Annotated in this window: 60 protein-coding genes and 3 pseudogenes (1 of these 63 only partly in view); 26 read left to right on the top strand and 37 right to left on the bottom strand. The window is 62.5% G+C overall.

The window, feature by feature from the left end:
- The first annotated feature begins 330 nt into the window (after positions 1 to 330).
- Genes RNZ50_26550 through RNZ50_26540 form a run of 3 tightly spaced genes read left to right on the top strand, consistent with a single transcriptional unit; the run spans position 331 to position 1,445 of the window.
- Positions 331 to 552, top strand: coding sequence for a hypothetical protein (locus RNZ50_26550; protein MDT8858520.1), 222 nt, complete (start codon positions 331 to 333; stop codon positions 550 to 552).
- A gap of 12 nt (positions 553 to 564) precedes the next feature.
- Entirely contained in the window at positions 565 to 1,113 is a 549-nt protein-coding gene (locus RNZ50_26545; GenBank protein MDT8858519.1) for a hypothetical protein, read from the top strand.
- Positions 1,110 to 1,445 carry a hypothetical protein gene (locus RNZ50_26540; GenBank protein MDT8858518.1) on the top strand — a complete coding sequence of 112 codons (336 nt, stop codon included), beginning with the start codon at positions 1,110 to 1,112 and terminating at the stop codon, positions 1,443 to 1,445. Before RNZ50_26545 ends, RNZ50_26540 begins: the two co-directional genes overlap by 4 nt.
- 22 nt (positions 1,446 to 1,467) lie before the next feature.
- Here RNZ50_26540 and RNZ50_26535 read toward each other — a convergent pair whose 3' ends face one another.
- From RNZ50_26535 to RNZ50_26500, 8 genes are all read right to left on the bottom strand, one after another.
- Positions 1,468 to 1,965 (bottom strand): RES domain-containing protein, encoded by a 498-nt coding sequence (locus RNZ50_26535; protein ID MDT8858517.1) that lies wholly within the window; start codon positions 1,963 to 1,965, stop codon positions 1,468 to 1,470.
- Positions 1,966 to 1,968: 3 nt separating this feature from the next.
- Positions 1,969 to 2,319, bottom strand: a complete 351-nt coding sequence (locus RNZ50_26530; GenBank protein ID MDT8858516.1) for an antitoxin Xre/MbcA/ParS toxin-binding domain-containing protein — start codon at positions 2,317 to 2,319, stop codon at positions 1,969 to 1,971.
- Positions 2,320 to 2,399: 80 nt separating this feature from the next.
- A complete protein-coding gene (locus RNZ50_26525) occupies positions 2,400 to 3,365 on the bottom strand; it encodes a helix-turn-helix domain-containing protein (GenBank protein ID MDT8858515.1) in 966 nt (321 codons plus the stop codon).
- A 372-nt stretch (positions 3,366 to 3,737) separates the two neighbouring features.
- Positions 3,738 to 4,259 (bottom strand): DUF6362 family protein, encoded by a 522-nt coding sequence (locus tag RNZ50_26520; GenBank protein MDT8858514.1) that lies wholly within the window; start codon positions 4,257 to 4,259, stop codon positions 3,738 to 3,740.
- A complete protein-coding gene (locus RNZ50_26515; protein ID MDT8858513.1) occupies positions 4,256 to 4,681 on the bottom strand; it encodes a hypothetical protein in 426 nt (141 codons plus the stop codon). Before RNZ50_26515 ends, RNZ50_26520 begins: the two co-directional genes overlap by 4 nt.
- Positions 4,632 to 5,492 (bottom strand): helix-turn-helix domain-containing protein, encoded by an 861-nt coding sequence (locus RNZ50_26510; protein ID MDT8858512.1) that lies wholly within the window; start codon positions 5,490 to 5,492, stop codon positions 4,632 to 4,634. The genes RNZ50_26515 and RNZ50_26510 overlap by 50 nt, the downstream gene beginning before the upstream one ends.
- Positions 5,489 to 5,686 (bottom strand): hypothetical protein, encoded by a 198-nt coding sequence (locus RNZ50_26505; GenBank protein ID MDT8858511.1) that lies wholly within the window; start codon positions 5,684 to 5,686, stop codon positions 5,489 to 5,491. Before RNZ50_26505 ends, RNZ50_26510 begins: the two co-directional genes overlap by 4 nt.
- A 10-nt stretch (positions 5,687 to 5,696) precedes the next feature.
- Positions 5,697 to 5,966 carry a transcriptional regulator gene (locus RNZ50_26500; protein ID MDT8858510.1) on the bottom strand — a complete coding sequence of 90 codons (270 nt, stop codon included), beginning with the start codon at positions 5,964 to 5,966 and terminating at the stop codon, positions 5,697 to 5,699.
- Between the two features lie 312 nt (positions 5,967 to 6,278).
- On the opposite strand from RNZ50_26500, the gene RNZ50_26495 reads away from it, so the two are divergent.
- From RNZ50_26495 to RNZ50_26415, 17 genes and pseudogenes are all read left to right on the top strand, one after another.
- On the top strand, positions 6,279 to 6,878 hold the full coding sequence (locus tag RNZ50_26495) for a hypothetical protein (protein ID MDT8858509.1): 600 nt from the start codon (positions 6,279 to 6,281) through the stop codon (positions 6,876 to 6,878).
- Positions 6,879 to 7,017: 139 nt separating this feature from the next.
- On the top strand, positions 7,018 to 8,316 hold the full coding sequence (locus RNZ50_26490; GenBank protein ID MDT8858508.1) for a tyrosine-type recombinase/integrase: 1,299 nt from the start codon (positions 7,018 to 7,020) through the stop codon (positions 8,314 to 8,316).
- Positions 8,317 to 8,362: 46 nt separating this feature from the next.
- On the top strand, positions 8,363 to 8,605 hold the full coding sequence (locus RNZ50_26485) for a plasmid stabilization protein (GenBank protein MDT8858507.1): 243 nt from the start codon (positions 8,363 to 8,365) through the stop codon (positions 8,603 to 8,605).
- Between the two features lie 4 nt (positions 8,606 to 8,609).
- On the top strand, positions 8,610 to 8,927 hold the full coding sequence (locus RNZ50_26480) for a type II toxin-antitoxin system Phd/YefM family antitoxin (GenBank protein MDT8858506.1): 318 nt from the start codon (positions 8,610 to 8,612) through the stop codon (positions 8,925 to 8,927).
- Between the two features lie 136 nt (positions 8,928 to 9,063).
- A complete protein-coding gene (locus RNZ50_26475) occupies positions 9,064 to 12,087 on the top strand; it encodes a type I restriction endonuclease subunit R (GenBank protein MDT8858505.1) in 3,024 nt (1,007 codons plus the stop codon).
- Positions 12,088 to 12,097: 10 nt separating this feature from the next.
- Entirely contained in the window at positions 12,098 to 13,399 is a 1,302-nt protein-coding gene (locus RNZ50_26470; protein MDT8858504.1) for a restriction endonuclease subunit S, read from the top strand.
- Positions 13,396 to 14,637, top strand: a complete 1,242-nt coding sequence (locus RNZ50_26465) for an AAA family ATPase (GenBank protein ID MDT8858503.1) — start codon at positions 13,396 to 13,398, stop codon at positions 14,635 to 14,637. The genes RNZ50_26470 and RNZ50_26465 overlap by 4 nt, the downstream gene beginning before the upstream one ends.
- Entirely contained in the window at positions 14,634 to 15,806 is a 1,173-nt protein-coding gene (locus RNZ50_26460; protein MDT8858502.1) for an N-6 DNA methylase, read from the top strand. Before RNZ50_26465 ends, RNZ50_26460 begins: the two co-directional genes overlap by 4 nt.
- Positions 15,807 to 15,893: 87 nt before the next feature.
- Entirely contained in the window at positions 15,894 to 17,432 is a 1,539-nt protein-coding gene (gene istA / locus RNZ50_26455; GenBank protein ID MDT8858501.1) for an IS21 family transposase, read from the top strand.
- 12 nt (positions 17,433 to 17,444) lie between these two features.
- Complete coding sequence (gene istB / locus RNZ50_26450; GenBank protein MDT8858500.1) at positions 17,445 to 18,206, top strand: IS21-like element helper ATPase IstB; 762 nt, start codon at positions 17,445 to 17,447, stop codon at positions 18,204 to 18,206.
- Between the two features lie 54 nt (positions 18,207 to 18,260).
- A complete protein-coding gene (locus RNZ50_26445) occupies positions 18,261 to 18,848 on the top strand; it encodes an N-6 DNA methylase (GenBank protein MDT8858499.1) in 588 nt (195 codons plus the stop codon).
- A gap of 326 nt (positions 18,849 to 19,174) precedes the next feature.
- Positions 19,175 to 20,683: an IS21 family transposase gene (gene istA, locus RNZ50_26440; protein MDT8858498.1), complete on the top strand. Its 1,509-nt coding sequence runs from the start codon at positions 19,175 to 19,177 to the stop codon at positions 20,681 to 20,683.
- Positions 20,680 to 21,165 carry an ATP-binding protein gene (locus RNZ50_26435; protein MDT8858497.1) on the top strand — a complete coding sequence of 162 codons (486 nt, stop codon included), beginning with the start codon at positions 20,680 to 20,682 and terminating at the stop codon, positions 21,163 to 21,165. Before istA (RNZ50_26440) ends, RNZ50_26435 begins: the two co-directional genes overlap by 4 nt.
- A gap of 87 nt (positions 21,166 to 21,252) precedes the next feature.
- A complete protein-coding gene (istA, locus tag RNZ50_26430) occupies positions 21,253 to 22,791 on the top strand; it encodes an IS21 family transposase (GenBank protein ID MDT8858496.1) in 1,539 nt (512 codons plus the stop codon).
- Positions 22,792 to 22,803: 12 nt separating this feature from the next.
- Positions 22,804 to 23,565, top strand: a complete 762-nt coding sequence (istB, locus tag RNZ50_26425; GenBank protein MDT8858495.1) for an IS21-like element helper ATPase IstB — start codon at positions 22,804 to 22,806, stop codon at positions 23,563 to 23,565.
- A 120-nt stretch (positions 23,566 to 23,685) separates the two neighbouring features.
- Positions 23,686 to 24,081, top strand: a pseudogene (locus RNZ50_26420) (ATP-binding protein).
- A gap of 541 nt (positions 24,082 to 24,622) precedes the next feature.
- A complete protein-coding gene (locus RNZ50_26415; GenBank protein MDT8858494.1) occupies positions 24,623 to 25,645 on the top strand; it encodes an IS30 family transposase in 1,023 nt (340 codons plus the stop codon).
- A gap of 292 nt (positions 25,646 to 25,937) precedes the next feature.
- Here the strand turns inward: RNZ50_26415 and RNZ50_26410 are convergent, their stop codons facing one another.
- The 11 genes and pseudogenes from RNZ50_26410 to RNZ50_26360 all read right to left on the bottom strand — a co-directional run bounded on the left by RNZ50_26410 (position 25,938) and on the right by RNZ50_26360 (position 37,700).
- The gene (locus tag RNZ50_26410; protein ID MDT8858493.1) at positions 25,938 to 26,930 is read right to left on the bottom strand and encodes a histidine kinase dimerization/phosphoacceptor domain -containing protein; all 993 of its coding nucleotides are present in this window, start codon (positions 26,928 to 26,930) and stop codon (positions 25,938 to 25,940) included.
- Between the two features lie 28 nt (positions 26,931 to 26,958).
- On the bottom strand, positions 26,959 to 27,399 hold the full coding sequence (locus RNZ50_26405; GenBank protein MDT8858492.1) for a response regulator: 441 nt from the start codon (positions 27,397 to 27,399) through the stop codon (positions 26,959 to 26,961).
- Positions 27,396 to 28,727: an ATP-binding protein gene (locus RNZ50_26400; protein MDT8858491.1), complete on the bottom strand. Its 1,332-nt coding sequence runs from the start codon at positions 28,725 to 28,727 to the stop codon at positions 27,396 to 27,398. The genes RNZ50_26405 and RNZ50_26400 overlap by 4 nt, the downstream gene beginning before the upstream one ends.
- A gap of 220 nt (positions 28,728 to 28,947) precedes the next feature.
- Positions 28,948 to 29,115: a hypothetical protein gene (locus tag RNZ50_26395; GenBank protein MDT8858490.1), complete on the bottom strand. Its 168-nt coding sequence runs from the start codon at positions 29,113 to 29,115 to the stop codon at positions 28,948 to 28,950.
- Positions 29,116 to 29,128: 13 nt separating this feature from the next.
- Positions 29,129 to 29,782 carry a TIGR02594 family protein gene (locus RNZ50_26390; protein MDT8858489.1) on the bottom strand — a complete coding sequence of 218 codons (654 nt, stop codon included), beginning with the start codon at positions 29,780 to 29,782 and terminating at the stop codon, positions 29,129 to 29,131.
- An 88-nt stretch (positions 29,783 to 29,870) separates the two neighbouring features.
- Positions 29,871 to 30,179 (bottom strand): hypothetical protein, encoded by a 309-nt coding sequence (locus tag RNZ50_26385; GenBank protein ID MDT8858488.1) that lies wholly within the window; start codon positions 30,177 to 30,179, stop codon positions 29,871 to 29,873.
- Positions 30,180 to 30,189: 10 nt separating this feature from the next.
- Positions 30,190 to 32,118, bottom strand: coding sequence for a DUF2793 domain-containing protein (locus RNZ50_26380; protein ID MDT8858487.1), 1,929 nt, complete (start codon positions 32,116 to 32,118; stop codon positions 30,190 to 30,192).
- Between the two features lie 31 nt (positions 32,119 to 32,149).
- Positions 32,150 to 36,094 (bottom strand): glycoside hydrolase/phage tail family protein, encoded by a 3,945-nt coding sequence (locus tag RNZ50_26375; protein MDT8858486.1) that lies wholly within the window; start codon positions 36,092 to 36,094, stop codon positions 32,150 to 32,152.
- 6 nt (positions 36,095 to 36,100) lie between these two features.
- Entirely contained in the window at positions 36,101 to 36,529 is a 429-nt protein-coding gene (locus RNZ50_26370; GenBank protein ID MDT8858485.1) for a peptidase, read from the bottom strand.
- A complete protein-coding gene (locus tag RNZ50_26365) occupies positions 36,526 to 37,410 on the bottom strand; it encodes a DUF2163 domain-containing protein (protein MDT8858484.1) in 885 nt (294 codons plus the stop codon). The genes RNZ50_26370 and RNZ50_26365 overlap by 4 nt, the downstream gene beginning before the upstream one ends.
- Positions 37,407 to 37,700, bottom strand: a pseudogene (locus tag RNZ50_26360) (DUF2460 domain-containing protein). Before RNZ50_26360 ends, RNZ50_26365 begins: the two are co-directional and overlap by 4 nt.
- A gap of 71 nt (positions 37,701 to 37,771) precedes the next feature.
- Here RNZ50_26360 and RNZ50_26355 point away from each other — a divergent pair.
- Positions 37,772 to 38,523, top strand: a protein-coding gene (locus RNZ50_26355; GenBank protein ID MDT8858483.1) for an IS5 family transposase whose coding sequence is annotated in 2 segments (ribosomal slippage) — positions 37,772 to 38,102 and positions 38,102 to 38,523 — 753 coding nt in all. Because the reading frame shifts where the segments join, the coding sequence is not laid out codon by codon here.
- A gap of 8 nt (positions 38,524 to 38,531) precedes the next feature.
- Here RNZ50_26355 and RNZ50_26350 read toward each other — a convergent pair.
- From RNZ50_26350 to RNZ50_26325, 6 genes and pseudogenes are all read right to left on the bottom strand, one after another.
- Positions 38,532 to 38,873: pseudogene (locus RNZ50_26350) on the bottom strand (DUF2460 domain-containing protein).
- On the bottom strand, positions 38,873 to 41,281 hold the full coding sequence (locus RNZ50_26345; protein MDT8858482.1) for a phage tail tape measure C-terminal domain-containing protein: 2,409 nt from the start codon (positions 41,279 to 41,281) through the stop codon (positions 38,873 to 38,875). The pseudogene RNZ50_26350 and the gene RNZ50_26345 overlap by 1 nt, the downstream one beginning before the upstream one ends.
- A complete protein-coding gene (locus RNZ50_26340) occupies positions 41,274 to 41,432 on the bottom strand; it encodes a hypothetical protein (protein ID MDT8858481.1) in 159 nt (52 codons plus the stop codon). The genes RNZ50_26345 and RNZ50_26340 overlap by 8 nt, the downstream gene beginning before the upstream one ends.
- Positions 41,433 to 41,500: 68 nt before the next feature.
- Positions 41,501 to 41,938 (bottom strand): hypothetical protein, encoded by a 438-nt coding sequence (locus tag RNZ50_26335; GenBank protein ID MDT8858480.1) that lies wholly within the window; start codon positions 41,936 to 41,938, stop codon positions 41,501 to 41,503.
- Between the two features lie 2 nt (positions 41,939 to 41,940).
- Complete coding sequence (locus tag RNZ50_26330; GenBank protein ID MDT8858479.1) at positions 41,941 to 42,879, bottom strand: phage tail tube protein; 939 nt, start codon at positions 42,877 to 42,879, stop codon at positions 41,941 to 41,943.
- 39 nt (positions 42,880 to 42,918) lie between these two features.
- Positions 42,919 to 43,341, bottom strand: a complete 423-nt coding sequence (locus RNZ50_26325; protein MDT8858478.1) for an acyl-CoA transferase — start codon at positions 43,339 to 43,341, stop codon at positions 42,919 to 42,921.
- Here RNZ50_26325 and RNZ50_26320 point away from each other — a divergent pair.
- Both RNZ50_26320 and RNZ50_26315 read left to right on the top strand, forming a co-directional pair.
- The gene (locus RNZ50_26320; protein ID MDT8858477.1) at positions 43,331 to 43,714 is read left to right on the top strand and encodes a CopG family ribbon-helix-helix protein; all 384 of its coding nucleotides are present in this window, start codon (positions 43,331 to 43,333) and stop codon (positions 43,712 to 43,714) included. The two genes, RNZ50_26325 and RNZ50_26320, sit on opposite strands and share 11 nt — an antisense overlap.
- Positions 43,702 to 43,992, top strand: coding sequence for a type II toxin-antitoxin system RelE/ParE family toxin (locus RNZ50_26315; protein MDT8858476.1), 291 nt, complete (start codon positions 43,702 to 43,704; stop codon positions 43,990 to 43,992). Before RNZ50_26320 ends, RNZ50_26315 begins: the two co-directional genes overlap by 13 nt.
- Here the strand turns inward: RNZ50_26315 and RNZ50_26310 are convergent.
- The 11 genes from RNZ50_26310 to RNZ50_26260 all read right to left on the bottom strand — a co-directional run bounded on the left by RNZ50_26310 (position 43,989) and on the right by RNZ50_26260 (position 54,266).
- Complete coding sequence (locus RNZ50_26310; protein ID MDT8858475.1) at positions 43,989 to 44,615, bottom strand: DUF6441 family protein; 627 nt, start codon at positions 44,613 to 44,615, stop codon at positions 43,989 to 43,991. The two genes, RNZ50_26315 and RNZ50_26310, sit on opposite strands and share 4 nt — an antisense overlap.
- Positions 44,612 to 44,926: a hypothetical protein gene (locus tag RNZ50_26305; protein ID MDT8858474.1), complete on the bottom strand. Its 315-nt coding sequence runs from the start codon at positions 44,924 to 44,926 to the stop codon at positions 44,612 to 44,614. Before RNZ50_26305 ends, RNZ50_26310 begins: the two co-directional genes overlap by 4 nt.
- Positions 44,923 to 45,264, bottom strand: a complete 342-nt coding sequence (locus RNZ50_26300) for a DUF2190 family protein (protein ID MDT8858473.1) — start codon at positions 45,262 to 45,264, stop codon at positions 44,923 to 44,925. Before RNZ50_26300 ends, RNZ50_26305 begins: the two co-directional genes overlap by 4 nt.
- 66 nt (positions 45,265 to 45,330) lie before the next feature.
- Complete coding sequence (locus tag RNZ50_26295; GenBank protein ID MDT8858472.1) at positions 45,331 to 47,325, bottom strand: peptidase U35; 1,995 nt, start codon at positions 47,323 to 47,325, stop codon at positions 45,331 to 45,333.
- An 18-nt stretch (positions 47,326 to 47,343) separates the two neighbouring features.
- Entirely contained in the window at positions 47,344 to 48,711 is a 1,368-nt protein-coding gene (locus RNZ50_26290) for a phage portal protein (GenBank protein ID MDT8858471.1), read from the bottom strand.
- A gap of 69 nt (positions 48,712 to 48,780) precedes the next feature.
- Positions 48,781 to 49,596 carry an IS21-like element helper ATPase IstB gene (istB, locus tag RNZ50_26285; GenBank protein ID MDT8858470.1) on the bottom strand — a complete coding sequence of 272 codons (816 nt, stop codon included), beginning with the start codon at positions 49,594 to 49,596 and terminating at the stop codon, positions 48,781 to 48,783.
- On the bottom strand, positions 49,593 to 51,101 hold the full coding sequence (gene istA, locus RNZ50_26280; protein MDT8858469.1) for an IS21 family transposase: 1,509 nt from the start codon (positions 51,099 to 51,101) through the stop codon (positions 49,593 to 49,595). The genes istB (RNZ50_26285) and istA (RNZ50_26280) overlap by 4 nt, the downstream gene beginning before the upstream one ends.
- A 74-nt stretch (positions 51,102 to 51,175) precedes the next feature.
- The gene (locus RNZ50_26275) at positions 51,176 to 51,475 is read right to left on the bottom strand and encodes a hypothetical protein (protein MDT8858468.1); all 300 of its coding nucleotides are present in this window, start codon (positions 51,473 to 51,475) and stop codon (positions 51,176 to 51,178) included.
- Positions 51,472 to 51,681: a hypothetical protein gene (locus RNZ50_26270; GenBank protein ID MDT8858467.1), complete on the bottom strand. Its 210-nt coding sequence runs from the start codon at positions 51,679 to 51,681 to the stop codon at positions 51,472 to 51,474. The genes RNZ50_26275 and RNZ50_26270 overlap by 4 nt, the downstream gene beginning before the upstream one ends.
- A 1-nt stretch (position 51,682) precedes the next feature.
- Positions 51,683 to 53,620 carry a phage terminase large subunit family protein gene (locus RNZ50_26265; protein ID MDT8858466.1) on the bottom strand — a complete coding sequence of 646 codons (1,938 nt, stop codon included), beginning with the start codon at positions 53,618 to 53,620 and terminating at the stop codon, positions 51,683 to 51,685.
- Positions 53,621 to 53,657: 37 nt separating this feature from the next.
- Positions 53,658 to 54,266 carry an elements of external origin gene (locus RNZ50_26260; GenBank protein MDT8858465.1) on the bottom strand — a complete coding sequence of 203 codons (609 nt, stop codon included), beginning with the start codon at positions 54,264 to 54,266 and terminating at the stop codon, positions 53,658 to 53,660.
- Positions 54,267 to 54,360: 94 nt separating this feature from the next.
- On the opposite strand from RNZ50_26260, the gene RNZ50_26255 reads away from it, so the two are divergent.
- The 3 genes from RNZ50_26255 to RNZ50_26245 are packed head-to-tail and all read left to right on the top strand — an operon-like array spanning position 54,361 to position 55,463.
- The gene (locus RNZ50_26255) at positions 54,361 to 54,570 is read left to right on the top strand and encodes a hypothetical protein (protein ID MDT8858464.1); all 210 of its coding nucleotides are present in this window, start codon (positions 54,361 to 54,363) and stop codon (positions 54,568 to 54,570) included.
- A 12-nt stretch (positions 54,571 to 54,582) separates the two neighbouring features.
- The gene (locus RNZ50_26250; GenBank protein ID MDT8858463.1) at positions 54,583 to 55,131 is read left to right on the top strand and encodes a hypothetical protein; all 549 of its coding nucleotides are present in this window, start codon (positions 54,583 to 54,585) and stop codon (positions 55,129 to 55,131) included.
- Positions 55,128 to 55,463 (top strand): hypothetical protein, encoded by a 336-nt coding sequence (locus RNZ50_26245; GenBank protein ID MDT8858462.1) that lies wholly within the window; start codon positions 55,128 to 55,130, stop codon positions 55,461 to 55,463. Before RNZ50_26250 ends, RNZ50_26245 begins: the two co-directional genes overlap by 4 nt.
- Before the next feature lie 45 nt (positions 55,464 to 55,508).
- On the opposite strand, the gene RNZ50_26240 is transcribed toward RNZ50_26245, so the two are convergent.
- Positions 55,509 to 55,547 carry the 3' portion of a PIN domain-containing protein gene (locus RNZ50_26240; GenBank protein ID MDT8858461.1) on the bottom strand. Its footprint extends 531 nt past the window's final position, so only the last 39 of its 570 coding nucleotides appear in the window; its start codon lies beyond the right edge, outside the window — the gene reads right to left on this strand; it ends in the stop codon at positions 55,509 to 55,511.

Genomic DNA, 55,547 nt, shown 5'->3' with positions numbered 1-55,547 from the left:
GCGTGAGCTTGGTGGACGCCGCCCGCGCTTTTCCCGGACGCCGCGCTGCGCTTATTTGGTGGAGCGGACTTCGCACCGTTGGGCAAAATCAACCTCAGCGCCCCAATGGAACCTGAACGTGCCGGATCAGTCGTCCCGTCCGGAATTGTGGCGATCCGGCCTGTGGCGAGCGCCTTGCGCACGGCTGCTTCCGAGACCCCGCGCTGCGCGGCATGGCTTCGCCGGGACACTCCCATTCCGGCCGAAACCTCATCTATTCAGTGACTTAGGAGTTGCTCTCTTTTGATGTCGTGCGCTGTCTGCAGCCATCGCAACGCAACGGAGACCGCCATGAAGACCGCCACCAAGGCCCTGACAAACCACGAAGAATTCTGCCTCAAGAACGCCGCGCACTTTGTCGCCGCCCGGGGCCGCACGCCTGCCAATCGCACGCGGGAGCAATTCGCGACCCTGCCTGAAGCGCAGGCTTTTGGCGCGGCAATCGGCGACGGCCGCACCATGATCTACGCCGTTACCACCCTCGGGCATTCCGCCCACATCACCAACGCCTGAAGGAACGAACCTATGAAAACCAAAGCCCTCACCGCCGCGCAGATCGACACGCTTGCCCAGCACCTTTCCGAAACCCCGATCGAACCGGCCACCAGCGCCAAGAAGGCGGGCGACACCTTCGCCCGCTTGCTGGCTGCAAAGATCGGCGCCGAGCGCGCGGCCCTTGCCTTCACTTCGATTATGACCGCCGACACCGTTGATCAGGCCGAGACCCGGCTCACCTTGGTGCTGGACTATGTCAACCCCGATCCTGCTGGCGAGATGATACCGGCGCCCGACGATGACCCGAAGGTCGCGCCCGCCTCGGTTGTCGGCAAGCGGCAAGCCATTCTCGATCAGGCGCAGACGGGTGCGCTGCCACCAGCGCCTGATTTCTCCAAGCCGACCCACGCCCGGTTCCGAGCAAAGCTCGCGCAGATCATGGCCTTGGCCGAGGCGGGCGACATCGCCGGTTTGCAGGCTTTCGAGATCAACCCGGTCTCAAGCAGCCCGAAGGCCATGGCCCGCTACCGCGACCTTTGTGTGATCGCCATAACTGCCCGCGCGCAGGTGGCCGCATGAAGATCACCCGCGAATTCGCCCCGGCTGATCGCTACGTCTATGATTTCGGGCTCTGCAGCTACGAGAAGGGCTGGGCGCAGATCGATACGGCACAGGATGCCTCGTATTTCGGGACATGGGCCGACCCGACCCGATTGATGATCTTCAACTATTGCGAGGGTGACACGACCTTGAAGGGGGCCGCCTCGCCCGAAGAATTTGTCGCAGAACTGCGGGAGATCGATGCCTGGAACCGGGCGCATGGGTATGGCCCGGCGCGGATCGATCCGGGGTTTGATCCGACGATGAAGGCGGCGTTTGAAGGGATGGGGCTGGCGGACATGCTACATTGAGCGCGCAGCCCGACGAGCTTCGTTATTGCAGTAAACGCCCTTCGTCATCGATCAGCACCAGTTTGGCGGGAAGCGTGCTCCCCCAGACCCAGAGCACCATGTTCAAGTCCTCACCACGCGCTCCCTTGGCAAAGCTTGGTACCTGCAGCCCGGCATAGCCGTCGGCAATCAGCCGTTCGGCGAGGATCTGCGTCGGCGCTTTGCCATTTGCCCGCATCTGCAACCGCCAGTCTTCGGCGGCGAGATCGGCGGGCGTCATGTCGTACGTGCCAAGTGCATCGGCATCGGTCGCATCAAAGACGGGGGTAATGTCGGCCTCGTAGCAGACCAGCGTCGTTGGCTGAAGCGTCCCTATCTGGTTGGCCTCACGGATCGCCGTCATCACCGATAGCGCGGTGTAGAGCGCCGGTACGCCCTTTGGGTTGAACCGCCCGCCATGCAGCCGGGCCCCTTCTCCCGACAGTGGCTCGCGGGCGCGGATCGGGTTGAGCGCGCGGTATAGAAGGCCCTGAAAGTGCATCGGTCAGGCGTAAATGCCAGCGTCGACCGCGTCGATGTACTCCAGAACGTCGGCAGCCTGGCCCTCGCGGACAAGCTGCATCGCAGTCAGCCCGCCAAAGCCCGCCAGCGGTTCCGACCGGTACCAGGCATAGGCGATCAGCGCGGAGCCAAAGCGCGGCTCAACCCGGTTCAGGATCTCGACCATTTCTCGCAGCCGCTTCTGGGTCTTGGGGCTGGCGATCCGGTCTTGCCGCACGACAGCGTCGCGGCCAAGGCCGACGGTGCGGGCAACCTCATCCAGCGTGGTGCGCAGGGCGGTGGCGATCCGGCTGGGGGCGAACCGGCCATCTTCGGCGAAGGCTTCGAGACTCATATGCCACTCCATCTTTGATGACATGATATAGCGTCAGTCTGAGTGGTATTCAAGCCGCCTTGGTCAAGGCTCCGCTCCGATCAATGCACACCCCGCGCTCTCAACCGCTCTGGCGTGACGAGGCCGCGTGACAGCATGGCATCGCGGATTGTGTTGCTGATCGTGTTGGCGGGCAGGAACCGGTCCGAATTGACCATGTCGGCGTAGAAGGCCGCGAGTTCGTCGGCGCTGGGCCGTGCGCCCTCTGTGCGCTTGGGTTGGCGCTTGGCGGTTGTTGGCTTGGCGGAGGTTGCCGCGGCCTGCTCATCGCGCTTGGCGGCGCGTTCTATCGCCCGGTCAAGGGCCTTGGGACCGTCTGGCGGGGCAGGGTGGTCCCTTCGGGTTTCGGTTGCGGTCTCGATGATCCGGTCCTCGGTGAGGCCAAGGTCGTCGATCCAGCGGCGCACATGGGTTTTGGCTGGCCAGCCCTGCCACCAGGCGGGCAGGGTGCCGTTTGGATCGATGCCCAACGCTGTCAGCAGCTCTGCGAAGAAACGATCAAAATCGATCTCGCGCGCAGCCGCGTCCTCCTCCTCCTTTACTGGTTTAGTTAAAGGTTCTCTTACAAGGTTATACTCCGGATTCCGGAGATGGCTTTGGGGAAAATCCGGAGATGGAACACCCGGAAATCCGGAGTTGGCCCCATCTGGCGATTCCGGAGATGGGTCGTGATTTTCTTCCATGATTTCAACAAAGCTTTCTCCACTTTCCGGAGGTGGCTTTTGCGGGAATCCCTGCTCGAACCCGAGGACATACCGCGTTGGCAAGCGCCGATGGCTGTGCGGATGGTGGGCCCGGATGCGGTGGATCAGGCCCAGTTTCTCCAGCGTGGCGAGATGATCGTTCAGGGCGGAGATGGACATTTCCGCGTCCTCGGCCAGCCGCGCTTGTGTCGGAAAGCAGCCGAAATCCGGGTTGTGGCGATCGCAGAGGAACCACAGGACGATCTTGGTGGCAGGCTTCAGCCCGCGCTGTTGGATGACCCAGTTGGTGGCGGCGTGGCTCATGGACGGTCTCCGGACATGGAAAAAGGCCCGGTGATGAACACCGGGCCGGACAAGGTGGGGCGGGTCAGGAAACGCCGATGGCGGGCGGTTCCGTGGCGGGGAGGGAACGGGATGGTGTGGCGGGCAGGGCGGTCGCGGTATTGATCAGATTGCGGGCGCGTACTCAGACGCAGGGTGCGCACCTGCGAACCGCGCACCCAAAGGTGCGAACCCAGAAAAAATGTTTGACGCTAGAGGCTTACCGCGCCTCTGCCCCCCGCATACAGGTCCGGCTAGGGTGGAACCAAGGCCGGGGGAGCGAGGGGCAGCGCCTGATAAGGGCTTGGGGAAGCGGTCGATCTGTCGCCCATATGTTCCACCAGCCTATCGCTTTTATGCCTCAGAACCGGAAGAAATGTCTCGCCTGAAGTTCAACGTGTTTTGCGGGTTATCCTGCGTGTTGGGCACGCTTTCGCGCGGGTTTCCGCCGGGTGTGGAAACCGTAGGCTCCGGCAGCTTCAACTTGCGCTTTGTTTTCGTTTGGGAATTCAGCTTCTTTGCAATCGTCAAAAGTGCCGCTGCCCAGCGCCGCCACGCAGTCGATCGCACCACACCGGCGCGGTAGCAGACCTGACGCCAACGCATGCCGTCGGCCCGCAGCCAAACGATGCGGGCGTCCTCTGGGCCGATCAGCATCAGCCAGTCGAAGCATTCCTCCATCCGGCTGATTGCGGCAGCGCTGGGGATCACCCGCATCGGGGCCTCGGGCGTATAGCCGTAGGCATGCTTGGCCTCTTGCACGACCGGCGGCCACGACCCGCCGTAGCCGCGAGGGCGATCCTTCTCCGGCAGACGGCGTAGGGTGTAGGCGGCCTCTTCGAAGCGGTCCTCGATGTCGCGGGCGGTCAGGGTCATAGCGCCTCCCTCCGGACGGCTGGCTGCGTTGCCTTGGCCTCCGGCAGGCCGGTGATCTGCGCCCCTTGCTGGGCCAGAAACCGGCGGATGGTGACGATTGGGTTGGCGATGGCCAGCAACTGGCCCGGCGTCGGTGCAAACTTGTTCTCGGCCCTTCGCCAGCCCGCGCAAGCCGCATCGATGACATCCTCGGGCAGATGCGCCAGATCCTCGAGCCAGTCTTCGGCGATCCCAGCGCGGATATCGTCGCTTACCGCCTGCTGCGGGTAATGCCCGATCAGCCGGGTGATCAGCTGCGCTGCGCGCACGGGCTTGGCCGGGGTCAGGGACGCTGCCAGCAGCTTGGTCACGGGCTGGATCAGCGCGATCTCGTCAGGTGTCGGGGTCGGTCTGCGCGGCCCGTGCCCGATCAGCTTTTTCAACAGCGGCGTTCCAGGCATTGCTGCTATCGCGGGCAGCGGATTTGTTGTGCTTGGCTTTTCGTGGGGGGCTTGCGTGTTCATCAGCAATTTCCTTCGTTTGAAGCAGGGGGGCTTCGCGGCGGGCTTTGGCTTCCAGAATGGCGGGGGTGAAGAACGACCAGCCCCGGATCGGGGCCGATCTCGCATCGCGGGTTTTCGCGGCGATCACCGGCAGGATGTCGATCGTCAGATCGCAGCCCGCCTCAATCCAGCGGGCAATCTCGAAAGCCGTGATGCTGCTGGCCTCGGCGTCCCTGTCCAGACCGGGACCTGAAACTGCAAGACAAGCCATTCGAGGATCTGGTTCGCTTAGATGCGAAGCGCTTTTTAGTATCAGTGAAGTATCAAGGGCGGCCACTGTGGCCGGGGGGTGGGGCCACAGTGGCCGGTTGTCAGGCGGCCAAACTGGCCGCTTGTCGCCATTGGCCGGTTGCTTGGAAGGGCCCGAATTATCGGTCTCTTCATCGTCGTCGAGCATGCCCAGCGGGGCTGGTTTGCGCCCTTCGAACGCCGTCAGCAGGATCATGTCCGACTGGCGGCTGCCGTTGCCGCGGCGGCGCGGAATACGCCGGATTACGCCACGGGCGTCCATGTCTGCCAGGACCCGGCGCACCGTCCGCTCGCCCAGCGCGGTCTGATCGGCGAGGGTCTTTTGCGAGGGCCAGCTGATGCCGTATTCGTTGGCGTAATTTGACAGCACCAGCAGGATCACCTTTTCGGTGACGCTGCCCGCGGCATAATCCAGCGCCCATGTGATGGCCTGAACGCTCATAGCGCGGCCGTCACGGTCAGGCGTTTGACGATCGCCTGCATCAGGGCGATGCGCTTGTCGGCATCGGTCTGGCGCATCTGGCCCGCCCGGACGCTGGCCCAGTAGACCTGCCTGCGCATGTCCAACTCGCGCTGGGCCTCGGCGATCAGGGCCGTGATTGGGGTGATGCTTGTGGGGGTGGTGGTTTGTGCCATGATTGCCCCCTCAGCGCCGCGCGGCCAAAGCGCGGCCGGTCAGCGCCTTGCGGGCCTCTTGCTCGCGCAGCCAGTCGCGGACCGCCTCCATCCGGTAGATCACCTTGCGGCCCACCCGGACGCAGGGCGGGCCCATGCGGCGGGTCTCCCAGCGCTGCAAGGTATCGACCGACAGAGTCAGTTCCCGGGCAAGGTCGACCCGGTCCAGCCAGCCGGTCAGAAGACCGGTATCAACCTCTGGCACCGCGTCGTCGACAGCGGTTAAGCCAATCTTTTTCATGTCTTTTCTCCATGTCCAGCGCCCCCCGATCGGTGCGCTCAAATCAATGAGTCGAGACAAGCACGGGCAAGGCACCGGCAGAGAGGCAGAAACCGGCAGAAACAAACCGGCAATTCTGCCGGTCCTGTTATCCACAGATTTTCAGAACTCCGACCCATGAATTTAGTATGAACAAAAGTGGAACTCTGACAACTTGAGGGAGAGCAGTTCATAACCAGAATCGCCAGATGGTCACCGCCGCCGAGAGGTTGGGGGCAGGTTTCGTACGTCACGAAGCCTTGGTCATATTGGGGATCGTAACAGGAGGCAGGCATGGCGTTTCCGGCGCAGTATTTCTATTCAATTCTTGATGTTGCAGGTCGGTGGGGGTGCACCCAGACCGCGGTTGTGAATTGGGCAATTTCGGGTGAACTTGACCTTGTCGCGGGGTTTTCGCCGATCCTTTTTGGTGACGAACCGGCCGCGGGGCTGCTGGTGGTTTCGGCCTCGGATGTGCGCCCGTTGTTCCGCCCGTTCGGTAAAGCGGCGAAGAAGATTTTCGTGAAACAGGCGCGTCGGATTGGCACTGAAGAGTTGAAGCTGATCACCAAACCGGCACGCGGTTTGCGGCTGACTGCGGCGGACATCATGATCACCGCCCGCGAAATCGATCGGTTTGAAGATGCGCACGGCATCGGTCGGACCCGCAACGCAGGGCCGGGTGCACCCGGGCGATACGACTGGGAAGGCTTTCACATGGCCCTGTTCAAACGCATCTACACTGGCGGATTTCCGTTGCAGCAGCGTGACTTAGTGATTGAGATGCAGGAATGGTTCATCGCCAATTCCGACGCCGGGGAAGCCCCTGACGAGAGCACAATCCGACGCCGGATTAAGGCGATCTGGCAGGAACTGAACCCGGCCCAAACCTGATTCTTTCCACGCCGGAAAACGACCGGCAGAATTGCCGGTTTGTTTCTGCCGGTTTCCGCCTCTCTGCCGGTGCCTTGTCTGGAGCAGGTTGCTCTTTGCCGATTCTCTACGCTCAGTCGGTGCGAAAAGGGGAACTGATATGGCCACACATTTGACGGAACGAGTTGTAAAGGCTGCCGAAATCGGCACGCGCAAGTACGTGGTGTTCGACGAGGATTGCGCTGGCTTCGGCCTTTGCGTGTTCCTGTCGGGCCGCAAGGGGTTCATCCTGATCTACCGCGCCGCGGGGCGGCAGCGGCGCATGACGATCGGCACATGGCCCAGCTGGTCGGTGACTGCCGCCCGGGAGGAAGCCAAACGCCTGAAGCGCGACATCGATCGTGGCGAAGACCCGATGGACACGCGGACCAATGCCCGTCACGCGCCCACCGTTGATGAACTGGTCGATCGGTACATCGACGAACACCTGCCGAAACTGTCGGCCTCAAGCAGCAAGGATCAGGCCAGCATGCTCAAGACGCTGGTCTTGCCCGACTGGCGATCACGCAAAGTGACCGACATCACGCCGACCGATGTCGACAGGCTGCTGATCAAGGTTGCGGCAGGGCGGCCGCGGGTCTGGAAGAAACCGGTCAAGCCGATCGCAGTGCCCCGTGCGTTCAAATCAAAGCAGGCTAAACCAAAATCTCCGCCGAAGACCTTCAAGCCGACGCCCGTGCGCGCAAATCGGGTGGGAGAGGTGCTGCGTAAGATGTTCAGTCTGGCCGTCATGTGGAAAATGCGGACCGACAATCCCGCTACCAGTTTCCGCAAGCGGCCAGAAACGGCCCGCGAGCGGTTCCTCTCCTTTGACGAAATCCAGCGCCTCGCCGACGCCCTGTGCGCCGACACCGACCAGCGAGCCGCCGGGATCATCCGTCTCTGCATGCTCACCGGCGCGCGTTGCGGCGAGGCCCGCACAGCGACCTTCGACCAGTTCAACCTCGACCTCGCAATCTGGACTAAACAAGCCGCCTATACCAAACAGCGCCGCGTCCACCGTGTCCCTATCTCGCACGAGACCGTCGCCCTGATCCGCCTGCGTGGGGATGCCGTGCCCAAGGGTTGCCGCTTCCTGTTCCCCGGCGATGTGCCCGGCCAGCCGGTGGTCGATCTCAAGCGGTTCTGGGAACGGATGCGCGTGCAGGCCGAAATCCCGGACGTGCGCATCCATGATCTGCGCCACACCTTCGCCTCGCTGCTGGTATCGGGCGGCGCGTCGCTGGAAATGATCGGGCGGCTGCTCGGCCACACCCAGATCGGCACCACCCAGCGCTACGCACACCTGATCGACTCGCCGCTGCGGGCTGGGGTGAACGCAGTGGGAGAGATGCTGAAGCCGCGGCTGCGGGTGGTGGGGGAGAGCGAAACGGGCAGCACCCGGTCAAACGTCGCTTGATTGAGGGCCATGCCCGCCTCACCTTTGGTGTGGAATGGAGGGCATCATGGCAAGCATCACGATTCGCAATCTGGATGATGATCTGAAACGCCGCCTGCGTGTGCGGGCAGCGGAGAACGGCCGGTCCATGGAAGCGGAGATGCGGGAAATCCTGCGCCATGCAGTCAGCCCGCCCAGCGCGCCGCATAACCTCGGGCAGTCGATCCACGAGCGATTTGCTGCTATCGGCGGCGTCGAACTATCTCCCGTTCAGCGAGAACCAAGCCGGGCAGTGCGCAGACCTGAGTAATCCTTTGCCTTTAAGCAACCTGTTCGCCTCTGAAGCCAAGGATGCGATGCTTTTGTTGGCGGCAGATGTTGCCAAGTTCGGCCAAAATGGCCAAAAGAGTTCAAGGCAAGGGGCGGGGAGCCACATGCAGACCCTAAGTGCGAAAGACGCCAAATACAGCTTCGGACGCCTGATCGATTTGGCCCGGGCTGGGCCGGTCGCCGTTGCAAAGCACGGCCGACCGGTCGTTGTGGTAATGGCGATCGAAGAGTACGATCGTTTGAAGGGTATTGAAGCGGGTCGAAAAAACGGCCCCAATAACACTGACGGGGCGGACGAGTGATAAAGCAAGCAATTGGCGCTGTGGCAATCCAATGCCCCAAGGGCGCAGAGTATCGGTTTGGTAAAGGTTTCGATCTGAGCACAATCAAGCTGATCTGTTCGATGGGACCGTTCACGCGATGACTTCTGTAATGACAATGAGCAAAGCAGAGCGCGATCTTGAAGAAGATTTTGTCGCCAAATTGCGCGATCTCAAATATGAATACCGCCCTGATATTCGCGATCGAGCTAAACTGGAAGAGAACTTCAGGCGGAAGTTCGAACAACTGAATCGCGTCACTCTCACCGATGGCGAATTTCAGCGGCTGCTTGATGAAATCGTCACGCCGGACGTTTTTACAGCAGCGCGAACGCTTCGCGAGCGGAACAATTTCACCCGCGATGATGGCACGCCGCTGAACTACACCCTCGTCAACATCAGGGACTGGTGCAAGAATTCCTTTGAGGTGGTCAACCAGCTTCGTATCAACACAGACAACAGCCATCATCGCTATGACGTCATTCTCCTAGTCAACGGGGTGCCGGTTGTTCAGATCGAACTGAAAACCCTTGGCATAAACCCGCGTCGTGCGATGGAGCAGATCGTCGAATACAAGAACGACCCCGGGAACGGTTATACCAAAACCATCCTGTGCTTTCTTCAGCTCTTTATCGTCAGCAACCGCGATCGGACGTTCTACTTCGCGAACAACAATACACGCCATTTCGCCTTCAATGCCGATGAGCGCTTTCTGCCGGTCTATGAGTTCGCGGATGTCGACAACAAGAAAATTGTCCATCTCGACAGTTTCGCCGATACGTTCCTCGTCAAATGCACCCTCGGCCAGACGATCAGCAGATACATGGTTCTGGTTGCAGGTGAGCAGAAGCTGCTGATGATGCGGCCTTATCAGGTCTACGCGGTGAAAGCGATTGTCGACTCCATCGCGCAGGATTGTGGCAACGGCTATATCTGGCACACCACAGGCAGCGGCAAGACGCTGACTTCCTTCAAAGCTTCAACGCTACTGAAGGACAACGACGACGTCGAAAAGTGCCTGTTCGTGGTGGACCGCAAGGATCTGGATCGGCAGACGCGTGAGGAGTTTAACAGGTTCCAAGAAGGTTGTGTCGAAGAGAACACCAACACCGCCGCCCTTGTCCGCCGCCTGGTCTCGGACGACCATGCCGACAAGGTCATCGTCTGCACGATCCAGAAGCTGGGTCTCGCCCTGGACGAAAACAGCAAGCGCAACAAACAGCAGAAGAAGGACGGCAAGAAAAGCTTCAAGGAACAGCTGGAGCCCCTGCGCGACAAGCGCATCGCCTTTATCTTCGACGAATGCCACCGGTCGCAATTCGGCGAAAACCACAAGGCAATCAAGGAGTTCTTCCCGCGTGCCCAGCTGTTCGGTTTCACCGGAACGCCGATCTTCGATCAGAACGCCGCTCAGCAGAAGATCGAAGACACTCAGGCCAGCATGAAGACAACGGAAGACCTCTTCCAGCAGCGCCTTCACACCTACACGATCACCCATGCGATCGAGGACGGCAACGTCCTTCGGTTCCATGTCGACTACTTCAAGCCGCAGGGCAAAACCCTGCCGAAGCCGGGCGAACCGCTGGCCAAGCGGGCGGTCATCGAGGCGATCCTCTCCAAGCATGACCAAGCCACCGGCCAGCGTCGGTTCAACGCCCTGCTCGCAACATCGTCGATCAATGAGGCCATCGAGTATCATGGGCTGTTCAAGACCATGCAGGCCGAAAAGCTGCTCGCCGATCCCGGCTTCAAGCCGCTGAACATCGCCTGTGTGTTCTCTCCGCCTGCTGAGGGCAATGCGGACGTTAAGCAGATCCAAGAAGACCTGCCGCAGGAGAAGGAAGACAACGCCGTCGAGCCGGAAAAGAAGAAGGAGGCCCTGAAGGCCATCCTCGCCGACTACAATGCCCACTACGGCACCAACCACAAGATCGGCGAGTTCGATCTGTATTATCAGGACGTCCAGAAGCGCATCAAGGACCAGCAATGGCCGGATGCCGACCTGCGCAAGGCTTACCCGAACCAGCCGCACCAAAAAATCGACATCACGATTGTCGTCGACATGCTGCTGACCGGCTTTGACTCCAAGTTCCTGAACACCCTCTACGTGGACAAGAACCTGAAGCATCACGGCCTGATCCAGGCCTTTTCGCGAACCAACCGCGTGCTGAACGCCACCAAGCCCTATGGCAACATCCTCGACTTCCGGCAACAGCAGGCGGCCGTCGATGCAGCCATCGCCCTCTTCTCGGGCGAGGCCGCTGCTGAGAAGGCCCGTGAAATCTGGCTGGTGGACAAGGCCCCAGTGGTCATCCAGAAACTGGAAAGTGCGGTGCAAAAGCTCGACACTTTTATGAAGTCGCAGGGCCTCGATTGCGCCCCCGAAGCCGTGCCCAACCTGAAGGGCGACGCGGCCCGCGCGGCGTTCATCGAGCATTTCAAAGAGGTCCAGCGTCTCAAGACCCAGCTTGACCAGTATACAGACCTGACCCCGGAAAACGCCGCAACGATCGAACAGGTCCTGCCGCGCGATAATCTTCTGGGCTTTCGTGGTGCCTATCTGGAAACGGCCCAGCGCCTTCGGGCTCAGCAAGGCAAGGGCGCGGACAAGCCCAGCGAGGACGCCGACCAGCTGGACTTTGAATTCGTCCTCTTTGCCTCGGCTGTCATTGACTATGACTACATCATGGGCCTGATCGCCCGCTATTCTGATGCAACACCCGGCAAGCAGAAGATGAGCCGTGAGGAGCTAATCGGCCTGATACAGTCCGATGCCAAGTTCATAGACCAGCGTGAGGATATCGCGGCCTACATCAACACCCTCAAGGCGGGTGAGGGCCTGAGCGAAAAGGCCATCCGCGACGGTTACAGCCGCTTCAAGGCGGAGAAGAACGCGGCGGAACTGGCGGGCATTGCGGGCGCGCACGGGCTTGCCACCGAGGCGCTGCAAGGCTTTGTCGACACCATCCTGCAACGCATGATCTTCGATGGCGAGGCGCTGACCGACCTGATGGAACCACTCGGCCTCAACTGGAAGGCGCGGCGGGTGAAGGAACTGGACCTAATGGCCGACCTGATGCCGCTGCTGCTGAAGCGGGCTGGCGGCCGTGAGATTTCGGGGCTTAGCGCTTATGACCAGTAAATCAAAGCCCGTGACACATGAAGATGGCGGCACTGGGATAGCAACGCCTAAACTTCGCTTTCCCGAGTTTCTCAACACTGAAGGATGGAAAGAAACCCTCCTTCAAAAGATTGCTCGGCCAGTAAAAGAACGGGCGACGACCGGAGATAAGGACCATGTTCTGAGCCTTTCGGGGGAGCATGGCCTCATACTGCAAAGTGACTACTTTGGTAAGAAGATCGCTGGCGACAGCACCGATCGTTACCTGAAGATTCGTAAAGACGATTTTGTCTACAACGATCGGACGACCAAGGCGTCCAGCTTTGGCACGATCAAACGACTTTCCAACTATCCGGCTGGGATCGTCTCGCCCATATATAAATGCTTCCGCTTCCAGCCGAGTGAGAACCCAATTTTCTGGGAATGGTATTTCGAGTCGGGAAGCCATGAGCCGGCGCTTGGCGGGCTGGTGAACGAGGGTGCAAGAGCAGGCCGGTTCAATATTTCAGTTACACAGTTCCTTTCGACCAGTGCGTGGCGGCCAGACGAAGCCGAACAACAAAAGATCGCCGACTGCTTAGCCTCTGCGGACGCGCTGATCGAGGCGCATGGGCGGAAGATGGAGGCGCTTAGGGCCTACAAGAAGGGCCTGATGCGGTGGCTTTTTCCCCAAGAAGGCGAAACCCAACCCCGCCTTCGCTTCCCTGAGTTTCAGGATGCGGAGGAGTGGGCGGCGAGCGAACTCGGCTCAAAAACAGTCAAAGTGGGCAGCGGAATAACTCCAAACGGCGGTGACCGAAACTACAAGTCATTGGGAAGGCCATTCGTGCGTAGCCAAAACGTTGGATGGGGAAAGCTGCTATTGGATGATGTCGTATTTCTTGACGAGGAAACCCATAGTTCGTTCCCCTCTACCGAAATTAGGCTCGGCGATGTACTGCTTAACATAACGGGGGCATCTATCGGGAGAAGTGCGGTAGCAGATGCCCGTATTGTCGGCGGAAATGTAAATCAGCATGTTTGCATAATTCGTACAAAGAAAATGGAGCTGAACCTCTTTTACCTGAACCAATACTTGATCTCTCCAGAGGGTCAAAAACAGATTGACAGCTTCCAAGCGGGGGGAAATCGTCAGGGGCTAAACTTCGCACAAATAAGAATGTTTTCTATTCCGCTTCCGCCAGAGTTTGACGAACAGGAACGCATCGCCGACTGCCTCACCTCACTCGACGACCTCATCGCCGCCGAGACCGGCAAGCTCTATACGCTCAAGACCCACAAGAAGGGCCTGATGCAGCAGCTTTTCCCTTCGGTCGGGGAGGCTAATGCATGAGCAATTACAAGAACCTGAAGACTTTGGTGGCCAGACTTCGCGACGATTTGAACAATCCAACGAAGCCAATCTCTTTGGTCTTGCTTTACGCCTACAATCGTACCGGCAAGACACGCCTGTCCATGGAGTTCAAAGACGCAGGGAAACGCAAGACCACGAAAAACCTGAACGGGACGCCCGACACCCTCTATTTCAACGCCTTCACCGAGGATCTGTTCGTCTGGGAAAATGACCTTGACGGCGACAGCGTGCGGCGCCTGCAACTGAACGAAAAGTCATCCTTTTTCAACGCGATGACGGAACTCGCGTTGGACGAAACGATTGCCCGCTACCTTTCCCGCTACGCCGATTTCGATTTCGACTTCACCTACAAGGACGTTCAGCAGGGCAAAGATATCGTCTCCAAACCGGATTTCGTAAGCTTCCGAAAAGGCGGCGAGTCCAACATCAAGGTATCTCGCGGTGAACAGAACATCTTCATCTGGTGCATCTTCATGGCGATCTGCGAACGGATGCTGGATGGGCATGAATCCTATCAGGGGAAGAAGTATCTTTACATCGATGACCCAGTCTCGTCGTTGGACGACAACAACGCGATCTCCGTCGCCTGTGACCTGGCCAAGCTCCTCCGCCGGGCGGCAACGCGAAGGAATGCCGAAGGCGCGCTCGCCCCGATCAAGGTGATCTTCTCTTCGCACCACGCACTTTTCTTCAACGTTATGTGCAACGAAGTCGGCCGGAAGATTGATGACGCGCCTTCGATCGATCATCGGCGCTATTTCTTGCACCGCCCGAGCGGCGACGGCACCTACACGCTTCAGGCGACGGAAGACACGCCGTTCTTTCATCATGTGGCGACGCTCGCTGAATTGCAGCGTGCTACTGATCCAAAGAAGGGGAAGCTCTACACTTTCCACTTCAACGCCCTGCGCAGTGTTATGGAGAAGACGGCGTCTTTCTTTGGGCATCCGAACATCGCCTTTTGCCTTAAAGCGCTCGACAACGATGAAGATCGCGCACTGTTCAACCGTGCCCTGAACCTTCTGAGCCACGGCGCCTATGCCATCCATGAACCCACGGAGATGGGCGAGGACAACAAGAAACTGTTCCGCCGCGTCTTGGCCGAGTTCGTCAATCGTTTTGAATTTGCCTTGCCTAATGTTGGCCCCGCTCACACTTCGGCACCGGCACCGGCACCGGCACCGGCACCGGCACCTCAGGGAACACCCGCACCATGAACGACCAAATCCAAAAACAACTGGGCAAAACGCTCTGGAGCATTGCTGACCAGCTTCGCGGTTCCATGAACGCGGACGATTTCCGCGACTACATGCTGTCCTTCCTGTTCCTGCGCTACCTGTCGGACAACTACGAGGCGGCGGCCAAACGGGAACTCGGAAGTGACTACCCCGATCTGGCGGATGTTCTTGAGCGCACCGGTGCCAGCACGCCACTGCAGGCATGGTACGAGGACAACCCGAACGACGTGGCCGAGTTCGAAAAGCAGATGCGCCGCAAGGTGCACTACGTCGTCCAGCCGCCCTATCTGTGGAACAACATCGCCAATCTGGCCCGTACACAAAGTGATGAGCTGCTGCTGACGCTCTACGAGGGCTTCAAATACATCGAGAACGAGTCCTTCCAGAGCACGTTCGGAGGCTTGTTTTCGGAGATCAACCTTTACTCGGAAAAGCTTGGCAAGACCCAAACGGACAAGAACAAGAAGCTCTGTTCCATCATCGCCGAGGTCGCCAGGGGGCTGGCCGAGTTCTCGTCAGAGGTAGATCATCTGGGTGATGCCTACGAATATCTGATCGGACAGTTTGCTGCCGGTTCCGGCAAGAAGGCGGGCGAGTTCTACACCCCGCAGCAGATATCGGACATTCTTTCGACGATCGTGACTCTGGACAGTCAGGAACCGGCCACGGGAAAGAAGGACCGCCTGGCAAGCGTTCTGGACTTTGCCTGCGGATCTGGTTCGCTGTTGCTGAACGTTCGCAACCGGATGGGTGCGCACGGCATCGGCAAGATTTTCGGCCAAGAAAGCAATATCACGACTTACAACCTCGCCCGTATGAACATGCTGCTGCATGGGGTGAAGGATACTGAGTTCGAGATATTCCACGGCGACACCCTCGAAAACGAGTGGGACATTCTTAAGGAGATGAACCCCGCCAAGAAGCCCTCATTCGATGCTATTGTTGCCAACCCGCCCTTCAGCCTTCGCTGGGAACCGACCGATGCCATGGGCGACGACGTGCGGTTCAAGAACTACGGGCTAGCGCCCAAGTCGGCCGCGGATTTCGCCTTCCTGCTGCACGGTTTCCACTTCCTGAAGGATGAGGTGCGTGTTTCGCTTGATGGTGGGCATCGATTTCACGGGATCATGGGCAGTCATTTCGCGTGAAGCTGGGCACTGATTTCGCGGGATCGCGGGCAGGTCTGGTCGGCAAATTGAGGATAGTTGCGCCTTCAGGAATGAAGGGGTGGCTTGATGCCGACAGGACGATTGAACATGCGCCGGATACGAGATGTTTTGCGATTGAAGCTTGGGCAAGGCCTGAGCGAGCGGTCCATTGCCGCTTCCCTCGGTCTGAGCAAGGGGAGCGTCGGAAGCTACACCCAACGGGCGCGTCATGCCGGGCTCACGTGGCCCTTGCCGGAGGGGATCGATGACGACAGCCTTGAACTTCTTTTGTTTCCAGCCCCGCCCACGGTGCCGGACGCGGAGCGGCTTGTGCCCGACTGGGCGGAGATTGACCGCGAGTTGCGCCGCCCTGGGGTGACGCGGATGCTGCTCTGGGAAGAATACCGTGCCGCGCACCCCGGGGGTTTTGCCTATACTTGGTTTTGCACGCATTACGAGGCTTGGAAGGGTCGGGTGCGCCCGACGATGCGCCAGACACATGTGGGCGGCGAGAAGGTGTTCGTCGACTTTGCCGGCGACACCATCGACGTGATCGACCCCACGACCGGCGAAGCGCGGGCCATGAAGCTGTTCGTGGCGGCAATGGGGGCATCGAATCACACCTATGCCGAGGCGGTGGCATCGGAGGGGTTGGAAGATTGGATCCTCGCGCATATCCGGATGTTCGCCTTTCTGGGCGGCGTGCCAAAGGCGGTGGTTCCGGACAATCTGAAGTCCGCCGTGATCAAGGCAGACCGGTTTGATCCGGGGCTGAACCGGACCTATGCCGAGATGGCGGCGCATTATGGCACCGCCGTTCTGCCCGCCCGGCCGCGCAAACCCCGGGACAAGGCGAAGGTGGAAGTGGCTGTCCAAGTGGCACAACGCTGGATTCTGGCGCGGCTGCGGAACCACCGGTTCTTCTCATTGGCCGAGTTGAACGTGGCGATCCGGCGGCTGCTGGACGAGTTGAACATGCGCGTGATGCGCGGCTATGGCGCCAGCCGCGCCGATCTGTTTGCCACTTTGGATCGGCCCAATCTTCAGCCCCTACCGCCCGAACCTTATGTCTTCGCCCGCTGGAAGCGCGCCCGCGTGGCACCCGACTATCACGTTGAGGTCGACAGCTCATGGTATTCCGTGCCCTTCGCGCTGATCAAACAAGAGGTCGATGTTCGCACAAGCGGCCAGACGGTCGAGATATTCCATCGTGGTCAGAGGGTTGCGAGCCACGTGCGCACCCCGGGGCGGCGCAGCCATGTCACCGTGGCCGACCATATGCCATCGGCCCATCGTCGCTTTGCCGAATGGACCCCGGCCAGAATGCTGGCGCAGGCAACCAAGACCGGCCCCGCCGTCGCCGCCTTTTGCGAGATGGTGATGGCTGACCGCCCCCATCCTGAACAGGGGTTCCGCACCTGCCTGGGTGTGCTGGCCTTGGTCAAAACCTATGGGCCGGAGCGCGTTGATGCGGCCTGCCAGCGGGGTGTGACCATCCGGGCCCGCACCGTCACCTCCATTCGTTCGATCCTCAAGACCGGCCTCGATCGCGCCTTCCTGGAAGGCTCCGAAGAGGTCGCCCCCCTCCAGCACGCCAACATTCGTGGCGGCAGCTATTACCATTGAGAAAGGACTAAAATGCTGACCCATCCCACCCACGACCGACTGTTGGCGCTCGGCCTGACCGGCATTGCATCGGCGCTCGAAGAACAACGCAGGTCAACCGCCTTCGACGCCCTCTCGTTCGAAGAGCGTCTCGGCCTGCTGGTCGACCGCGAGGCTGCAGAGCGCGACACCAAGAAACTGGCCTCCCGGCTCAAGTTTGCGGCTCTGCGCCAAGATGCCAGCGTCGAGGATCTGGACCTGCGCAGCCCACGTGGTCTTGACCGCAGTGTCATGGCGCATCTTGCCGATGGCGGCTGGATCGCCCGGCACGAGAACCTGCTGATAACCGGGCCGACCGGTTTGGGCAAAAGCTGGATCGCCTGCGCCCTTGGCCACAAGGCGTGCCGGGATGGGCGGCCCGTCCTCTATCAACGTGCGCCGCGCATGTTCGAGGCCCTTGCTCTGGCCCGTGGCGATGGCCGCCATGAACGCATCCTCAAAACCATCGCCCGCATGGATGTGCTGATCATTGACGATTGGGGCCTCGCCGTCCTCACCGCCCCGGAGCGCCGTGACCTGCTGGAAATCCTCGAAGACCGCCACGGCCGCGCTTCCACCATCGTCACAAGCCAACTCCCCGTTGACCAGTGGCACGAAGCCATCGGCGACCCAACGCTCGCAGATGCCATCCTCGACCGCCTCGTTCACAACGCACACCGCCTCACCCTCTCAGGTGAAAGCCTGCGCAGGCGCTCCGCCGTCACAAAAAAGCTTGACCAAATCGTTCAAGCCTGACTCCATGAAAGCGTCGGCCAGCCTGCCCACGATCCCGTGAAATGACTGCCCAGAATGGCGCGAAACGCGTGCCCACGATCGCGCGAAATCAGCGCCCATTCTCCGCGAAATCCGCAGGATGAGGGCGTCATGGCCATCATTCTGCCCCACGGCGTACTGTTCAGAGGCGGGGCCGAAGAGCGCATCCGTACCAAGCTGCTGAAGGACGGTCACATAGACACAGTCATCGGCCTGCCCGCGAACCTATTCTACTCTACCGGCATCCCGGTGTGCATCCTCGTGCTCAAGAAGTGCAAGAAGCCCGATGACGTTCTCTTTATCAACGCTGCAGAGCACTTTGCGAAGGGAAAACGCCAGAACCAGCTCACGGACGAACACATCGCCAAGATCATCGACACCTACCAGTTCCGCACTGAACAAGACCGTTACTCCAAGCGGGTAAGCATGGAGCGGATCGCTGAGGAGGGCTACAACCTCAATATTTCCCGCTACATCAGCACCGCTGTGGGCGAGGAAGAGATTGCGTTGGAAGATACACAAAGTGAGCTGGTCGCGATTGAAAAACAGGTTCGTGAGGCAACGGGGAGGCACAATAGCTTTTTGAAGGAACTTGGCCTTTCGCTTCTGCCAGGGGGTGATTGAGTCGAGTCCGACGGAAGTCCGGGCGCTGGGTGTCGTGTTCCAGCGTTCTAGGAAATAGAAGTGAGCGTAACGGAGACGATCGGGCGATTGAAGCGGGTCAACAATAGGTCAACCTATTTAACTACCTCGTTCCCCGTTTGGACCCGTCCTGTTCAGCGACAACCATCTTGGCCGGTGCCGACAACCACCTTGGCCGGTGGGGCTGAACGGAAGACGGGCATGCCCGTCTGGAGGGCAGCCCCACCGGCCTGATTGATTTCGGGGAAGGTGCTGGTCGCTGCGGGTTGGTAAGCCGGGTTCCTCTGCCGTCAAACGGAGGATCCGGGTTGGCCTACAAACCCATCAACGACCAGCAATTGAGATTATACATGTCCGACCTCCGATATCACAGTCAGCGCACGTCGGCCGCCCGCGCCGGGTTCAGCGAGCGCACGGCCCGACGGTTCGATGCCAACCCGACGCTGCCCTCGAACCGCAAGATCGTTCACGGGCGCACGGTGGCCGATCCCCTCGAAGGCTTTTGGGAGGGCGACATCCTTCCCTTGCTGGAGAGGGACAGCGCCTTGCAGGCCGTCACCCTGCTGCGCCACCTTCAGGGCCTGCATCCGCTGGCCTTCCCCGATGACCGGATCCGGCGCACCCTGGAACGGCGGGTGCGGCAGTGGCGGGCGTTGAACGGGCCCGAGCGCGACATCATCTTCCGCCAGACGCCGGAGCCGGGCCGCATGGCCCAGTCCGACTTCACTCATGCCGAGGAGCTGGAGGTGACGATCGCGGGCCAGCTATTCCCGCATCTGCTCTACCACTTCGTCATGGTCTACAGCCGGTGGGAGCATGTCGGGGTGGTCCTGGGCGGGGAGAGCTTCACGGCCTTGGCCGAGAACCTGCAGCAGGCGCTCTGGTCGCTCGGCGGGGCACCACAGGAGCATCGCACCGACAGCCTCTCGGCCGCTTTCCGCAACCTGACGGCTGACCAGCGCCAGGATATCACCACGCGCTACAATGCCTTCGTCGGCCATTACGGCATGGAGGCCAGTCGCAACAACCGCGGCGAGGCTCATGAGAACGGCGCGGTGGAATCCCAGAACCGGCACCTCAAGAAAGCCATCGAACAGGCGCTGATCCTGCGCGGCAGCCGCGACTTCGCCAGCATCGAGGACTACCGGCGCTTCATCGACATTCTGGTGGCACGGCGCAACCGGCAGCGGGCGGCGGCCACGCAGGTGGAACGGGCGCATCTGAAGCCCCTGCCGCGCAGGCGCACCACCGACTTTACAGAGACCGTGGTTCCGGTCACCCGCACCAGCGGCTTTCTGGTCAAGAGCATCTTCTACAGCGCCCCGTCGCAGCTGATCGGGCAGCGCTTGCGGGTCCACCTTTACGACGATCGCCTTGAGGCCTTTCTCGGCAGCACCCTGGTCGTCAGCCATACAAGGGCGCGTGGTCGCGGCGACGGCCATCGCGTGCATGTCATCAACTACCATCACGTCATCCACGCGCTGCGGCGCAAACCGCAAGCCCTGTGGAGTTCGATCTACCGCGACAGCCTGTTCCCGCGAACCGAATACGCTGCAGCCTGGCAGGTGCTGCAGCGTGATCTGCCCCGCCGCGACGCCTGCCGCCGCATGGTCGACCTGCTGTTCATCGCCCACGACCGGGCCTGCGAGGCGGAACTGGCGCATCTCCTGACGGACGATCTCGACGCCGGCCGGGTGCCGGACCCTGACCTGCTGATGCTCCGCCTGAGCCCGAAGCAAACGGCGCTGCCGACAGATGTCACCGTCGCCCATCCCTCGCTCGACAGCTTCGATGCCCTTCTGGGAGCCTGCGCATGACCTCCCGCGAGATCGACATCCACACGCTGCCCAGCATGCTGACCGCGCTGCGCCTGCCCAGCTTCCACAAGCTTTGGGCCGACATCGCCACCCGCGCCGATGCCGAAGGCTGGCCCGCTGCCCGCTTTCTGGCTGTCCTCGCGGAATACGAACTGGCCGAGCGCGACATGCGCCGCATTCAGCGCCACATGAACGAGGCACAGCTACCGGCTGGCAAGACGCTGGCGACCTTCGACTTCAAGGCGCTGCCAACCCTGCCGCGTGCCCGGGTGGAAGCTCTGGCGGCCGGCGACTGGCTGGAGGGTGGCGGCAATCTGATCGCCATCGGCAATTCCGGCACGGGCAAAACGCACATTCTCTGCGCGATAGGCCATGCCCTGATCGAGCGGGGACACCGCGTGTTCTATACCCGCACCAGCGTGCGTGTTTCGCTTGATGGTGGGCATCGATTTCACGGGATCATGGGCAGTCATTTCGCGTGAAGCTGGGCACTGATTTCGCGGGATCGCGGGCAGGTCTGGTCGGCAAATTGAGGATAGTTGCGCCTTCAGGAATGAAGGGGTGGCTTGATGCCGACAGGACGATTGAACATGCGCCGGATACGAGATGTTTTGCGATTGAAGCTTGGGCAAGGCCTGAGCGAGCGGTCCATTGCCGCTTCCCTCGGTCTGAGCAAGGGGAGCGTCGGAAGCTACACCCAACGGGCGCGTCATGCCGGGCTCACGTGGCCCTTGCCGGAGGGGATCGATGACGACAGCCTTGAACTTCTTTTGTTTCCAGCCCCGCCCACGGTGCCGGACGCGGAGCGGCTTGTGCCCGACTGGGCGGAGATTGACCGCGAGTTGCGCCGCCCTGGGGTGACGCGGATGCTGCTCTGGGAAGAATACCGTGCCGCGCACCCCGGGGGTTTTGCCTATACTTGGTTTTGCACGCATTACGAGGCTTGGAAGGGTCGGGTGCGCCCGACGATGCGCCAGACACATGTGGGCGGCGAGAAGGTGTTCGTCGACTTTGCCGGCGACACCATCGACGTGATCGACCCCACGACCGGCGAAGCGCGGGCCATGAAGCTGTTCGTGGCGGCAATGGGGGCATCGAATCACACCTATGCCGAGGCGGTGGCATCGGAGGGGTTGGAAGATTGGATCCTCGCGCATATCCGGATGTTCGCCTTTCTGGGCGGCGTGCCAAAGGCGGTGGTTCCGGACAATCTGAAGTCCGCCGTGATCAAGGCAGACCGGTTTGATCCGGGGCTGAACCGGACCTATGCCGAGATGGCGGCGCATTATGGCACCGCCGTTCTGCCCGCCCGGCCGCGCAAACCCCGGGACAAGGCGAAGGTGGAAGTGGCTGTCCAAGTGGCACAACGCTGGATTCTGGCGCGGCTGCGGAACCACCGGTTCTTCTCATTGGCCGAGTTGAACGTGGCGATCCGGCGGCTGCTGGACGAGTTGAACATGCGCGTGATGCGCGGCTATGGCGCCAGCCGCGCCGATCTGTTTGCCACTTTGGATCGGCCCAATCTTCAGCCCCTACCGCCCGAACCTTATGTCTTCGCCCGCTGGAAGCGCGCCCGCGTGGCACCCGACTATCACGTTGAGGTCGACAGCTCATGGTATTCCGTGCCCTTCGCGCTGATCAAACAAGAGGTCGATGTTCGCACAAGCGGCCAGACGGTCGAGATATTCCATCGTGGTCAGAGGGTTGCGAGCCACGTGCGCACCCCGGGGCGGCGCAGCCATGTCACCGTGGCCGACCATATGCCATCGGCCCATCGTCGCTTTGCCGAATGGACCCCGGCCAGAATGCTGGCGCAGGCAACCAAGACCGGCCCCGCCGTCGCCGCCTTTTGCGAGATGGTGATGGCTGACCGCCCCCATCCTGAACAGGGGTTCCGCACCTGCCTGGGTGTGCTGGCCTTGGTCAAAACCTATGGGCCGGAGCGCGTTGATGCGGCCTGCCAGCGGGGTGTGACCATCCGGGCCCGCACCGTCACCTCCATTCGTTCGATCCTCAAGACCGGCCTCGATCGCGCCTTCCTGGAAGGCTCCGAAGAGGTCGCCCCCCTCCAGCACGCCAACATTCGTGGCGGCAGCTATTACCATTGAGAAAGGACTAAAATGCTGACCCATCCCACCCACGACCGACTGTTGGCGCTCGGCCTGACCGGCATTGCATCGGCGCTCGAAGAACAACGCAGGTCAACCGCCTTCGACGCCCTCTCGTTCGAAGAGCGTCTCGGCCTGCTGGTCGACCGCGAGGCTGCAGAGCGCGACACCAAGAAACTGGCCTCCCGGCTCAAGTTTGCGGCTCTGCGCCAAGATGCCAGCGTCGAGGATCTGGACCTGCGCAGCCCACGTGGTCTTGACCGCAGTGTCATGGCGCATCTTGCCGATGGCGGCTGGATCGCCCGGCACGAGAACCTGCTGATAACCGGGCCGACCGGTTTGGGCAAAAGCTGGATCGCCTGCGCCCTTGGCCACAAGGCGTGCCGGGATGGGCGGCCCGTCCTCTATCAACGTGCGCCGCGCATGTTCGAGGCCCTTGCTCTGGCCCGTGGCGATGGCCGCCATGAACGCATCCTCAAAACCATCGCCCGCATGGATGTGCTGATCATTGACGATTGGGGCCTCGCCGTCCTCACCGCCCCGGAGCGCCGTGACCTGCTGGAAATCCTCGAAGACCGCCACGGCCGCGCTTCCACCATCGTCACAAGCCAACTCCCCGTTGACCAGTGGCACGAAGCCATCGGCGACCCAACGCTCGCAGATGCCATCCTCGACCGCCTCGTTCACAACGCACACCGCCTCACCCTCTCAGGTGAAAGCCTGCGCAGGCGCTCCGCCGTCACAAAAAAGCTTGACCAAATCGTTCAAGCCTGACTCCATGAAAGCGTCGGCCAGCCTGCCCACGATCCCGTGAAATGACTGCCCAGAATGGCGCGAAACGCGTGCCCACGATCGCGCGAAATCAGCGCCCATTCTCCGCGAAATCCGCACACCAGCGATCTGGTGCAGCGACTTCAGGCCGCCCGCCGCGATCTGGTGCTCGAAGCCGCGCTCGCCAAGCTCGACAAGTTCGACCTGATCATCCTCGACGACATCACCTACGCCCACAAGGATCAGGCCGAGACAGGCGTGCTCTTCGAACTGATCGCCCGGCGCTACGAATACCGCAGCATCGCCATCGCCGCCAACCAGCCCTTCAGCGGCTGGGACCAGATCTTCCCGGACAAGGCGATGACCGTCGCCGCCATCGACCGGCTGGTTCATCACGCAGCGATCCTGGAGATGAATGCCGAAAGCTTCCGCCAGCGCGCGGCCGCCTCCAACAAAGAGGCGCTGAGCAGACCGCCAACGACAACCATCGCCGACAACAAGGACAAAGGAGAAGGCTGAGCGAAAAACAATTCCAGATACGCCAACCCAGCGGCCTAAAACCGGCCAACGTGGTTGACGGTCACGGACATGCTGGTTGACGCGCTACACCGTCCGCTGCGGTTGGTTGCGGCGCGATGCGGTTAGAAAACGTCGACGGTTCAAAAGGTTATCGTGTAACCTGTTGAAATAAAACGATAGCCGCTCTTCCGGGAGATGAGGCTCATAACCTGAAGGTCGTAGGTTCAAATCCTACTCCCGCAACCAAATTCTCAAGAGATAACAATGCTTTACGCCCCGCAAATCGCGGGGCGTTTTGCTGCCCGAATTCTAGGTCAACAATAGGTCAACAAAAGAGGTCAAACCGCGGAAGCAACGCAGGAGCGCCCGGTTCGCCTAACCGATCAACTCTCTGACCTGATCGACGATGTTATCCGTAGAATAGGGCTTTGCCGCCACGCGGAATGTGTTGGGGGGAAACCCTTGCAGATCAGGCAGCTTGTCTCCTTAGGCTCAAGTTGCAAGTGCAACACCGCCGCCCTTTTGGGCATAGGATGTTGCGATGGACAGACGAAGCAAGCACCTCAGCAGCGAGGAACGTGGCGTGATACTCGCCGAACATAACCGGGGCAGCAGCCAGCAGGCGATCGGGATGCTTCTTGACCGGTCGGCGAGCACGATTTGCCGGGAACTGGTGCGGGGTCGTCAGGACGATGGCACCTATTGCCCTCAATTGGCGCGGCTGGTTTACGACGTTCGCCGGACGCGATGTCGGCGCGCTCGCAAGCTGATCGAAGGCGACGCGACCCATCGCTTCGTGCACAGCCATCTTGTTCATCGGCGCTGGTCTCCCGAGCAGATTGCGCACAGACTGCGGCTCATGCATCCCGATGACCCTGCTGCCCGCGTCAGCCACGAGACCATCTACGCCGCGATCTATGCCCAGCCGCGTGGCGGCCTGAAGGCGGCAATGATCGAGGCGCTGCGCCAGGCAAAACCTGTGCGCGGGCGGCGGCGCACGACGCTGGCGGGAAGCGCCATGGTCCCGGAAACATTGCGGATTATCAACCGACCTGAGGAAATCGAGGCGCGGCTGGTACCCGGCCACTGGGAAGGTGACTTGATCAAGGGCGCCTTCAATCGTTCCTCGGTGGGCACTTTGGTTGAGCGCAAGACCCGCTTCGTCGTTCTATGCAAAATGAATGGAAATGGGGCCGAGGCGGTTCTCGACAGCTTCACCCGGCAGATGAAGCGGCTGCCAGCAGCGCTTCGCAAAAGCATGACTTATGATCGTGGGTCGGAAATGGCCTGCCACCCGGAACTTGCCCGCCGACTGAAGATCGATATCTGGTTCTGCGATCCGCATGCCCCCTGGCAGCGCGGCAGCAACGAGAACACCAACGGCCTCTTGCGCCAGTTCATGCCCAAAGGCACCGATCTCAGCGATGCCAGCCAAACCTGGCTCAACGACGTCGCAGCCCTGATGAACAACCGCCCCAGAAAAACCCTCGGTTGGAAAACACCCGCCGAAGCCATGGCCGAAGAAATGGCCGCCTTCAATGAAGCCGTTGCACTTGCAATTTGAATCCGCCCTCTCCCCGAGCAGATGATGAAGGGCACACCGGGCTGGTTGGTGTGCAACCATTCACAGAGCCCGATCCCATCCATCGAACCTGGCATCTGCACGTCCGTTATCACGATATTGATGTCCTGCCGATTTTCAAACTCACGAACAGCAGCATCGGCACAGTTTGCTTCGACAACGGTGAATCCCGCGTCCTCCATCGCATCTGCCAATGACATACGGATCAGGGCCTCGTCTTCAACGACGAGGACGACCCGAGGTGACGTTTCAATGATGAGCGATGCCGGACTGGTCAAACAAACCTCAACATTACCGACGTTCCATTGCCCGGGGTCGACACAGTCTCGACCTCGACACGCGCTTCCTCCGCCAACGAGCGAAGCAGTCGGAACCCAAGACCTTTCACTGGGGAGCCGGTCTCAAACCCCAAACCGTCATCCTCGATTTCGATTTCAGGGTGATTGCCACCCACTCGCACCCGTATCGTCAATTTACCTTGATTGGACTCTGGCCATGCGTGCTTCATCGCATTCAGGATAAGCTCGTAGCACAGCAGGGCAAGAGGCATGGCGCGATCGACCTCTATCGTCAGCGGTCCGTCGAATTCGTTTACCACCGTGGCGCAACCATAAACGTCGGCCAGCGTCTGGGCGACGTCGGAAAGGGCAATGCAGAAATCGACGCGATCGAACGCTCCCGCCTCGTAGATGCGCGACTGGACCGCACCGAGGGCTTGCAGACGACCTGTGATCTCTTTGAAATGCTCGCGCGTGGTGTCATCGACCTGACGGCTGCGATAATGCAGAAGGCCGATCATCGTTTGAAGGTTGTTCTTCACCCGGTGATGCAATTCACGCACGATCGTATCTCGATGGGCAACCATTGCCACGAGTTCCGCCTCTCGATTCGACAATGCAACGCGCGATCGCGCAATCTCCACGGCCATTTTCAATGAGGCCCGCAAGCGCGGCAATTGACGGGGCGACTTTACGACATAGTCATCCAATCCAGCCTTCATGAGATCTACCGCGACCATCTCGTTCCCGGTGCCTGTGAACATCACCACGGGGCAGGCAGGATAGCGATCCTTGACTGCGGACAGCACCACGCCTCCGTTTGTCCAAGAGATATCCAGATCGGTCACGACTAGGTCAGGAGCGGCGGCATTGATTGCCGCATCCAGTTCGGCGAGGTCAAGCGGCTCAATCAACTCGGCGTCGGGAAACAGCGCGTCCACTTCGCGGTGCACCAGCAGTCGGTCGTCCGGATTGTCATCAACAATCAAAATTCTCATCGGATCGGTACGACTCTGCTCATTGGTACGGTCCTTGGTTGAGGGTGATCCAATACATGTTCAACGAGCGGACCATTTCGAGTAAGGCGTCCTGACGGACAGGTTTGACAAGATAGGAATTGGCTCCCAATTCATAGGCACGTTTGATATCCCCGGATTGGTTTGATGACGTCAGCATCACAACCGGGATGTGCTTTGTCCTGTCTTGATGTCGCACGAAGCTAAGGACGTCGAAACCCGATCTCTTCGGCAATTTGATATCGAGAAGAATTAGTCTCGGAAGCGGATGTTGCAACTTATAGGCAGGATCGTGATTGCTGCCAAGGTATTCGACCGCTGCATCCCCATCCTGCACCACGAACAAAGGCCGGTCGATCCCTGCCTTTTCAAAAGCGTATTCGATAAGTTCGATGTCGTCGGGGTTATCCTCGACCAGAAGGATTGTGGATGTACCGGTCATGCGCTGCGTTTTTCCTGCCGTTCGGACCACTCGGCTGTACCCTCGGCGGTTGCGAGTTCTACCCAGAAGCGGCTGCCTACTCCAAGTGTCGACTCGACCCCACTGCTTCCGCCCATGCACTCGGCTCCTTTCTTGACGATCGCCAGACCAATCCCGGTGCCCGGGTAGGTTTCTTCACCGTGAAGCCGCTCGAACACGTTGAAAATACCGGCTTGGTGTTCAGGCGCAATGCCGATGCCGTTGTCCTCCACCCACAGCCGCACGCGGTCGCCTTCCCGGCTGGCGCAAACGCGAACCTGCCCATGTTCGTCGGGTTTCCTGAACTTTGCGGCATTACTGACAAGATTGGACAGGACCTGGCCTAGCACGACGGGTTCGGCCAGCACGGGCGGCAAGGTGTCGGAAATTTCGATGGTGACCTTACCTCCCTGCTCTGCGCGTGCCTCGTCAGCAGCCGTCAACGCCAACGGTTTGGGGTCTACGACGCGAAGCTTGGCGTCGTATCGCTGCAGTCGGCTATAGGCGAGAAGATCGTTAATCAACTTCTCCATCCGCTCTGCGGCCAGCACGATACGGTTTGCAAACCGCTCACCTTTCGTGCCCAGCTGGTCACCAAAGTCATCCAACAGGATACGCGCGAAGCCCTCCATTGCGCGGAGCGGGGCGCGCAGATCGTGGCTGATGGTATAGGCAAAGGCATCAAGCTGAGCGTTCGATTTGCCTAGCGCGCCGGTTCGATCTGCAACCTGGACTTCCAGTGCTTCACGCAGACGCCGCTCCTCCTTGCGGACCTCATCGATAACTCGAAGGCGATCCACCGTTGCTGCAAGGATGTTGGCATAGCTGCGAAGAAACGCCGTGTCGTTGGCCGAAAACTCACGCGCTTCCCGACTGTCGATCTGAAGTATGCCAAACGGAGGTTTGCCTTTTCTCCCGATGATGATGACATTGGCAACTGCCCTAACGCCGTTCTCCGTTAGAAAGGGCGGATACCTGAAACGGGTTTCGGTTGTGATATCGGGTGAGGTCATCGGCTCTCCCGTCTTGAGCGCATGGCCTTCGGAGGTATCGTCAGCCGCCATGATGGTGGCCACTCCGACAACGCCGGGCTTCCAGCCTACCCCGGCACGGACGAGCAGGGTCTTTCCATCGGCTTGCAGTTCGACGACCTTGGCCAGGTCCGTGCCAAGCGCCTCGCCCGCCAAACGGCAGGCTTCGGTCAGGATTTCGTCCAGATCGTCGGACATCAATGCCATTTCACCGAACTGCGCGAGGGCAGTCTGCTGACGCAACAGTTCTTGATGTCCTCCAGGTGCGCCGTCGACCATCTGGGCTCTCCCGGCTCACAATGAGCCTAATTCAAAAATGTCGCACCTCAAAAAGTCGAGCCGCGGTGCTTGATTTGGCTAACCGTTCTGAACGCGAAATCCGGCACATCCCAAGGTCAAAAAACCATGTTTACAAATAAATCACAAGCGAGTCGAATCGAATGCAGGTCGGCATTCGATCAGAAATTCCGTAGTACAACGCGCGCAAGCATCGTCATGATCACCTTCGCCGCTTATCTGCGACCGACCAGATCATTGACCCGATGGTCAGCACAGCGCCGATCACCGGTTCGACCTCGGATGCCTGGACATAGCCTTTGGCCACCAGCGCGGTGCCAGCGACAGTCAGAACTTGGCGGATCAGCGCCAGGATTGCAGGCTTCAACATGTTGTTCTCCTGTTCAGATTTCATTGGTGGTCGCAAGGAATTCGCCCGGCTTCATCGTCGGCAGACGCTGCAAGCGGGGCGCGTAGGTTGCGGGCCAGCGCGCGCCGAGAAGGCGGGACTTTGCGATCCGGGCGATGGTGACGGCGTCGGACTGGTTGCCGCCCAGCACGTAGAAATGCACGTCGTTCTGGCCGATCGCGAAACCGACATGGCCACCGGAGCCGCGTTCGAAGATCAGCACGGCGCCGGTGATCGGTTGCACCTCACGGCCGAACAGCAGCCAATGCCGGGCCCAGTAGGGGTTGGTGCCCAATGCGCCGAGCAATGGCTCATCGGGCAAGCCGATGCGGATGCAGGTTTCCACGAAATCCCCGCACCACGGGTTTTTCGACGGATCGCCCAGCGAGCGGCCGTCGCGTTTAAGCCAATCCATCAGCCAGGACCGGTCGCGGGCCTCGTGGCGTCCGAGCGCTGACTTGGCTTCGATGATCCAAGGCAGCGGGCCGGGCGGGGCAACAGATGCCGCGCGACCGTTCGCCGCTAGCAGCGCCTTCATTGCGCGGGCGGTGCGAAGACCCCAAAGGCCGTCAACGGCACCAGGGGAATGGCCGAGTTTTTCCAGCCCACTTTGGATCAGGCGGAGGGGATCGCGGGTGTCGGTGTTCATGGGGTGTCTCCTTTCGCCCGTCGCCGGGCATGAAAAAACCCGCCTTGCGGGCGGGTGCGGGTGGATCGGAATGGTTGTCGGGGTGGGGTCAGTTGGTGCGGCCGCGCTGGAAGGCTTCAAACATCAGATCGCGCATGGCCCGGATATCGGTTTCGATGCGTTCCAGCCGGTCGGCATCGTGACCGCGATCCTCCGCCCGCTGACGATCGGCGCGATCACGTTCGGCCGCCAGTTCGCGATCAAGCCGGGCCAGCATGGCATCGTTGGTGAACGCGATGCGCGTGACCGCGGCCAGCAAGGCGATCGTGCCGCCGACCAGTGCGGTGATGGCGGCGGTGATGCCATGATCGCGGAAGGCGGTGCCAACCTCCTGCAGAAGCGTTGTTTTCTCGTCCATGGGGTGTCCTTCAGTAATCGGTTTCAAGGTAGAGGCCGGAACTGTCGAAGGCGACGGCCGCGGCGGTGGCGCCGGTGTTCATGTAGAAGCGGGGCGAGAGGAACTGCGTGACGGCGGGCAGATCGGTGGTGATTTCCTGCTCGAAAATTGCGCCGGTGACTTCATTCACCGCCCGGAGCCAGACCGAGGCGGCGTTCGGCGCGGTGGCGACAAAAAGAGACAGTACACCGCCGGTTGCAACGGCAAAGCTGGCTCCCATGTCGGTCAGGGTGGGTGCTCCGGTGCCGTCATTGGTCACCATCTGCCAGTTGGCATGAGTGCCGCGCTGGAAACCGATGCCGACACAGTTCAGCACCGTAGCAAGCGTCAGCGTGGTGGCGAGCGCAGCGGTCGAGCCATAAAGGCCGAAGAAACCCATGCCGGTCGCCTGCAGGGTGGTCAGCGAAATCCGGGTCACGAAGGTCCAGCCGCCCAGGCCCGCTGCGTTGCCGCGCCAGCAAGCCCAACCGGCCGAGCGCTGTTCGGCGACGGCGTCGATCGTGGCCGCCGAGGTCAGCCGCCAGCGGCGCATGGAGGCAGCAAGGTTGGTCGCGGCCAAGGTGGGCGTGGATACCGTGCCAACGGAGGTGATTGGCAGGCCTTCGGTGGTAATCGTGGTAGTAACCGAGGGTGACCAGTTGGCAATCCGGTTCACCCCAAAATGTGGCTGCAGTGGGAAGTCTCGCCCCGATGGCCGCATGACATCGACCCAAGGCGCGCCCGCCCGGTTGCGGGCGTAGACCGCGATCTTGTCTGTTGGCGGCGGTGATGGGGCTGCGTTCAATCCCGGCAGAATCGTTGGTTGCGGTAATTCCACCTGGCCGTTGCCGCGGTCGATCTTCATCGCGTCAAAGAAGGTCGACCCGTTGGGGCTGACCTTGAAGCTGAAGTCATCCGACGCGAGAAGCCCAATCAGCGCCCTGACGGAAAACCCGGTCTTGAAGGCAAAGGCGGCATCATTCCCCGCAGCAGCCTTGTTGACCGTCGCCTCGATCCCGCCGCCAGCGTTGTTGAACAGCATTGCCGGGGTGTTGATCGAGAGACGGTTATGGCTGTCGGCGGTCGCGCCACCGAGGCCAAGCACCTGGGCGGTCAGGTTTGCCTGCGGCATGCCGACCTGCGTGACCGCATTGGCAAAGGTCACCGTCGGCGTGTTCACTACCGTAGTGCCACCCGCGCCCGCCGTCGCCGAGCCGATGTTGACCACCGTATTCGATCCGGACGCGCCGCCGCTGCCGAGGTTTACGGTCTTGGTGAGACCAGTGGTCGTGGCCCCGGTGCCCAACCCATAAGTTGCGGTTGCCGTTGAAGTGCCGATGGTGGCGGCAGCAGCCGAAACCGTGACTGTGCCGCTGGCGGTCAGCGTGCCGGAGAACGTCTTGTTGCCTGTAAACGTCTGGGTGCCCGCAAGGATCGCCAACTCGCTTGTGGTGTTGGGCAGGCTGAAGGTCCGGGTTGTGCCGGTGGTGATGCCCGACAATTCGAACACCGCCCTTTTCGTCGGATCGGCGTCGTCGGTCAGCGTGAAGGCCGTATCGGCCACGCCCGCCGCCAGCAGCGCGCTGATCAGGGAGGTCCACGAACCCGCGCTGAAGATCAGCGACGACAGGGTGGTCTCGTTCCAGGCAAGCCAGCCGTCCTTTGGGGCATAGAACACCCAGGCCCCGTCCTGCCAGGCGGCTATCTGGGTGGCGCGCCCTGCCCAGAGCCCGCTGGGTGCGGGGCCGATGATCCAGCGCTGGCCATCGGCGGGCGCGCTCGGCGGTGCAGACAAAGCCGCGCTCTTGACCGCAATCTGCACCAGCACATCTAGGAACCGCAGGCTCTCGTTCACCGTGACATGCTTTTGCGATTGGCTGGCCGCGAGATAGGGCAGCGCAAGGTTCGTGGATTGGCTCATGCCAATTCCTCCAAGGATCAAGTGTAAAGGGTCAGACGAGGGCTTCAGCGGCAGCGCCGCGGCCCAACGCGCCGATCTGATAAACGCGAAAGCGCAGGGTCGTGACGGGCCCACCAAAATCTGCTGCCAACATCGCGGCGGTGTAGAGAAACCATGCAGTCGCAAGACCAGACACCGTCCGGACCACTGCCGCGCCATTCAGGATTTCCAGATCATAGGCCTCGGTGGTCTCACCCAGCGGCACATCGACCAGAACCCAACTATCGCCACTGCTGGCCCGCGTTCGTCGCAGCCAGGTCAGCAAGATGTCGCCGCCGGGCCGCGGAATCCTGCGCAACTGCGCCGGGCTGAATGGTTGTAGGCCTCGGCCCGACGGCGTGAAGGCCAGTTGTAGGTTCAGTGGATCGGCGGCCGCCACCGACGCTGGACCAATCCGCCAGTTTGCGGGCAGGCCGATATCGCTTTCCGTGATGGCGATCGGCGTGACGGCAGTGTTCAGCACCACCACCCGCGCCCCGGCCGGGGATGGATTGCCGATCGCATCCTCGGTTCCAAACTGGCCGCGCAGCAGATGGGTCAGCTTCCAGCGCCCGGGGCTTTGCAGAGCGGCCGTGCCGAACTGGACGATCTCCCAGGCGTTGGGTCCGGTTTCGATCGCGAGGGGATTGCCCCCAGCCAGCAAGGCCTCGTTGTCCAGGCTGGTGAAACTGCCCGAGGCGATATCGACCCAAAGCTCATTCCCATTGTCAAACCGCCAAACCGGTCCGGCATAGAAGTCGAAAGCCAGCGTGCCGAGGCGGGCTGGCTGCCCTACTGTGCCCAGCGCTGTGAAGCCATCAGTCGACGGGCTGCGCCATATAAGTGCCGATCCATACCAAGGGGCGGCAAAGACCGCGGCATAGGGGCGATGCGCCGGGATATCATCGGCCAACTGGGGCAGATTCATCAGGATTGCCGCCGGGGGGCCGAACACCGTCGGCGCGATAAAGGCCGGGGTCCGCTCCGGCCCCGGTGGCAAATCATAGAGCGTCTGATCGGTGCGCTTGGCCTCAATCCGCCGCGCGGCGCCATCGGTGATCCGCGCCAACACATAGTCGGGGGTGCGGCTGTCACTTTCGAGGCGGATCACGTCGGTCGGGTCCAGCGCCAGGAGCGAGGGCGGCAGCGCGAAAGCCGCATCCTCCCGGCCAACCCATTCCTCATAAAGGGCCCGGCGGGCGGCGCGATCAGCAAGGGCGGCGGGATAGACGATCGGAAACTGTTCGGTGCGGACCCGGGCGGTGTCGACCGTGATGCGCCGGGCCTCGACGGACAGCGCCCCATAATCCTCGTCGGGCATCAACAGGCGCCATTTCAAGGCGCGCGGCAGTTCGGTTTCCTGCGCCCGGGTGAAGCTGATGTCTTCGGCATTCCGGTCGGTGATCACCAGCGTGTCGGCAGCGATCTGCGCCACGGCAGGGCGACCGCGCGGCACGAAGCGCAATAGCCCGCCGGTCTCCACCACGTCGAAGCCGTAGAATTGCGCCAGCGGAGCAATTGAAGCCCGGGCGCTCTCGATCGCGGTGATGGCGTATCCGGGCACTGTGGCGGCCAACTGGCTGACATCGATCAGGTCCAGCGGCACGCCGCCGGTGCTGCAGAGTTCGCGCACCAATTCCGCGAGGCCACAACCGCCGATCCGGCCAGTCAGCCAATGGCCGAGGCGATAGTTGTCGATGTCGGACCAGACGTCGGACCGCACCGGGAAGGCCGGGTAGGGCCGGGCATCCCATGTCCAGATCGCAATCTCGGCGGTGTCAATCATACGGCCCGCGTAAAGCCCAGAGGCCGGGTTCTTAGCCGGGTCATTCCAATAGGGATAGAGCGCCTCGATGTAACGCCTCTGGACCAGATCGTCCTGATATCCGCGCGAGTAATAGGGCAGGAAGGACTCGGACGATTTGGGGTCATAAAAGACGTTGGGCTGGTTGGTGCCGCGATTGACCGCGGGCGCCCCGGCTTCGGTGAAGCGCACCCGTTTCGATTGCGGCACCCACGCCGTGGGCGATCCACTCTCCACACCGCCGGGCCGGTTAAAGTGCTGGTTCAGCCACCAGTTGCGGATGTCCTTGGTCCGGAACACCCACGGCTTGCCATAGGCGCTGTCGGTGACAGGCGTCCGGGTCTGCGCGGCCCTGTCGGCATCCGAGGCATAGAACCAGTCAAAGCCTTCGCCGCCTTCAATGTTCGACTGCAGATAGGGCAGGTCATAGATCGCAGGCGCGCCCGCCAGGGCATCCAAATGCTGTTCGCCATCGCGCCAATCTGACAGCGGCATATAGTTGTCGATGCCCACAAAGTCGGTGTTGGCATCGGCCCAGAGCGGATCGAGGTGAAAGAACAGATCGCCGCTGCCGTCCTGCGGCTGGTGGCCGAAATATTCCGACCAATCGGCGGCATAACTGATCTTGGTGCCTGCGCCGAGGATCGACCGGCAGGCGGCGGCGAGGCTCTGCAACGCGGTTACTGCCGGATAGGTGCTGGCAACCGATCGGATCTGGGTCAGCCCGCGCAACTCGCTGCCGATCAGGAAAGCATCGACGCCACCGGCAGCCACGCAGAGGTGGGCATAGTGCAGCATCATGCGGCGCAAGCCCCAGTCGCTGGGCGATCCGGTCCAGGACACCGCCGTGCCCGACACCGCAAAATTGCCGGGCACCGCCGACCCGAAGAACGCCGAGACCTGACCGGCCGCTGCCGCAGTCTTGTCGACCGTGCCCGCGAACCCCGCGGCAGGCGAGCAGGTGATCCGGCCCCGCCAGGGGTATTTCGGCTGGCCCAGCCCTGCTGCATTGTTCGAATAGGGGTTCGGCAGCGTGTTGGCCTCGGGCACATCCATCAGGATGAACGGATAGAAGGTCACCCGGAAGCCGCGGGATTTCAGTTCCTGAATGGCCTGCACGACCGAGAAGTCGGAAGGCGTACCGCCATAGGCCGGGCTGCCGCTGATCTGGGAGACCACATAGGCTGCACCGCGAGCCACACCGTTGACCAGCCACAGCTTCGGTGCCGTCACCTTGGTCGCCGTTTCCACGCCTGGCCTGATCTGGCAGTTGCCCGCCCGCAGATCGGTGCCGAACCACGCCACCACCAGCGACACTGATTTGCAGTTCGGGGCGGTAGCTTCCAACTGATCCAGCGAGGTCAGGAAATCGCATTGTCCGCCGGTGGAATTGGCGTTCTCGGGCAGCACAGCGCCGCCACCCACAGTGCGGGTAATCGGCTCCGTGGCATAGATGAACTCGCCCGAGGACGGGATCATGTTCACGGCCGTCAGCAATTGCTCGGCGCTGTCAGGCTCTTCAGAGGGGCGATAGACCTCGAAGGACAGCTGTGGGAGCCGGTTGCCGAAGATGGCGAGTGGCAGGTTTTCGAACACGACATAGGCTGTGCCGCGATAGGCGGGGGCAAGGCCAGCGCCCATCGTGGCCTCGATGAACGGATCGGGCATCTGGGTTTCCGTGCCGCGGTGCAGCCGCCAGATCGCACCCGGCACATCAAACGCGCTGCCATCCGCCCAGATGCGGCCAATCCCACCAATCGGGCCGGTCGCGATGGCCACCGCGATGCTTGCGAAATAGCTGTATTCCTCGACCACAACGCCGCCACCGCCGCCCTTGCCGCCGCCGCCCTGGCGGGTTTCGGAATAGACCTCACGGAAATCCGTGGCCCAGATGATGTTGCCGCCGACGCGCATCCGGCCGTAAATGCGCGGGATCACGGCCCCTTCTGTGGCGCTGGTGACGCGCAATTCGTCCAGCCGCGCGCCCTCCTGCCGCTGGTCGGGTGCAAAGGATGCGATGATGCGAGAGTCGATGGCGGTGCCGATCAGTGATCCGATGCCGCCGCCGATCACCGCCCCGGACAGGCCAAGGATGGAGCCGCCGAAGCCCGCGCCCAGCGCCGAGCCGATGCCGCCGAGAAGGATTGCTGCCATGGTGAGTTACTCCGGATAGAGAAAAGCAAAGGCCGCTTTGCGCGCCCAGATCGGGCTCCACGGCTCTTCGATGACGCCCGCGCCCTCATAGGCGTGGATTTGGCCGATCTCGATGCGGATGCCGCAGTGTTTGGCGGGGCCCCCGCGCGCCATGCGGAACAGGATCAGCGCGCCGGGTCCGGCGGTGGCGATAGGAATTTCCTTAAGGAAGCGTCGCGCCGCTTCGGCCAGCACTTCCGCCCCGCCTGCCTCGCCCCAGTCGCGGGTGTAGGGCGGCGGGGTAACCGGTTCAGGCCCATGCAAGTCGCGCCAGATCCCACGCGCGAGGCCAAGACAATCACAACCGGCCCCCAGCACGCTGGCCTGATGGACATAGGGCGTGCCGAGCCATCGCCGGGCGGTGGCAATCACCCGGTCAGCAGATGCACCGGTCATAGCGGCTGCCCCGAACTGCCATCGCCCTGCGTTGGATAGCGCACAATGGTGTCGTCGCCGGGTATCGCCGGAAATCCGCTGAAGTTGACCCCATTGCCGAATTTTGTGCGGCAGGTTGCAAACTGCTTGTCGCAGCCCGCCTGGATGAAAAACCCATCACCCGGGGCGATCGCCCGCACCGGGGCCTCGATCAGAGTGATCTGCGCCAGACCCACCGCAACAGAATGGATCGACACCTCGGCGCGCCGCCCGGCATTTGCACCGCTGGTCCATTCCACCCGGCCCAGCGCAAACCAGTTTACCGCAAAGCCGCCAAGACCTGCGGTAGTGAAACTGCGATCGCCGGACACCGCCGCCACCGATCCGCTGCCGGAATAACTGGGCGCTGCCAGATTGACCCCGCATCGCGTATCGCCAAGTTCCGCGTCGCAATAATACTGGTACGTCCGCCCCACCGGCTGATTGAGGAAATGCGTCAGCGACCGCACCTCTGCCACGAACACCTGCTTGCCCCGCCTGATCTGGCCGAGATTGCCGCGCCGCATCAGCACCCGCTGCGCGACATTCTCCCAGTTTACCCGCCAGACCTCGATCGCCGCGTTGTCCCAGCGGCCATCGAGAATATCGGTCTCGGTGATCCGGTCGGAACGCAGCGCGCCTTCGGCATCCTGCCCGTCGACCGAAAAGTCGGCGCTGGCGCGGATTTCGGAGGCGGCGAAACCGGTGTCGGGCTCGTAAGATGTGCCTGCGATGATCAAGGCGCGATCATGATCGGTGAAACCAAAAATCACGCCATCGGCCCGCTCGATGCGCCAGCACCACGCCAGCGTTGTGGTGCCATCGTCGAGATGGGCCTGCATGCCAGTGGGGAGGGATTTCATCGGCGCACCTCAATCAGGGGAATGGATGTGATTGAGCCCAGCCGCTCGAAATCGAGGGTGACGTCCAACGTGTCGGTATCGAACCGGACGGGTACATCGAATTCGAAACCGGCGGTGATCGTGACGCCCGGCGATGGAGCCGACGCGAAGGTGACGGCACCAGTTGCCGTGTTGATCGTCCAACCGCTGATTTGTATTGCACCGTTCAAAGCTATCGCCACAGTTCCGGCCACAGGCTTGGTGATCGTCCGCGTCCACGACTGCGCGCCGCTGGTGTAGAGTTTCACTAGGGCCTGTTGACGTTTGAGGATTCCCAAATCACCCGCTGACTGATTCAAGGTTGCCAACATGGGAGGCAACCTTGATCCGCACTACTCTGACTGATGCCCAGTGGGCAACCATCGCTCCGCACTGTCTTGGCCGCGCATGCGACCCCGGCCGCACCGGACCCGACCCTCGTCTTTTCGTTGAGGCGGTGCTGTGGATTGCCCGCACGGGCAGCCCCTGGCGCGACCTGCCAGAAGACTTCGGCAAGTGGAATTCAGTATTCAAGCGGTTCCGCAGATGGGTGAAAGCAGACGCTTTCTACTGTATGTTCAGGGCGTTGGCCGAAGATAGCGACTTCGAATACACCATGATTGATGGAACCATTGTCAAAGTCCACCGTCACGGTCAGGGCGCAAAAGGGGGACTCAAAGTCAAGCCATTGGGCGTTCTCGCGGCGGTATAACTACCAAGATCATGGCGTTGACAGACGCACTCGGAAACCTGATCGACTTCCGGTTGCTGCCGGGACAGGCTCACGACCTGCGGGGCACGGCGGCGCTCATCGAAGGGCTATCCTGCGGAAAGCTCCTCGCGGACCGTGCTTTCGACGCGAACTGGCTGCGCGAGATGCTGGCGGAGGCCAAGATTGAGGCGGTTATCCCGCCCAAATCCAACCGCCGTTTCCCTGCCGAGTTCGATTGCGACACCTATAAATGGCGTCACCTGATCGAGAACTTCTTTGGAAAACTTAAGGAATATAGGGGTATAGCAACAAGATGCTGCAAGACCGACACCAGTTTCAGCGCATTTATCTCCCTCGCATCAACCGTCATCCGGCTCCGGTGAACGTCAACACGCCCTAGTTGGAAAGCGGTCGTGGCGCCATTGCCGGTGCCGATCGGCTGGTCGGTGGCCAAGGTGCCCGCCGACGGCAGGCCAGATTTGTAGTCGGCCCAGTCTTTCCAGCGAAACCCGTAGAGCCGCCCGCGTCTTGCCTCGAAAAATGCAGTGACTGCGGCAAGATCGTCGGCTTTGCGAATGCCATAGGAGGCATCATAGCGCCGTCGCGAGTCTGCCCAGGAGCCGTTGCGCTCTTCATCGCCGCTCGCCATCTCGACAATCTGGGTGCGCCGTTCCGGCCCGCCACGAGCGCCGCGGCTGATGTTGTCGGGAAAGCGCACCTCGTGAAACGCCATCACATGCCCCTCCGCCCAGCGGACACTGCGCGAGCGATGTCGGCTGCAACTTGCGTGCGCGATTGCCGAAAGCTTTCGGCGTCGCGCGACATGATCGTCACGTTGACGGTTGGGGCGCTGGATTGCCCCTGGCCGTATCCAGCTGCCTCACGCCGCGACAGAACCCGCTCGCCGCGTTGCAATATCGCAAGCACCTCGTCCGGCTTCAGCCCGGCCCAGCCGCCGGAATGCATGCGGGGCGCCCCGGCGAAGGCCATGGCAGGCACCATGCGGCGGCCACCTTCCATGCCAACCGTGCCGCCGGAATGCAGGATGTCCGCGAACAACCCGCCCGCGCCGCCTAGCGCCCCCGACAAGGCATTGGCGATCGGCCCCAGAATGAAGCGCCGGGCGGCAAGTTTCGCCAGATCGGCGATCATCGAGGTGACGAGGCTCCGAAAGTTCAGCTTGCCGGTTTTGACAAACTCGGCGACAGCATTCTCGGCGCTATGGAATGCGCCCACCAGTGTCTGTCCAATATCGCCACCGATGTCGCGCGCCTTGGCGGCATAGTCAGCGAGCGTCGCAACCGCGGCCGCCCAGCCGGTCTTGGCGGCTTCAGCCCCGTCGGCGGCGGCAGCACCAGCGCCACCGGCGGCGCGCCCGGCCGCTGTGATGGACTCGTCGAACTGGTCAGCGGCACCGGCAGCACCTTCAAGGGCCGCTTCCCCTTCGGTTCCGGCGGTGGCGACCGCGTCTTGCAACGCTTGCCAACTGGCCAGCGGGGCCAGCGCTCCGGCCGCCAGATCGTTCGCCGCGGAGCGGTAGGTGTTGGCCGAGGTCAGGGCCTCGCGGGCGATAGTGTTCAGCCCTAAGTCTGGCACCGCCAGAGGATTGTCCTCAAAGGCCCGGTCAAAGGCGTCTTTCGCCGCCGATCCGGCACGGGTTGCCGCCCCGGCGAAGCGGTTCTCTATCTCGCCGAGGTCCAGATCGCTCAGCAGCGTGATGCGGCGCTCCGAGCCCAGCGCTTCCAGCCCGGAATTGACCCCTTCGATGAAGCCGTTGATCCGGGCGACCACGCCGTTCAACATGCTCTCCACGCCTTCGATCAGGCTGTTGGCCGCTTGAAACGCGAGATCGCCAATGGCAGCGGGCAGCAGACCCCAGATCGCCTTGATCGCCTCGAAGGCGCCCTCGAAGGTATTGGCGGCGGTGTTGCCAAAGCCCACCACGCTTTCGATAGCGCTCTGCATGCCGCTGGCCGCATCGGCCTTGAGGTCGAAGAACATTGCGGTGGCGGCCGCGCCCGCTGCCGTCGCCCCCATCTTGATCCGTTCCCAGACCTCGACAACGACATCCTTCAGCAGCCCCATGGCGTTGCCAAAGCCACCCGCGCCGGAGACCAACTTGGTGAATTGGAACACCAACTCACCCGCGCCGACGATCAGCGCGCCGATGCCGGTGCGGATCAGCGCCCCGCGCAGGATGACAAGACCGGTCGCGAGGCCGCGGACGGAAAGGGCGGCCGCCGCCAGCCCCGCCACCCAGCGCCCGGCCATCAAGGCGGCAAAGGTGGCGGCGTAAGTGGTGAGCCGCCCGAGGTTGTCGAAAAGCGCGGTGATCGCGATGCCGATCGGCCCGGTGCTGCGCGCCATATCCGCCAGAGCGTTCGCCACCACCTCCAGCGCCGGGGTGACCGCCGCGGTGAGGCGATTGGTCAGGCCGAGCCATATCAGGCCCAGCTTTGCGATCGCATCGCCGGTACGTTCGATCTGCGCCGCATCCGTGTCGCTTATCGCCACCCCGAAATCCCGCATATCCTGCGCTGCCTCGCGCAGGGTCGCCGGGTCGATGCGCAGGAAGGCCAGTGCCGCCCGGTCGCCGAAGAGATCAGAGGCAACGGCCGCACGTTCGGCCTCGGGCACGAACCGGTTCAGCGCCTCCTGAATGGCGACGATGCGCTGATCGAGCGGCAGGGCTTGTAACTCTGCTGCCGTCAGATTTAGCCGCTGCAAGGCACCGACGGCCGATCCCGATCCGGTCGCGGCCTCGGAAAGCCGGGTGGTCAGCTTCTTGGTGGCCTGTTCAATCTCGCCCATCGAGACACCGGCCAGCTCGCCAGCCCATGTCAGCACCTGCAGGCTTTCGACGGTGGTTTTGAGCGAGGCGGCCATATCCGCTTGCGCGCCGATGGTCTCCAACCCGGAGCGGATCATCGCAACACCAGCGGCGGCTGCCGCTGCAGTCACTGCCGCCAGCGCGATCCCGGCCTTGCGGGCAAAGCCGACAAGCCGGGTGTTTGCCATTTCCATTTCCGAGGAAAGACGGCCGAAGCCACGGGCCCCGGCATCGCCGATGCCTTCCAACTCGGCGCGCACCTGCCGTCCGCCGACCGCAGAAAGGCGGACGCTGACTTTCTTCTCAGGCATGGTTCTCTCCGATTTGTTCGTTCAGTTTGCGCACCATCACCGCCTCGATCTCGGACAGCAGTTCGGCGGCGATCAGGGTGTCGATGCCCAGCGCGTGGGCCATGGCCATGGCCGCGCCCATGTCCCAGCCGAGGACCGCGCCTGGGATCACGCGCAGCTGGCCGCCGAGGCGGCCGACCAGATCCCAGACTTGCCAGCCGTCTTGCGTCTGTGGGCGGTTCAGTCGTGCGGGGCAGTCCGGGCAGGGGCCCGCGCAGGCGGCGCAATACCGGTCGCCCCCGCCGAAGGACCACTCGGCGAGGGCGCGGAGCCGTTTTTTTCTGCGTCCAGGATCAGCCCCTTGGCGACATAGCCGGTCTGGAAGGCCTCAAAGACCGGCCAGATTTCCAGCAGGGCGTCGATACCTTCGGGCGTGACGGGAACAATGTTGCCCTCATCGTCGCCAACACCCTCCCAGTCCAGAATGGCCCGGCGGGCGACAGCTTTCGCCATGGCCAGTGCGAGTTCCTCGGTCGTGGCGGATTCGGGTAAGCTTTCGATGGCCATGTCCGCCCGGGCAGACACCATCAAGGCGGTGGTGAGCGGGCCGACCAGCAAGCGCAGGCCAGGAGCGAGGTCCAGCCATTGCGGGGTGGCTGTCAGGTTCAGTCGGATCATGATCAGTATCCTGCAAGGGTGTTGACGAGAACGGCGGTGCACATGCGGGCGGGGCTGGTTGCCCTCGCGGCCTGCCAGTCAAAGCTGGCCTGCACACCTTGCGGCCCGGCGATTTCGATCCGGGGGATCGGCAGATAGACGGCGTGCGCGGTGAAGGTGAAACTCGCGTTGGCCCCGAGGCTGTAGTTGAACTCCAACTCGCAAGGGCTGCCGTCGATCGCCTGGGTGACCAGCGTGCTGTCGGCAAAACGCACTTCGATTCGTCCGGACAGCGCGGCCTTGGTCGGGTCAGCCCCATCGATGCGGCCATCGCCGCGAATGGTCTCGATACGGTCGAGGTTGTTGGAATAGGTGATCTCGGCTGAGACCAGATTGCCCAATACAGTGGCGTTGCGCTTTACGGTGCCGTTGAAATGGCCAAAGCGCTGTAAGCCCAGCGCCGTGGGCGTGCCTGCGGCGGTGGCGGCGGCGATGGTTTCGCCTTGCGCGACGAGGCGGGAGGTGGCTGTCAGCAGGCCCGACCGCTGCATCTGCCAGCTAAGCTGATCCAGCACGCAGCCGGAATACATCGCAAAGCGCGGCACCTCCGGCATGGCGACCTCGACGGCCATGCTGGGCAGTGTCCAGTTGCCCGATTGAAAGGTATGGGTCTTGGGCGTCGTGCCAGCGGTGGTCGGCTGGCCGAACGCGGCCTTCAGCCAAAAGCCGAAGGCCTCCACATCGATCGGCACCACAACCTCGCCATCGGCGGTGACAGCGTCTTTGATCGGGGCGAGCGGATCGCGCCCATAGCCCAGCAGTTCGGATTCCAGCAGAGGTTGTTCCGACCCCAGCGTTGTCCGGGCGAAGGGCATCAACCGGAACCCACTGACCGGCGGGGTGCCGTAAACCGTCTCATACGCAAGCGCCATCTGCGCCCGCGCGCCTTGCGCACGTGCCATGGGGGTCTCCTTATTGTTGGGGTGGGGTGTTTGCCGGGATCAGCCCAGCGGGTCGGCGGTGGTGTAATGCAGCAGAACTGTCACGACCGCCGCCTTTAGCGAAACGGCGCCGTCAACCGGCAGATCGACCGAAGCCGGGGCCTCGGCCTCGACCCAGTCGCAGAGGCCGCCGAGGGTGCGATCGGCAGCGAGCGCAGTGCCAATTGCTGCGATCAGGCTGTCAAAAGCCGCCGCTCGATCATTTGCAGCTTGGACGATTACCTCTAACTCCGCCCGATGCTGGAAGTGATAGCGCAGCGGCGATAGCGTCACCTCCGGCTCGCCCGGCTGGCCGTCGCGCAAGATAACCAGCCCGGCTGGCGGAATGCGCTCTGGCAGCACTTCATCGCGCAAGACAGTAGCGGCAAGGCTTTGCAGCCGCGCTTGCAGCATGGTGAGGATGGTTTCGCGGATGGTGGGCATTTTCTCACCTTTGCGGATTTGTGACTTCTGCGATGGTCGCGGCCGTGCTAAAGGTAATACCTGTGAATACCTGTTCGGAGTCGCCCTCATGAATGCCGTCCGCCCCCTTGCCGTAAAGCTCGATCAGGACATTCGTGACCGCCTGAAGCGGCTGGCGGATGCCAAAGATCGATCCACCCACTGGATGCTGCGAGAGGCTGTGGCGCAATTCGTGGAGCGTGAAGAGAAGCGCGAGGCGTTCCGGCAGGCCGGGTTACAGGCTTGGCAGGAGTATCAGGCGACCGGCAAGCATGTGACCCATGACAAAGCCGACGCCTGGCTCGCCAAGCTTGAAGCGGGCGAAGAGGCGGCCGTTCCTGAATGCCACGACTGATCTGGTCGCCCGCAGCCCTGCGGGATGTCGAGCGGTTGTATCGCTTCCTTGCCGACAAGAACCCCGATGCAGCCCGCCGCGCAGCCAAATCCGTTCGTGAGGGGATGCAAATTCTGCGTGATCAGCCCGGTATTGGCCGACCGATCGAGGATATGGAGCCAGAGTTCCGCGAGTGGCTGATCCCCTTTGGTGAAAGCGGATATGTGTCGCTTTATCGTTTTGACGGCGAGACGGCGGTTATCCTTGCTGTTCGCCATCAGCGGGAAGCTGGTTACTAAACCTCCCTCCAATTCGCCACGATCAGCCCCGGCAGCCGCGCCTCTGCCTCGCGTGCTGGGCCCTCCAAGCTCAGGCGTTTGGGCAGTTTTACCTGCGGCACGAGGATGAAAATCGGCACGGTCGCCAGCCCGCGCCCGGTTTTTGACTTGGACACCACTGCCCGACCTTTGGAATTCAGCCGGGTTTCAGCCACGAGCAGGCTGGGTTGCCCGCGCCGAAAGACGAACCGCAGCCGCTTGCCGGTGCGCTGTTCCCAACCGCCGGGCGTGATCCGCTTGTTGCCGACGCCCTTTTTTCCGGCCGCGGCGGTCGGGATTGCCAGCCAGAAACCGTTTTTCGCGCGGATCAGGGCCCCGCGGTCAAAGGCATCGACCACCTTGGAGGCGTTCGAATAGATCACCGCCGCCGCCCGGATCGAAGCGCCGCTGGTCGGGTAAAGCTTCTTGCGGATCGAGTTGGCGAGGCCTTGGCCCAGCGCTGCGCCGGTGATCTGGCCGCGCCAGGCTGTTTGCAAGCCGCTTGCCGCCTCGGAAACCCCGGCCGTCACTGCGCGTTCGGCGGCCTCCAACTCTTCTTTCATCATGGCCCGGATATCGCCCTGAATGTCGGCCAGCAGCTTCACAGCGCCCGGGCCTCCGCGAGCCAGACAAGCCGGTAGGTGTCGCGGGTTGGAGTGCCTTGGATCTCGTGCTGCTGGCCCGCGATTTCCACTGTGTCGCCCGCCGTCAGCGCTGCGGCATCGGCGAGGCGGATGTTCAACAGAACGGTGTCGACGACGAACCGCCCCTCGCCGAAACTGGCAAACCCGTCCGGCATTGCCCGGATCACGCGGATGGCCAGCGCAAGGCCCGTACCGCCGACACGCAGCAGCGCATCGACGGCAAGGTTTTGATCCGCGAAGAGCGAATTCGTGGCCAGATCGAAGGCGGTCAATTGGCGCTGGCCGCGGTGAGGCGCACGCGGCCTGTGGTCTCGCCTGCACCGGCACCGACCGCCAGAACGGCGACGCCCGCCAACTTGTTGGTCGCCACCACGTTTGTCACCCGGGAGGTCGCGACATCCCAATAGATCAGCTGGCCGACCGTCCAGGCCTGCGAAGCGGTCTTGGTCAGATCGTAAATGCCGTTCATCACAAGCACCAATGGCTCGCCAATCGCGGCGGCGTTCTCGGCGATACCGAAGAGCGAGCCGATCAGCACTGGTTGTCCGGAGGTGGTGACGGCGGCTGCGACAAGCGTGACGCGGTTGCCCACGCCGATGAAGTTTTTCATCAGAAGTCTCCTGAGATTTGGGGGAAGATGCGCAGCCTTCATGGCGACGCCGCTAATGATTGCTGATCAGACGCCCGCGTTGCGGTAGAGCCCGCGCCAGTCGATGGCCTTGGAGGCGAAATCGTGGCGGGCCTTGATTTCCATGCCGTCGACCTCGAAGCCCATCCGGGTTTCGGTGTAAACGCCGTTGCTGCCATCGAGATAGGCGTACTCCACTGTGTCGATCCGGTTCGGATCGGCCGCTAGAAACCAAGGATCGGCCCCGGCCGCTGGGATCAGGCGGGGCTCTTCGATAGGTTCCAAGCGACCGGCGAAGGCGTTGACGCCTGCGACAGCATTGGGCGTGGTGGCGGTGACGTTCTTGCGCGCCTCGACCGACCGGCTGCCGGGCGGGGTGATCAGATAGCGCGGCTGCACGGAGATTTGCCGCGCCTCAATCCCGCGCTGGTTGCCAAATAGGCGGTAGGCCTCGGCCAGGGTGGTTTCAGAGATGGCCCCGGCGGTGCCGAGATTGCCGTGGCCTGCGTTGAACAGCGCCACGCCGTCGCCCATCAGCGGATTGCTGGTCAGGATCGAATAGACCAGATCGGATTCGAGGTCCGCTGCCGAGGCCCCGAACGCCGAGGGGATGCGAGTGAAGGCATCGAGATCATCGTTGATCAGCGTCTGGCGCGTGATGCCGATGATCCGACCATAAGTCAGCAGGGCATAGACCTCGCGGCCTTCGCCCATTGTGCCGTATGTGAACTCACCGCTTTCGGGCACGCGGAGCAAGTCTGGGGCCCCAGCAAGCTGGGTGCGCTGCACCGGGCGGAAGTCGGTGATCGTCGCCTGCCGCGCCCAGGCGGTGAAGGAGCGAGGGGTGCTGTCATATGCCGAGCGCAGGGTCTTGTTGGCGACATTGGCGAGGATGAACGGGAAATCGGCGCTGGAATGATAGCCGGGCCCAGCACGTTTCTGCAGGGCCTCGGTCGCCAGTTCCATCCGCGACAGACCCCGCGTGCTGATGCCCCGGCGTTCGAGGGCGTGGCGGGCCATGTCCAGCAAGTTCAGTCCGCGGAATTCACGCGCCGCGTCTGTCAGCTTGTGCAGGCCGGGGGATTGGCGGTGCATCAGCGCGTCCGTCACAGCATCGCGGTAGGCGATTTCACTGGCGGCAGCGTCGCGAGCAGCGGCGGGCACGGTCGCGCCGGTTCGGGTGCCGACAGTATCGGCCTCGGCCAGCTTATCCAGCACGGCGCCGCGAGCCGCGTCCAGCGAGACGCCGCGCCCGATCAGATCGGCGGCAAAGACGTTGTCGAGGCCGTGGCGCTGGCAAAGCGTCAGGATATCTGCGGCGGCCCGCTGGGCCTCTGCACGGATCGCGTCGGCGTTTGGCGCGGCTGGGGCGATCACTGGCGCCGAGGGCTGGACAGGATCGATGGCGCGCGTGACGGGTGCGGGCGCTGCCGCAGGTTGGATATCGTCGGGCATAGGAGCCTCCAAGGTTGCGTTTGTGGTGCGGGTGAGGGTGCAGGTGTTCATCGTGGCGGTGCGGGTGGCGTCAGATCGGACCCGCGCGCCGGGATCGGCGCCGATTGCGACGGCCGAAATCTCCAAGGGTTCCCAATCGACAGCGCGCCAGAGTTCAGGCGCGCCATCGCGTTTGGTGATGTCGTAGCGATGGACGCGGTAGCCGACCGAAACGTTGCGGATGATGCCGCCCGCGATATCGCGAAAGATCGGCTCGACATCGGCCCGCTCGCTGAAGCGGATCGTGGCGGTGCCCTGGCCATTGGCGATCCTGGCCGATCCGTCGACGACAACCCCCAGCACCGAGTCCAACGACCAGGCATCATGCGAGTTCAGAAACGGGGCGCCGCCATTCAACCGGTCTAGCCGGACGGCTGATCCGTCCAGCGACAGTTCCTCGTCGACCGCCTCGTCCCAGAACCGGGCGCGCCGGACCGTTGCGCCGGTGGTCCAGATGATCTCGACCGTGCGGGCGGCTTCGTCGACGGAACCCGCGCGCACCGAGGCCATCCGCCCTTGCAGGGGCAGATCGATGATGTCTTTCGGCATGATTTGCTCCGTTTGGGCTTAACTGGGATCTGGCAGCGGTTTGGACGTCTCGCCGTCCAGCGATCCGGGGTCTTGGCTTTGAACCTGCCCGCCGCGGCTGACCTTGCGGGGATCGCTGTCAAAAATCAGGTTCATTGTGTCGGCCAGCAGGGCAAACTCCTGCCATTCTTCCAGCACCTTGCGTGGATCGTAGCCACGTTTGGCGATCTGCTGCGCGATGGTCGAGAACCCGGCGCGGGTTTCCAACAGATCGGTGGTGGCATCCTGCAGTGGGTTGACAGAGTCAAACTTCGGCGGCGCCCATTCAACCGGCACATCAGCCGTGGGGATCAGCCCGGCGGCAAAGGCCGCCTCGCAGAACCAGTTCCAGATCGGCTGGCAGAACATCGGGATGATCATCTGCCATTGCATCGCCTCGACCATCCGGCGAAATTCGTTCAGGCCGACCCGGCTGGACGAAAAGTTCACTTGGCTCAGATCGCCGGTCATCAGCTCATAGGGCACCCGCCAGCCAGCAGCGATGATGTGCAATTGCACCCGGTGCCACTCATAGACGCCCGCGGTTGCGGCGGGTTGGTTGAACTTGATGTCCTTGCCGCCCCGCGCATAGGCGATCAGGCCGGGCTCAAACTGCTCAATCCGGTTGCCATCGGCATCCTGAACCACCGGGGCAATCGACTGCTGGGTCTCATCATCGCCGAACACAATGCCGACAAGGCAGGCCTCGGTCTTCTTGCGCACGAGTTCCGCGCGCTGCCAATCATCGACATCGCGCAGCGCCGCCATCGCAGGGGTGCCCCAAGGCACACCGCGCGATTGCACGCGCTGGCGTTCAAACAGATGCGCCACCCGGTCGGCCGGGATGCGGACAGACTCGAAGCGGCGGGTGAAGACCGGCCCGGCATCGCCCGGATGGTCGGGATACATCCAATAGGCCGCGCGCCGCCCGGTGCTGTCATGTTCGATGCCATAACGGATGCGCGCGCCACCGGCCCGATCCTCAAACTTCGCCGCATCGAGGTGATCGGCCTCTTTCAATTCGATCTGCAGCGGCACGACCAGCCCGGCTGAGCGCGGGCGACGCACCCGCAAGGCGAAGACATCGCCTCCCTCGATGGTCTCCCGCATCGCCAAGGACAGCAGCCCGTGGAAATCCGTATGACCATCGGCGTCACATTGATCCGCCCAGCGCGTCCAGAGATCGTCGACCAGCTTGTTCATGGCCTTGTCCGAACTCGCCGCCCGCGGCCGGATGCCGGTGCCAACAAGGCTGTTGACCAGCACCGCCACGGCTTTGGCCGCGAGGGGGTTGTTGCGCACCAGATCGCGCATCCGGTCACGCAGCAGCGGTGCAGCTACGCCGATTTGTAGCGCGTCAACCAGCATGTCCGTGACCGTCAACCACGTTGGCCGGTTTTAGGCCGCTGGGTTGGCGTATCTGGAATTGTTTTTCGCTCAGCCTTCTCCTTTGTCCTTGTTGTCGGCGATGGTTGTCGTTGGCGGTCTGCTCAGCGCCTCTTTGTTGGAGGCGGCCGCGCGCTGGCGGAAGCTTTCGGCATTCATCTCCAGGATCGCTGCGTGATGAACCAGCCGGTCGATGGCGGCGACGGTCATCGCCTTGTCCGGGAAGATCTGGTCCCAGCCGCTGAAGGGCTGGTTGGCGGCGATGGCGATGCTGCGGCATTCGTAGCGCCGGGCGATCAGCTCGAAGAGCACGCCTGTCTCGGCCTGATCCTTGTGGGCGTAGGTGATGTCGTCGAGGATGATCAGGTCGAACTTGTCGAGCTTGGCGAGCGCGGCTTCGAGCACCAGATCGCGGCGGGCGGCCTGAAGTCGCTGCACCAGATCGCTGGTGCGGGTATAGAACACGCGGTGTCCCCGCTCGATCAGGGCATGGCCTATCGCGCAGAGAATGTGCGTTTTGCCCGTGCCGGAATTGCCGATGGCGATCAGATTGCCGCCACCCTCCAGCCAGTCGCCGGCCGCCAAGGCCTCGATCCGGGCGCGCGGCAGGGTTGGCAGCGCCTTGAAGTCGAAGGTCGCCAGCGTCTTGCCAGCCGGTAGCTGTGCCTCGTTCATGTGGCGCTGAATGCGGCGCATGTCGCGCTCGGCCAGTTCGTATTCCGCGAGGACAGCCAGAAAGCGGGCAGCGGGCCAGCCTTCGGTGTCGGCACGGGTGGCGATGTCGGCCCAAAGCTTGTGGAAGCTGGGCAGGCGCAGCGCGGTCAGCATGCCGGGCAGCGTGTGGATGTCGATCTCGCGGGAGGTCATGCGCAGGCTCCCAGAAGGGCATCGAAGCTGTCGAGCGAGGGATGGGCGACGGTGACATCTGTCGGCAGCGCCGTTTGCTTCGGGCTCAGGCGGAGCGTCAGCAGGTCAGGGTCCGGCGCCCGGCCGGCGTCGAGATCGTCCGTCAGGAGATGTGCCAGTTCCGCCTCGCAGGCCCGGTCGTGGGCGATGAACAGCAGGTCGACCATGCGGCGGCAGGCGTCGCGGCGGGGCAGATCGCGCTGCAGCACCTTCCAGGCCTCAGCGTATTCGGTTCGCGGGAACAGGCTGTCGCGGTAGATCGAACTCCACAGGGCTTGCGGTTTGCGCCGCAGCGCATGGATGACGTGATGGTAGTTGATGACATGCACGCGATGGCCATCGCCGCGACCTCGCGCCCTTGTATGGCTGACGACCAGGGTGCTGCCGAGAAAGGCCTCAAGGCGATCGTCGTAAAGGTGGACCCGCAAGCGCTGCCCGATCAGCTGCGACGGGGCGCTGTAGAAGATGCTCTTGACCAGAAAGCCGCTGGTGCGGGTGACCGGAACCACGGTCTCTGTAAAGTCGGTGGTGCGCCGGCGCGGCAGGGGCTTCAGATGCGCCCGTTCCACCTGCGTGGCCGCCGCCCGCTGCCGGTTGCGCCGTGCCACCAGAATGTCGATGAAGCGGCGGTAGTCCTCAATGCTGGCGAAGTCGCGGCTGCCGCGCAGGATCAGCGCCTGTTCGATGGCTTTCTTGAGGTGCCGGTTCTGGGATTCCACCGCGCCGTTCTCGTGAGCCTCGCCGCGGTTGTTGCGACTGGCCTCCATGCCGTAATGGCCGACGAAGGCATTGTAGCGCGTGGTGATATCCTGGCGCTGGTCAGCCGTCAGGTTGCGGAAAGCGGCCGAGAGGCTGTCGGTGCGATGCTCCTGTGGTGCCCCGCCGAGCGACCAGAGCGCCTGCTGCAGGTTCTCGGCCAGGGCCGTGAAGCTCTCCCCGCCCAGGACCACCCCGACATGCTCCCACCGGCTGTAGACCATGACGAAGTGGTAGAGCAGATGCGGGAATAGCTGGCCCGCGATCGTCACCTCCAGCTCCTCGGCATGGGTGAAGTCCGACTGGGCCATGCGGCCCGGCTCCGGCGTCTGGCGGAAGATGATGTCGCGCTCGGGTCCGTTCAGCGCCCGCCACTGCCGCACCCGCCGTTCCAGGGTGCGCCGGATGCGGTCATCGGGGAAGGCCAGCGGATGCAGGCCCTGAAGGTGGCGCAGCAGGGTGACGGCCTGCAAGGCGCTGTCCCTCTCCAGCAAGGGAAGGATGTCGCCCTCCCAATAACCCTCGAGGGGATCGGCCACCGTGCGCCCGTGAACGATCTTGCGGTTCGAGGGCAGCGTCGGGTTGGCATCGAACCGTCGGGCCGTGCGCTCGCTGAACCCGGCGCGGGCGGCCGACGTGCGCTGACTGTGATATCGGAGGTCGGACATGTATAATCTCAATTGCTGGTCGTTGATGGGTTTGTAGGCCAACCCGGATCCTCCGTTTGACGGCAGAGGAACCCGGCTTACCAACCCGCAGCGACCAGCACCTTCCCCGAAATCACTCAAGCCGGTGGGGCTGCCCTCCAGACGGGCATGCCCGTCTTCCGTTCAGCCCCACCGGCCAAGGTGGTTGTCGGCACCGGCCAAGATGGTTGTCGCGCAACACCGATTTCCGCATCGGCCGCTTTGCCGCTGGTGGTCCAGCCATCGGTGCCGCGGCCTTTTGCGGAACCGTCATAGGCCCGGCGCAGATTGCCCAGCGCGATCCGGGCGGCATAGCGTTGCGAGGCAGCCCGCGGCGAAATCAGCGCCACCGCCCTATCGATCAGGCCCCAGCGGATGATCGGCGGGGCCTTGGTCACCGCACACCCCGGCGAAAGCTGGCGAAGCCCGCAACCGGCAGGGGTAAGCCGGTGATCTGCGCCATCTCGCTTTCGATGATCCGAACACGGGACAGAAGGTCTGCGGCATTGCCATATTCCACCGTGCGGCCGTCCGAGGTCACGCGCAGAGTGCCCGCGGCATAGGCCCGCTTCAGGGCGTCGAGTTCAGCTTGTGTCCAGGCCATGTCAGAACCATTTCTTTCTCGTGCCCATCCAGGGGGCAGGTCGTTTTGTAGTTGTTGGCGGTGCGGACCGGTTCGGCTGCCCGGCGGGTGGCGGTTCGGCAGGGCCGGTGGGTCGGTCGAGTTGCGCTTCCAACTGCTCCCAGCGGTGATTGTCCCAACGATCGATCCCCATCAGCCAGGCGGCGGCACGGGCATAGACGCGGCAATCCAGCGCCTCGTTGCGCTCGCGGGTCTGCTGCCATTCCAAGCGCTGGAATCCTTGCCGGGTCTTGATCGTCATCAGCTGTTCGGCGGTCAGCTGCTTCATCCATTCTGCCGTCGTGCCTTTTGGAATATGGACAAAGCCGTGCGGCCATTCCCCACCTTCGGCCAATTCCTCGTCCGTCGGCGCGATCAGGCGCAGAAACCGGTAGGTCTCAGACTTGAACACCGCGCCTGCGACCTTCCAAAGCTGCACGCCGCGGCGAAGTTTGCGCCCGGCCTCGGTAACCTCGACATAGGTTGGCCCGTCCACTAGCGTGCTGCGATCAAACCCAGCCACGCCCTTGATGGCGATCACCTGACCCCGCCCGGCTGCGCGAACCCATGAATAGACCGCGTCGGTCGTCACACCGTCGCCAGAATCGATCGCCATCCGAGCCAGCGCCATTCGGCAGCCGGAGGCATGTTCCCAAGTCTGGCCCAGAAAAGCCGACAGTTGCGCCCACACCTCGGGGCGGGCGGTGTCGCCTTCCAGAACGACGTGATCGACCAGCCAGGAGCAAAGGTTTCGGCCCCAGCCCCAGACATCCACCTCGATCCTGTCGCGCTGAACGTCTGCACCGGCGGTCAGAAGCAGCACCCCGTCCGGTGCCACCCCAAGCTGCCAATCGGCTCGACGTTCATAAAGCCGCTGCCAATCCGGCGCCTCGCCGCGCTCCTGCCAAGTCTCGCCGAGGATTGTGTTTTTCAGCGTCTTCAGCGCGGCGTCATTGCCCAGCGCGCCTTCCCAGCCGCGGGCAATTTCCTCCCAGGACAACCAGCCCAGCGGCGAATAGAGCCCCGAAATGTGATACCCGACCACGCCCGCGGCCTTCGCCGCCGCCTGCACATCGGGCGGCGCCGTGGCTTGCCAGCCTGCGCCATTCTCTTCCGCCATCATCCACGTCTTGTGCCGTTCGGCGATCGGCGCGTCGCAATGCTCGCAAAGATACTGCACCGTCTCAGCCTTGCCCGGCTCCCAGCGCAGCCGCTCGAACTGCAGCCATTGCAGCCCGCCACAATGCGGGCAGGGCACGTGATAGCGCTGCTGATCGGACAATTCCCATTCCCTCTCGATCCGGCTCAGTCCTTTTAAGGTCGGCGTCGAGGCCAGAAACACCTTGCTCCGATGCCCGAAACTGATGGTCCGCGCTTCGGCCAGGGCGATTGGGTCACCCTCGCCGTCAACATCGCCCGGATAGGCATCGACCTCGTCGAGAAACACCCAGCGCGCAGGCATCGATCGCAGGCCGACGGCCGAATTCGCGCCGGTCAGGATCAGCTGCCCGCCGGGGAAGCGTTTCCCGAGGATCGTGTTCCCTGCATCCCGTGAGCGGGACGGCAAGACCAGCGCTCGCAAATCGGGGCTTTCCTCGATCAGCGGGTCGATCCGTTGCTGCGACAGGCGTTTCGCCAGATCCACGGTCGGTTGCACCGCCAGAAATGGCCCGGGCGCCCGGTGCATGCAGAAGCCGATCCAGTTGTTGCCCGCCTCGGTCGCGCCAACCTGCGCCGCCTTCATAAACACCACCCGCTGTGCCGGGTGGCGCGGCGAGAGCGCGTCCATCACCGCTTTCATGTACGGCGTCCGGGCCGTGCGATACGGCCCGGCCTCGGACGCTGCCCGCGATGACAAGACCCGGTGCCGGTCCGCCCATTGCGACACGGTCAGCGACGGATCGGGGGCAAGGCCAGCCATCCAGGCGCGGCGCACCTCCTCGGCCCCGTCGAACGTTTCAGCGGAGTTCAATTTTCACCTCCGCCATCTCGGTCAGATGCTGGCGCAAATACATGTCCAAAACCTGCTCCATCCGGTGCGCATCGACGCCCAGTTCTGCCGCCATGTTTGCCGCCACTCGCGGCGGCCAGTTCAGCCAGGCATCCCGCTCGCGCCGCGCCAGATCGAAGACCATCGCCGTGGCCCGGGCCCGGTCGATCACCTCGGCCTTCATCTTTTCCAGCCGGACCTTGGCGGTCTGGGCCTTCAGCACCTCATTCGCCATCCGGGCGCGCAGGAAGGACACCTCGCCGCCGGTGGCCTCGGGGCTGCCGGGATCGGTTCCGGCATCGCGCAACGTGTCCGCCACGGCCCGGATCGCCGCCTGCGGCACCGGCTTGGTAGCCGCCGCCCTGGCTGTCCCGGCGGCTGTTTCCGCGCCCATCTGTTTGGCATGCTGGCCGCGCTGCTTGGCCGGATCGGTTTGGGCGCCCCATTCGGAATCCGCCCGCGCCGGGTCGATCGTGCCGTCTGGCAAGGTGGTGATCCGCCCAGTGGCAATGGCTTTACGGACCGCTGCTTCCGAGACCCCGCGCTGTGCGGCATAGCTTCGCCGGGACACTCCCATTCTGACCGAAACCTCATCTATTCAGTGACTTAGGAGTTGCTCTCTTTTGACACCGTGCGCTGTCTGCAGCCATCGCAACGCAACGGAGACCGCCATGAAGCCCCTGACAACACACGAAGAATTCTGCCTGAAGAACGCCGCCCACTTTGTCGCCGCCCGGGGCCGCACGCCTGCGACCCGCACGCGGGATCAATTTGCGACCCTGCCCGAAGCGCAGGCCTTCGGCGCCGCGATCGGCGACGGCCGCACGATGATCTACGCGGTCACCACCCTGGGGCATTCCGCCCACATCACCAACGCCTGAAGGAACGAACCCATGAAAACCAAAGCCCTCACCGCCGCGCATATCGACATGCTCGCCCAGCGCCTTTCTGAAACCCCGATCAAACCGGCCACCAGCGCCAAGAAGGCGGGCGACAGCTTTGCCCGCTTGCTGGCTGCAAAGATCGGCGTCGAGCGCGCGGCCCTCGCCTTCACCTCGATCCTGACCGCCGCCACCGTCGATCAGGCCGAGGCCCGGCTGACCTTGGTGCTGGACTACGGCAACCCCGACCCCTCTGGCGAGACGATCCCGTTGGAAGAGGAAGAACCGAAGGCCGCGATCACCCCGGTGGTCGGCAAACGGCAGGCCATTCTTGATCAGGCGCAAACCGGCGCGCTACCGCAGGCGCCGGATTTCTCCAAACCGACCCACGCCCGCTTCCGCGCCAAGCTGGCACAGATCGTGGCCTTGGCCGAGGCAGGCGACAGCGCCGGTCTGCAAGCCTTCGAGATCAATCCGGTTTCGTCGAGCCCCAAGGCCATTGCCCGCTACCGCGACCTTTGCGTGATCGCCATCACCGCCCGCGCGCAGGTGACGGCATGAAGATCACCCGCGAGTTCTGCCCCGGCGATCGATACGTCTATGATTTCGGGCTCTGCAGCTACGAGAAGGGCTGGGCGCAAGTCGATACGGCGCAGGACGCGTCCTACTTCGGGACATGGGCCAACCCGACCCGGTTGATGATCTTCAGCTATTGTGAGGGCGACACGACCTTAAAGAAGGCCGCGTCGCCCGAGGAGTTCGCCGCCGAACTGCGGGAGATCGATGCTTGGAACCGGGCACATGGATATGGACTGACAAAGATCGATCCGGGGTTTGATCCGGAGATGAGGGAGGTGTTTGAAGGGTTGGGGCTAGCGGATATGCTGCATTGAACCACTTGGCTCAGAACTCGAAATGTGAACTGCTGCAGCCGACGCCTATTCTGAGGCGCCCGCGGCCGCATCATCCTGATCCAT

The organism is Paracoccaceae bacterium Fryx2 (genome assembly GCA_032334235.1).
In the GTDB taxonomy this organism is placed as follows: domain Bacteria; phylum Pseudomonadota; class Alphaproteobacteria; order Rhodobacterales; family Rhodobacteraceae; genus JAVSGI01.
The sequence above is the reverse complement of the archived record's forward strand: the minus strand, read 5'-3'. Positions and strand labels throughout refer to the sequence as shown.

Bases quoted from the DNA above. Each gene is read 5' to 3' on its own strand.
- RNZ50_26290 (MDT8858471.1), bottom strand. From the start codon at position 48,711: ATGCTGGTTGACGCGCTACAAATCGGCGTAGCTGCACCGCTGCTGCGT.
- RNZ50_26475 (MDT8858505.1), top strand. From the start codon at position 9,064: ATGAGCAAAGCAGAGCGCGATCTTGAAGAAGATTTTGTCGCCAAATTG.
- RNZ50_26260 (MDT8858465.1), bottom strand. From the start codon at position 54,266: ATGGGAGTGTCCCGGCGAAGCTATGCCGCACAGCGCGGGGTCTCGGAA.
- RNZ50_26545 (MDT8858519.1), top strand. From the start codon at position 565: ATGAAAACCAAAGCCCTCACCGCCGCGCAGATCGACACGCTTGCCCAG.
- istB (MDT8858495.1), top strand. From the start codon at position 22,804: ATGCTGACCCATCCCACCCACGACCGACTGTTGGCGCTCGGCCTGACC.
- RNZ50_26510 (MDT8858512.1), bottom strand. From the start codon at position 5,492: ATGAGCGTTCAGGCCATCACATGGGCGCTGGATTATGCCGCGGGCAGC.
- RNZ50_26485 (MDT8858507.1), top strand. From the start codon at position 8,363: ATGGCAAGCATCACGATTCGCAATCTGGATGATGATCTGAAACGCCGC.
- RNZ50_26365 (MDT8858484.1), bottom strand. From the start codon at position 37,410: ATGAAATCCCTCCCCACTGGCATGCAGGCCCATCTCGACGATGGCACC.
- RNZ50_26415 (MDT8858494.1), top strand. From the start codon at position 24,623: ATGGACAGACGAAGCAAGCACCTCAGCAGCGAGGAACGTGGCGTGATA.
- RNZ50_26400 (MDT8858491.1), bottom strand. From the start codon at position 28,727: ATGGTCGACGGCGCACCTGGAGGACATCAAGAACTGTTGCGTCAGCAG.
- RNZ50_26320 (MDT8858477.1), top strand. From the start codon at position 43,331: ATGGTGGGCATTTTCTCACCTTTGCGGATTTGTGACTTCTGCGATGGT.
- RNZ50_26495 (MDT8858509.1), top strand. From the start codon at position 6,279: ATGGCGTTTCCGGCGCAGTATTTCTATTCAATTCTTGATGTTGCAGGT.
- RNZ50_26245 (MDT8858462.1), top strand. From the start codon at position 55,128: ATGAAGATCACCCGCGAGTTCTGCCCCGGCGATCGATACGTCTATGAT.
- RNZ50_26270 (MDT8858467.1), bottom strand. From the start codon at position 51,681: ATGGCCTGGACACAAGCTGAACTCGACGCCCTGAAGCGGGCCTATGCC.
- RNZ50_26550 (MDT8858520.1), top strand. From the start codon at position 331: ATGAAGACCGCCACCAAGGCCCTGACAAACCACGAAGAATTCTGCCTC.
- RNZ50_26380 (MDT8858487.1), bottom strand. From the start codon at position 32,118: ATGAGCCAATCCACGAACCTTGCGCTGCCCTATCTCGCGGCCAGCCAA.
- istB (MDT8858500.1), top strand. From the start codon at position 17,445: ATGCTGACCCATCCCACCCACGACCGACTGTTGGCGCTCGGCCTGACC.
- RNZ50_26505 (MDT8858511.1), bottom strand. From the start codon at position 5,686: ATGGCACAAACCACCACCCCCACAAGCATCACCCCAATCACGGCCCTG.
- RNZ50_26300 (MDT8858473.1), bottom strand. From the start codon at position 45,264: ATGAAAAACTTCATCGGCGTGGGCAACCGCGTCACGCTTGTCGCAGCC.
- RNZ50_26375 (MDT8858486.1), bottom strand. From the start codon at position 36,094: ATGGCAGCAATCCTTCTCGGCGGCATCGGCTCGGCGCTGGGCGCGGGC.
- RNZ50_26255 (MDT8858464.1), top strand. From the start codon at position 54,361: ATGAAGCCCCTGACAACACACGAAGAATTCTGCCTGAAGAACGCCGCC.
- RNZ50_26265 (MDT8858466.1), bottom strand. From the start codon at position 53,620: ATGGCTGGCCTTGCCCCCGATCCGTCGCTGACCGTGTCGCAATGGGCG.
- RNZ50_26525 (MDT8858515.1), bottom strand. From the start codon at position 3,365: ATGAGCCACGCCGCCACCAACTGGGTCATCCAACAGCGCGGGCTGAAG.
- RNZ50_26315 (MDT8858476.1), top strand. From the start codon at position 43,702: ATGCCACGACTGATCTGGTCGCCCGCAGCCCTGCGGGATGTCGAGCGG.
- RNZ50_26460 (MDT8858502.1), top strand. From the start codon at position 14,634: ATGAACGACCAAATCCAAAAACAACTGGGCAAAACGCTCTGGAGCATT.
- RNZ50_26325 (MDT8858478.1), bottom strand. From the start codon at position 43,341: ATGCCCACCATCCGCGAAACCATCCTCACCATGCTGCAAGCGCGGCTG.
- RNZ50_26435 (MDT8858497.1), top strand. From the start codon at position 20,680: ATGACCTCCCGCGAGATCGACATCCACACGCTGCCCAGCATGCTGACC.
- istA (MDT8858501.1), top strand. From the start codon at position 15,894: ATGCCGACAGGACGATTGAACATGCGCCGGATACGAGATGTTTTGCGA.
- RNZ50_26385 (MDT8858488.1), bottom strand. From the start codon at position 30,179: ATGGACGAGAAAACAACGCTTCTGCAGGAGGTTGGCACCGCCTTCCGC.
- RNZ50_26405 (MDT8858492.1), bottom strand. From the start codon at position 27,399: ATGACCGGTACATCCACAATCCTTCTGGTCGAGGATAACCCCGACGAC.
- RNZ50_26540 (MDT8858518.1), top strand. From the start codon at position 1,110: ATGAAGATCACCCGCGAATTCGCCCCGGCTGATCGCTACGTCTATGAT.
- RNZ50_26530 (MDT8858516.1), bottom strand. From the start codon at position 2,319: ATGAGTCTCGAAGCCTTCGCCGAAGATGGCCGGTTCGCCCCCAGCCGG.
- RNZ50_26335 (MDT8858480.1), bottom strand. From the start codon at position 41,938: ATGATCCGACTGAACCTGACAGCCACCCCGCAATGGCTGGACCTCGCT.
- RNZ50_26295 (MDT8858472.1), bottom strand. From the start codon at position 47,325: ATGCCGAAAGACATCATCGATCTGCCCCTGCAAGGGCGGATGGCCTCG.
- RNZ50_26520 (MDT8858514.1), bottom strand. From the start codon at position 4,259: ATGACCCTGACCGCCCGCGACATCGAGGACCGCTTCGAAGAGGCCGCC.
- RNZ50_26395 (MDT8858490.1), bottom strand. From the start codon at position 29,115: ATGTTGAAGCCTGCAATCCTGGCGCTGATCCGCCAAGTTCTGACTGTC.
- istB (MDT8858470.1), bottom strand. From the start codon at position 49,596: ATGACCTCCCGCGAGATCGACATCCACACGCTGCCCGGCATGCTGACC.
- RNZ50_26465 (MDT8858503.1), top strand. From the start codon at position 13,396: ATGAGCAATTACAAGAACCTGAAGACTTTGGTGGCCAGACTTCGCGAC.
- RNZ50_26490 (MDT8858508.1), top strand. From the start codon at position 7,018: ATGGCCACACATTTGACGGAACGAGTTGTAAAGGCTGCCGAAATCGGC.
- RNZ50_26370 (MDT8858485.1), bottom strand. From the start codon at position 36,529: ATGACCGGTGCATCTGCTGACCGGGTGATTGCCACCGCCCGGCGATGG.
- RNZ50_26445 (MDT8858499.1), top strand. From the start codon at position 18,261: ATGGCGCGAAACGCGTGCCCACGATCGCGCGAAATCAGCGCCCATTCT.
- RNZ50_26330 (MDT8858479.1), bottom strand. From the start codon at position 42,879: ATGGCACGTGCGCAAGGCGCGCGGGCGCAGATGGCGCTTGCGTATGAG.
- RNZ50_26390 (MDT8858489.1), bottom strand. From the start codon at position 29,782: ATGAACACCGACACCCGCGATCCCCTCCGCCTGATCCAAAGTGGGCTG.
- RNZ50_26250 (MDT8858463.1), top strand. From the start codon at position 54,583: ATGAAAACCAAAGCCCTCACCGCCGCGCATATCGACATGCTCGCCCAG.
- RNZ50_26345 (MDT8858482.1), bottom strand. From the start codon at position 41,281: ATGCCTGAGAAGAAAGTCAGCGTCCGCCTTTCTGCGGTCGGCGGACGG.
- RNZ50_26535 (MDT8858517.1), bottom strand. From the start codon at position 1,965: ATGCACTTTCAGGGCCTTCTATACCGCGCGCTCAACCCGATCCGCGCC.
- RNZ50_26500 (MDT8858510.1), bottom strand. From the start codon at position 5,966: ATGAAAAAGATTGGCTTAACCGCTGTCGACGACGCGGTGCCAGAGGTT.
- istA (MDT8858496.1), top strand. From the start codon at position 21,253: ATGCCGACAGGACGATTGAACATGCGCCGGATACGAGATGTTTTGCGA.